Annotated in this window: 53 protein-coding genes; 26 read left to right on the forward strand and 27 right to left on the reverse strand. The window is 71.1% G+C overall.

Annotation, left to right across the window (positions count from 1 at the left end):
* The 5 genes from HH310_RS36055 to HH310_RS36075 form a co-directional block, all read left to right on the forward strand.
* A partial coding sequence (locus HH310_RS36055; RefSeq protein ID WP_169180219.1) for an LLM class flavin-dependent oxidoreductase occupies window positions 1–385 on the forward strand: 385 nt, incomplete at its 5' end.
* Window positions 382–1,242 (forward strand): ABC transporter permease, encoded by an 861-nt coding sequence (locus HH310_RS36060; RefSeq protein WP_169180220.1) that lies wholly within the window; start codon window positions 382–384, stop codon window positions 1,240–1,242. The genes HH310_RS36055 and HH310_RS36060, both read left to right, overlap by 4 nt.
* Window positions 1,239–2,021, forward strand: coding sequence for an ABC transporter ATP-binding protein (locus HH310_RS36065; RefSeq protein WP_312034551.1), 783 nt, complete (start codon window positions 1,239–1,241; stop codon window positions 2,019–2,021). The genes HH310_RS36060 and HH310_RS36065 overlap by 4 nt, the downstream gene beginning before the upstream one ends.
* 26 nt (window positions 2,022–2,047) lie before the next feature.
* A complete protein-coding gene (locus HH310_RS36070; protein WP_312034552.1) occupies window positions 2,048–2,779 on the forward strand; it encodes an ABC transporter permease in 732 nt (243 codons plus the stop codon).
* Window positions 2,780–2,845: 66 nt separating this feature from the next.
* Window positions 2,846–3,943 (forward strand): ABC transporter substrate-binding protein, encoded by a 1,098-nt coding sequence (locus tag HH310_RS36075; RefSeq protein WP_312034553.1) that lies wholly within the window; start codon window positions 2,846–2,848, stop codon window positions 3,941–3,943.
* Window positions 3,944–4,782: 839 nt separating this feature from the next.
* On the opposite strand, the gene HH310_RS36080 is transcribed toward HH310_RS36075, so the two are convergent.
* Both HH310_RS36080 and HH310_RS36085 read right to left on the reverse strand, forming a co-directional pair.
* Window positions 4,783–5,259, reverse strand: coding sequence for a hypothetical protein (locus HH310_RS36080; protein ID WP_169180222.1), 477 nt, complete (start codon window positions 5,257–5,259; stop codon window positions 4,783–4,785).
* Window positions 5,260–5,488: 229 nt separating this feature from the next.
* Complete coding sequence (locus HH310_RS36085) at window positions 5,489–7,735, reverse strand: bifunctional diguanylate cyclase/phosphodiesterase (protein ID WP_312034554.1); 2,247 nt, start codon at window positions 7,733–7,735, stop codon at window positions 5,489–5,491.
* Window positions 7,736–7,853: 118 nt separating this feature from the next.
* On the opposite strand from HH310_RS36085, the gene HH310_RS36090 reads away from it, so the two are divergent.
* The gene (locus HH310_RS36090) at window positions 7,854–8,228 is read left to right on the forward strand and encodes an Hpt domain-containing protein (protein WP_169180224.1); all 375 of its coding nucleotides are present in this window, start codon (window positions 7,854–7,856) and stop codon (window positions 8,226–8,228) included.
* Here HH310_RS36090 and HH310_RS36095 read toward each other — a convergent pair.
* Both HH310_RS36095 and HH310_RS36100 read right to left on the reverse strand, forming a co-directional pair.
* The gene (locus tag HH310_RS36095) at window positions 8,217–9,374 is read right to left on the reverse strand and encodes a response regulator (RefSeq protein ID WP_211193050.1); all 1,158 of its coding nucleotides are present in this window, start codon (window positions 9,372–9,374) and stop codon (window positions 8,217–8,219) included. The genes HH310_RS36090 and HH310_RS36095 overlap by 12 nt on opposite strands.
* Window positions 9,375–9,437: 63 nt before the next feature.
* Window positions 9,438–9,854, reverse strand: coding sequence for a response regulator (locus HH310_RS36100; RefSeq protein WP_169180225.1), 417 nt, complete (start codon window positions 9,852–9,854; stop codon window positions 9,438–9,440).
* Window positions 9,855–10,256: 402 nt separating this feature from the next.
* On the opposite strand from HH310_RS36100, the gene HH310_RS44450 reads away from it, so the two are divergent.
* Window positions 10,257–10,607, forward strand: coding sequence for a hypothetical protein (locus HH310_RS44450; RefSeq protein WP_248294764.1), 351 nt, complete (start codon window positions 10,257–10,259; stop codon window positions 10,605–10,607).
* On the opposite strand, the gene HH310_RS36110 is transcribed toward HH310_RS44450, so the two are convergent.
* Window positions 10,597–11,037: an oxidoreductase gene (locus HH310_RS36110; protein ID WP_211193051.1), complete on the reverse strand. Its 441-nt coding sequence runs from the start codon at window positions 11,035–11,037 to the stop codon at window positions 10,597–10,599. The two genes, HH310_RS44450 and HH310_RS36110, sit on opposite strands and share 11 nt — an antisense overlap.
* Here HH310_RS36110 and HH310_RS36115 point away from each other — a divergent pair.
* Window positions 11,036–11,794 (forward strand): 3-keto-5-aminohexanoate cleavage protein, encoded by a 759-nt coding sequence (locus tag HH310_RS36115; protein WP_248294765.1) that lies wholly within the window; start codon window positions 11,036–11,038, stop codon window positions 11,792–11,794. The two genes, HH310_RS36110 and HH310_RS36115, sit on opposite strands and share 2 nt — an antisense overlap.
* On the opposite strand, the gene HH310_RS45625 is transcribed toward HH310_RS36115, so the two are convergent.
* From HH310_RS45625 to HH310_RS45630, 3 genes are all read right to left on the reverse strand, one after another.
* Entirely contained in the window at window positions 11,782–13,572 is a 1,791-nt protein-coding gene (locus tag HH310_RS45625) for a SpoIIE family protein phosphatase (RefSeq protein WP_169180226.1), read from the reverse strand. The two genes, HH310_RS36115 and HH310_RS45625, sit on opposite strands and share 13 nt — an antisense overlap.
* 139 nt (window positions 13,573–13,711) lie before the next feature.
* Entirely contained in the window at window positions 13,712–14,026 is a 315-nt protein-coding gene (locus HH310_RS36125) for a type II toxin-antitoxin system PemK/MazF family toxin (protein ID WP_169180227.1), read from the reverse strand.
* A gap of 49 nt (window positions 14,027–14,075) precedes the next feature.
* Window positions 14,076–15,485, reverse strand: a complete 1,410-nt coding sequence (locus HH310_RS45630; RefSeq protein WP_169180228.1) for a GGDEF domain-containing protein — start codon at window positions 15,483–15,485, stop codon at window positions 14,076–14,078.
* 132 nt (window positions 15,486–15,617) lie between these two features.
* On the opposite strand from HH310_RS45630, the gene gndA reads away from it, so the two are divergent.
* The gene (gene gndA, locus HH310_RS36135; protein ID WP_169180229.1) at window positions 15,618–17,057 is read left to right on the forward strand and encodes an NADP-dependent phosphogluconate dehydrogenase; all 1,440 of its coding nucleotides are present in this window, start codon (window positions 15,618–15,620) and stop codon (window positions 17,055–17,057) included.
* 66 nt (window positions 17,058–17,123) lie between these two features.
* Here gndA and pgm read toward each other — a convergent pair whose 3' ends face one another.
* Entirely contained in the window at window positions 17,124–18,755 is a 1,632-nt protein-coding gene (gene pgm / locus HH310_RS36140) for a phosphoglucomutase (alpha-D-glucose-1,6-bisphosphate-dependent) (protein WP_169180230.1), read from the reverse strand.
* Window positions 18,756–18,860: 105 nt separating this feature from the next.
* Between pgm and HH310_RS36145 the strand changes: the two genes are divergently transcribed.
* Window positions 18,861–20,510, forward strand: coding sequence for a copper resistance CopC/CopD family protein (locus HH310_RS36145; protein ID WP_169180231.1), 1,650 nt, complete (start codon window positions 18,861–18,863; stop codon window positions 20,508–20,510).
* 54 nt (window positions 20,511–20,564) lie between these two features.
* Window positions 20,565–20,903, forward strand: coding sequence for an STAS domain-containing protein (locus HH310_RS36150; protein ID WP_169180232.1), 339 nt, complete (start codon window positions 20,565–20,567; stop codon window positions 20,901–20,903).
* Window positions 20,904–20,920: 17 nt separating this feature from the next.
* Here the strand turns inward: HH310_RS36150 and HH310_RS36155 are convergent, their stop codons facing one another.
* Window positions 20,921–21,298 carry a hypothetical protein gene (locus HH310_RS36155; protein WP_169180233.1) on the reverse strand — a complete coding sequence of 126 codons (378 nt, stop codon included), beginning with the start codon at window positions 21,296–21,298 and terminating at the stop codon, window positions 20,921–20,923.
* 157 nt (window positions 21,299–21,455) lie between these two features.
* Between HH310_RS36155 and HH310_RS45635 the strand changes: the two genes are divergently transcribed.
* Genes HH310_RS45635 through yaaA form a run of 3 tightly spaced genes read left to right on the forward strand, consistent with a single transcriptional unit; the run spans window position 21,456 to window position 24,162 of the window.
* Window positions 21,456–22,637, forward strand: a complete 1,182-nt coding sequence (locus tag HH310_RS45635; RefSeq protein ID WP_169180234.1) for a histidine kinase — start codon at window positions 21,456–21,458, stop codon at window positions 22,635–22,637.
* 49 nt (window positions 22,638–22,686) lie between these two features.
* Window positions 22,687–23,310, forward strand: coding sequence for a response regulator transcription factor (locus HH310_RS36165; RefSeq protein WP_169180235.1), 624 nt, complete (start codon window positions 22,687–22,689; stop codon window positions 23,308–23,310).
* A gap of 51 nt (window positions 23,311–23,361) precedes the next feature.
* Window positions 23,362–24,162: a peroxide stress protein YaaA gene (gene yaaA / locus HH310_RS36170; RefSeq protein ID WP_169180236.1), complete on the forward strand. Its 801-nt coding sequence runs from the start codon at window positions 23,362–23,364 to the stop codon at window positions 24,160–24,162.
* 3 nt (window positions 24,163–24,165) lie between these two features.
* Here the strand turns inward: yaaA and HH310_RS36175 are convergent, their stop codons facing one another.
* A complete protein-coding gene (locus tag HH310_RS36175; protein WP_169180237.1) occupies window positions 24,166–24,783 on the reverse strand; it encodes an FKBP-type peptidyl-prolyl cis-trans isomerase in 618 nt (205 codons plus the stop codon).
* Between the two features lie 215 nt (window positions 24,784–24,998).
* On the opposite strand from HH310_RS36175, the gene HH310_RS36180 reads away from it, so the two are divergent.
* A complete protein-coding gene (locus HH310_RS36180) occupies window positions 24,999–25,430 on the forward strand; it encodes a hypothetical protein (protein ID WP_169180238.1) in 432 nt (143 codons plus the stop codon).
* A gap of 36 nt (window positions 25,431–25,466) precedes the next feature.
* Window positions 25,467–29,750: an MMPL family transporter gene (locus tag HH310_RS43345; protein WP_312034556.1), complete on the forward strand. Its 4,284-nt coding sequence runs from the start codon at window positions 25,467–25,469 to the stop codon at window positions 29,748–29,750.
* A gap of 981 nt (window positions 29,751–30,731) precedes the next feature.
* Here the strand turns inward: HH310_RS43345 and HH310_RS36190 are convergent.
* A complete protein-coding gene (locus HH310_RS36190) occupies window positions 30,732–31,478 on the reverse strand; it encodes an SDR family NAD(P)-dependent oxidoreductase (protein WP_169180239.1) in 747 nt (248 codons plus the stop codon).
* A 153-nt stretch (window positions 31,479–31,631) separates the two neighbouring features.
* Between HH310_RS36190 and HH310_RS36195 the strand changes: the two genes are divergently transcribed.
* Complete coding sequence (locus HH310_RS36195) at window positions 31,632–33,155, forward strand: alkaline phosphatase (protein WP_169180240.1); 1,524 nt, start codon at window positions 31,632–31,634, stop codon at window positions 33,153–33,155.
* A 12-nt stretch (window positions 33,156–33,167) separates the two neighbouring features.
* Window positions 33,168–34,421 carry a hypothetical protein gene (locus HH310_RS36200; RefSeq protein WP_211193052.1) on the forward strand — a complete coding sequence of 418 codons (1,254 nt, stop codon included), beginning with the start codon at window positions 33,168–33,170 and terminating at the stop codon, window positions 34,419–34,421.
* Here HH310_RS36200 and HH310_RS36205 read toward each other — a convergent pair.
* The 3 genes from HH310_RS36205 to HH310_RS36215 form a co-directional block, all read right to left on the reverse strand.
* Entirely contained in the window at window positions 34,418–35,023 is a 606-nt protein-coding gene (locus HH310_RS36205; protein ID WP_169180241.1) for a VOC family protein, read from the reverse strand. The two genes, HH310_RS36200 and HH310_RS36205, sit on opposite strands and share 4 nt — an antisense overlap.
* Before the next feature lie 70 nt (window positions 35,024–35,093).
* Complete coding sequence (locus HH310_RS36210; RefSeq protein WP_169180242.1) at window positions 35,094–36,443, reverse strand: NAD(P)/FAD-dependent oxidoreductase; 1,350 nt, start codon at window positions 36,441–36,443, stop codon at window positions 35,094–35,096.
* Between the two features lie 19 nt (window positions 36,444–36,462).
* Window positions 36,463–37,059: a TetR/AcrR family transcriptional regulator gene (locus tag HH310_RS36215; protein ID WP_169180243.1), complete on the reverse strand. Its 597-nt coding sequence runs from the start codon at window positions 37,057–37,059 to the stop codon at window positions 36,463–36,465.
* 124 nt (window positions 37,060–37,183) lie between these two features.
* Here HH310_RS36215 and HH310_RS36220 point away from each other — a divergent pair, with 124 nt between their 5' ends.
* Complete coding sequence (locus tag HH310_RS36220; RefSeq protein ID WP_169180244.1) at window positions 37,184–38,137, forward strand: alcohol dehydrogenase catalytic domain-containing protein; 954 nt, start codon at window positions 37,184–37,186, stop codon at window positions 38,135–38,137.
* Here HH310_RS36220 and HH310_RS36225 read toward each other — a convergent pair.
* Entirely contained in the window at window positions 38,121–39,035 is a 915-nt protein-coding gene (locus tag HH310_RS36225) for a DMT family transporter (protein ID WP_169180245.1), read from the reverse strand. The genes HH310_RS36220 and HH310_RS36225 overlap by 17 nt on opposite strands.
* 70 nt (window positions 39,036–39,105) lie before the next feature.
* On the opposite strand from HH310_RS36225, the gene HH310_RS36230 reads away from it, so the two are divergent.
* Together HH310_RS36230 and HH310_RS36235 are read left to right on the forward strand one after the other, a co-directional pair.
* A complete protein-coding gene (locus HH310_RS36230; RefSeq protein WP_169180246.1) occupies window positions 39,106–40,023 on the forward strand; it encodes a LysR family transcriptional regulator in 918 nt (305 codons plus the stop codon).
* Between the two features lie 10 nt (window positions 40,024–40,033).
* The gene (locus HH310_RS36235) at window positions 40,034–41,425 is read left to right on the forward strand and encodes an SDR family oxidoreductase (protein ID WP_169180247.1); all 1,392 of its coding nucleotides are present in this window, start codon (window positions 40,034–40,036) and stop codon (window positions 41,423–41,425) included.
* Window positions 41,426–41,477: 52 nt separating this feature from the next.
* On the opposite strand, the gene HH310_RS36240 is transcribed toward HH310_RS36235, so the two are convergent.
* The 6 genes from HH310_RS36240 to HH310_RS36265 form a co-directional block, all read right to left on the reverse strand.
* Complete coding sequence (locus tag HH310_RS36240) at window positions 41,478–41,840, reverse strand: hypothetical protein (protein WP_169180248.1); 363 nt, start codon at window positions 41,838–41,840, stop codon at window positions 41,478–41,480.
* Between the two features lie 248 nt (window positions 41,841–42,088).
* On the reverse strand, window positions 42,089–43,009 hold the full coding sequence (locus HH310_RS36245; RefSeq protein WP_169180249.1) for a hypothetical protein: 921 nt from the start codon (window positions 43,007–43,009) through the stop codon (window positions 42,089–42,091).
* Complete coding sequence (locus HH310_RS36250; protein ID WP_169180250.1) at window positions 43,002–45,968, reverse strand: DEAD/DEAH box helicase; 2,967 nt, start codon at window positions 45,966–45,968, stop codon at window positions 43,002–43,004. The genes HH310_RS36245 and HH310_RS36250 overlap by 8 nt, the downstream gene beginning before the upstream one ends.
* Complete coding sequence (locus HH310_RS36255) at window positions 45,965–46,399, reverse strand: DUF5990 family protein (protein ID WP_169180251.1); 435 nt, start codon at window positions 46,397–46,399, stop codon at window positions 45,965–45,967. The genes HH310_RS36250 and HH310_RS36255 overlap by 4 nt, the downstream gene beginning before the upstream one ends.
* Window positions 46,400–46,436: 37 nt before the next feature.
* Window positions 46,437–47,672 carry a RimK family alpha-L-glutamate ligase gene (locus HH310_RS36260; protein WP_169180252.1) on the reverse strand — a complete coding sequence of 412 codons (1,236 nt, stop codon included), beginning with the start codon at window positions 47,670–47,672 and terminating at the stop codon, window positions 46,437–46,439.
* Between the two features lie 18 nt (window positions 47,673–47,690).
* Window positions 47,691–48,728 carry an esterase family protein gene (locus HH310_RS36265; RefSeq protein ID WP_169180253.1) on the reverse strand — a complete coding sequence of 346 codons (1,038 nt, stop codon included), beginning with the start codon at window positions 48,726–48,728 and terminating at the stop codon, window positions 47,691–47,693.
* A 117-nt stretch (window positions 48,729–48,845) separates the two neighbouring features.
* Between HH310_RS36265 and HH310_RS36270 the strand changes: the two genes are divergently transcribed.
* Window positions 48,846–49,199: a hypothetical protein gene (locus HH310_RS36270; RefSeq protein ID WP_169180254.1), complete on the forward strand. Its 354-nt coding sequence runs from the start codon at window positions 48,846–48,848 to the stop codon at window positions 49,197–49,199.
* A gap of 37 nt (window positions 49,200–49,236) precedes the next feature.
* On the opposite strand, the gene HH310_RS36275 is transcribed toward HH310_RS36270, so the two are convergent.
* Complete coding sequence (locus HH310_RS36275; RefSeq protein ID WP_248294766.1) at window positions 49,237–49,572, reverse strand: STAS domain-containing protein; 336 nt, start codon at window positions 49,570–49,572, stop codon at window positions 49,237–49,239.
* 237 nt (window positions 49,573–49,809) lie between these two features.
* Here HH310_RS36275 and HH310_RS36280 point away from each other — a divergent pair, with 237 nt between their 5' ends.
* Together HH310_RS36280 and HH310_RS36285 are read left to right on the forward strand one after the other, a co-directional pair.
* Window positions 49,810–51,261: an amino acid permease gene (locus tag HH310_RS36280; RefSeq protein ID WP_169180256.1), complete on the forward strand. Its 1,452-nt coding sequence runs from the start codon at window positions 49,810–49,812 to the stop codon at window positions 51,259–51,261.
* Complete coding sequence (locus tag HH310_RS36285; RefSeq protein WP_169180257.1) at window positions 51,258–52,103, forward strand: universal stress protein; 846 nt, start codon at window positions 51,258–51,260, stop codon at window positions 52,101–52,103. The genes HH310_RS36280 and HH310_RS36285 overlap by 4 nt, the downstream gene beginning before the upstream one ends.
* Window positions 52,104–52,638: 535 nt before the next feature.
* Here HH310_RS36285 and HH310_RS36290 read toward each other — a convergent pair.
* Both HH310_RS36290 and HH310_RS36295 read right to left on the reverse strand, forming a co-directional pair.
* Window positions 52,639–52,776, reverse strand: a complete 138-nt coding sequence (locus tag HH310_RS36290) for a hypothetical protein (protein ID WP_169180258.1) — start codon at window positions 52,774–52,776, stop codon at window positions 52,639–52,641.
* A gap of 5 nt (window positions 52,777–52,781) precedes the next feature.
* On the reverse strand, window positions 52,782–53,708 hold the full coding sequence (locus HH310_RS36295; protein WP_169180259.1) for a serine/threonine-protein kinase: 927 nt from the start codon (window positions 53,706–53,708) through the stop codon (window positions 52,782–52,784).
* A gap of 58 nt (window positions 53,709–53,766) precedes the next feature.
* Here HH310_RS36295 and speB point away from each other — a divergent pair, with 58 nt between their 5' ends.
* Complete coding sequence (gene speB / locus HH310_RS36300; protein WP_169180301.1) at window positions 53,767–54,762, forward strand: agmatinase; 996 nt, start codon at window positions 53,767–53,769, stop codon at window positions 54,760–54,762.
* Window positions 54,759–55,832 carry a M20/M25/M40 family metallo-hydrolase gene (locus HH310_RS36305; RefSeq protein WP_169180260.1) on the forward strand — a complete coding sequence of 358 codons (1,074 nt, stop codon included), beginning with the start codon at window positions 54,759–54,761 and terminating at the stop codon, window positions 55,830–55,832. Before speB ends, HH310_RS36305 begins: the two co-directional genes overlap by 4 nt.
* Here HH310_RS36305 and HH310_RS36310 read toward each other — a convergent pair.
* Together HH310_RS36310 and folE are read right to left on the reverse strand one after the other, a co-directional pair.
* Complete coding sequence (locus HH310_RS36310; protein WP_169180261.1) at window positions 55,825–56,241, reverse strand: response regulator transcription factor; 417 nt, start codon at window positions 56,239–56,241, stop codon at window positions 55,825–55,827. The genes HH310_RS36305 and HH310_RS36310 overlap by 8 nt on opposite strands.
* Before the next feature lie 261 nt (window positions 56,242–56,502).
* The gene (gene folE, locus HH310_RS36315) at window positions 56,503–57,159 is read right to left on the reverse strand and encodes a GTP cyclohydrolase I FolE (protein WP_169180262.1); all 657 of its coding nucleotides are present in this window, start codon (window positions 57,157–57,159) and stop codon (window positions 56,503–56,505) included.
* Between the last annotated feature and the right edge of the window lie 23 nt (window positions 57,160–57,182).

Below are 57,182 nucleotides of genomic sequence, written 5' to 3' on the forward strand. Positions count from 1 at the left end.
CGCACCCGCCTACGTCGGCGACGACCTGAAACACCAGCGGGACCAGTGCCGCTGGTTCGGCGGCATGGTCGGCAACCACGTGGCCGACATCGTGTCCCGCTACGGCGGCGACGGGACGGTGCCGCAGGTGCTCACCGACTACATCAAGGACCGCGAGGGCTACGACTACGCGGAGCACGGGCGGGCCGGGAACACGCACACCGCGTTCGTGCCGGACGAGGTCGTCGACCGGTTCTGCGTGCTGGGCCCGGTCGAGAACCACGTGAAGCGCCTGCAGGAGCTGCGTGACCTCGGGGTCGACCAGTTCGCGGTGTACCTGCAGCACGACGCCAAAGTCTCCACCCTCGAGGCGTACGGCAAACAGATCATCCCGGCGTTCACATGAGACGCGTCCTGCTGGTCCTGGCCGGCATCGCGATCTTCGCGGTCCTCTGGGAGGGCTACAAGCTGGTCGGCAGCCCGGACGGGACGGTGATCTTCGGGGTGCGGGTGCTGCCGCGCGCCGACGACCTGTCCATGCCGCATCTGTGGACCATCGCCGAGCGGCTCGGCCGGCCGGAGATCGCGGGCGGCCGGCCGGTCGGGCTGGTGGTGCTGCAGGCGTGCGCGTTCACGTTCGGGATCACCGCCGTCGGGTTCGTCATCGGCGCGCTGGTCGGGCTGGTGCTGGCGGTCGTGATGCAACGGTTCCGGCTGGCCGAGCGCGGTCTGCTGCCGTACGTGATCCTGAGCCAGACCGTGCCGCTGGTGGCGCTGGCACCGCTGGTGGCCGGGTGGAGCGGCAATCTGTCGTTCGGCCCGTACCCGTGGCAGGACTGGATGACGGTCTCGCTGATCGCGGCGTACCTGGCGTTCTTCCCGGTCGCGGTGGGCATGCTGCGGGGGCTGCAGTCCCCGGCCGCGAGCGGGGTCGAGCTGATGCGCAGCTACGCCGCCGGGTGGTGGCGCACGCTGGTCAAGCTGCGCTTCCCCGCGGCGCTGCCCTATCTGTTCCCGGCGCTGCGGCTGGCCGGCGCGGCCGCGGTGGTGGGCGCGGTGGTCGGCGAGATCTCCACCGGTACGCGCGGCGGGGTGGGCCGGCTGATCATCGAGTACGCCCGTGAGGCCACCTCGGATCCGGCCAAGGTCTACACCGCGATGCTCGGCGCCGCCCTGCTCGGCCTGGTCGTCGCCGGGACGGTCGGCCTGCTCGAAATCCCCCTGATGCGGCATCGCCGGCACGTGGAGGTGGTGACACTGTGAGTGACGCCGTGGTGGTCGACAAGGTCACGAAAGTCTTCAATCAAGGGCGGCCGGACGAGGTGGTCGCGCTGTCGGACGTGGACCTCGTGGTGCCGTCCGGCTCGCTCATCTCGTTGATCGGGCCGTCGGGGTGCGGCAAGAGCACGCTGTTGCGGTTGATCGGCGACCTGATAACTCCGACGTCGGGGACCGTCTCGGTGGCCGGGAAGGACGCGGACACGGCCCGTAGGCAGCAGGAGTACGGGATCGCGTTCCAGCAGGCCGGGCTGTTCGAATGGCGGACCGTGGTGCGCAACGTGGAGCTGCCGCTGGAACTGCGCGGGATGTCGCGTGCGGACCGTCGTTCCCGGGCGCTGGAGATGCTGTCGCTCGTCGGGCTGTCCGACTTCGCCGGGCACTACCCGGCGCAGCTCTCCGGCGGCATGCAGCAGCGGGTCGCGATCGCGCGGGCGCTCGCCGTGCAGCCGCCGTTGCTGCTGATGGACGAGCCGTTCGGGGCGCTCGACGAGATGACCCGCGAACGGCTGCAGTCCGAGCTGCTCGGCATCTGCGCGAAGACCGGGACCAGCACGGTCTTCGTGACCCACTCGATCTCCGAGGCGGTGTTCCTGTCCAACCGGGTGGTCGTCATGTCGCCGCGGCCGGGCCGGATCGTCACGGCCGTCGACGTGGATCTGCCGGTACGTGACGACACCGTGCGACAGTCCGAGAAGTACTTCGAATACGTCACCGCGGTCCGGCGAGCCCTCCGAGGCGTACCGCAAAAGAGCCCGCTGTGAAATGGGCCCGGACCATCCTCCCCCCGGTGATCGTCGGGGTCTTGTTCATCGCCCTGTGGCAGCTGATCGTGACCGCCGGCCGGATCGCGCCGTTCATCCTGCCGGCGCCCTCGGAGATCTGGGAGGAGCTGGTCGCGCAGCGCCAGAACGTCTGGGAGGCGGCCGTCTCCAGCGGCGAGAACGCGCTGATCGGGCTGTTCTTCGGCGCTCTGTCCGGCGTCCTGCTGGCGATGGCGGCGAGCCGGTTCAAGGCGCTCGACGACGTGTCGCTGCCGTTCGCGGCGATTCTGAACGCGCTGCCGATCATCGCGCTGGCCCCGATCCTCAACAACATGTTCGAGTCGACCAGCAGCATCCCGCGGCGGCTGGTCGCCGGGATCATCGCGTTCTTCCCGGTCTTCATCAACACCCTGCGGGGCTTGCGCGAGGTCGACCCGATCCACCGCGAACTGATGCACACGTACGCGGCGAGCGGCTGGACCTTCGCCACGAAGGTGCGGCTGCCCAGCGCACTCCCCTACGTCTTCACCGGCCTGCGGCAGGCGTCGTCGCTGGCGGTGATCGCGGCGGTGGTCGCCGAGTACTTCGGTGGCCTGCAGACCGGGCTCGGCTCCCGGATCACGTCCGCGGCCGCGTTCACCGCGTATCCGCGCGCCTGGGCGTACGTGGTCGGCGCCTGCCTGCTCGGTCTGGTTTTCTACCTGGCCACGCTCGCCTTGGAACGGCTGGCGATGCCGTGGCGCAAGCGTCTGATTTGATTCTCGTTCCCAGGGGGACCACACATGAGAAAAATACGGATATTTAGTGCTATCACTCTTTCTGTCGTGCTTGTGGCGGCGGGGTGCGGCAGCGCCGACCTCGACGAGACGCCGGCGCCCGGTGCCAGCGGCGCGCTGACGCCGGTCAAGCTGCAGCTGCAGTGGTTCTACCAGGCCCAGTTCGCCGGCTACATCGCCGCCGTGGACCAGGGCTTCTACAAGGAGCAGGGCCTCGACGTACAACTGCTCGAAGGCGGCGTCGACATCGTGCCGCAGACCGTGCTGGCCCAGGGCAAGGCCGACTACGCCGTGGCCTGGGTGCCGAAGGCGCTGGCCTCCCGCGAACAGGGCGCCGGGATCACCGACGTGGGCCAGATCTTCGGCCGCTCCGGCACCTACCAGGTCGCCTGGAAGAACAGCGGTATCACCGGCCCGGCCGACTTCCGCGGCAAGAAGATCGGCAACTGGGGCTTCGGCAACGAGTTCGAGCTGTTCGCCGGCATGACCAGGGCCGGCCTGAACCCCGGCAAGGACGTCACGCTGGTGCAGCAGCAGTTCGACATGCAGGCGCTGCTCAAGAAGGAGATCGACGCGGCGCAGGCGATGAGCTACAACGAGTACGCCCAGTTGCTGGAGGCGAAGAACCCGGCCACCGGCAAGCTCTACACCCCCGACGACTTCACCATCATCGACTGGAAGCAGAACGGCTCGGCGATGCTGCAGGACGCGGTCTGGGCGAACACGGCCAAGCTCGGCGACTCCGGGTACCAGCAGCAGACCGTCAAGTTCCTGACCGGCACGATCAAGGGCTGGGCGTTCTGCCGGGACAATCCTGACAAATGCCGTGACATGGTCGTCGCGAAGGGCTCCAAGCTCGGCAAGAGCCACCAGCTGTGGCAGATGAACGAGGTCAACAAGCTGATCTGGCCGGCCGCGGGTGGCATCGGCGTGGTGGACGACGCCGCGTGGAAGCAGACCGTGGACATCTCGATGACCACGAAGAACCAGACCGGCGACACGGTCCTGAAGGCGGCGCCGGAGGGCCAGGCGTTCACGAACGACTACATCAACCAGGCGATCACGGCCGCGAAGGGGGCGGGCGTGGACGTGAACGGGGCGTCGTTCCAGCCGGAGACGGTGACTTTGAACCCGGGTGGGGCGTAAGGCCGGCGGTACGCCTTCGGTCAGTCGGAGGCAGGCGAGGGGAGCACGCCCGTCGGGGTGCTTCCCGCGCCTCCGCTTCGCATCGCCGCCCCTGTGGACGACGACCAAAAACTGTCAGACCCCGCTGCTTGACTCGGCCCCACCCAGAACAGGGTGGGGGTGGCCCGTGGTACGACTGGGGAATTCGAACGATTTCGATGCTCGCTTGGCGGCTGGGAGGCGAGCGCGTTCATCTCCGTCTTCATCACGGTCGCTCCCGCGCCGCAATCCGCCCGGCGACCTCCCCGACCCCGAGATGTTCTCCGCCGCCGGCTCGGCCATCTACAGGCATCGACGTTCCGCTCCCGGCTGCCGTGCCGTGGTCACGCGTCCCACGATGTAGCGATCTGTTCCACATCGTGGACATTCTCGAGACCTTGGAAACTTACGCCCGTATTTGGACCATAACTCTCCAAGGTCCGCGCCGGGCAACGAAAATGCTCGGAACAAAGGGGGCAATGCGGGAGCAACTTTCCTCCATGATGGACATACATCCCGCATCGTGGACCGCCGGCCACCATGTGGTCGCCGGTCTCACGGTACGGACGCCCATCCCACATCATGGACGTCATCCCGCGGGCATCGGCGGCGGGCACGTTCTGGGGGTCGATCTGCGCTCGTCTGGCTCTGCCCGGTCAGGCTGTTGCGCAGCGAGAGCCCAACCGACAAACCGTGTTCGTGGTCGCCGCACCGCCCAAAAGCATCTCGCGGACCACCCGGAAAAGTCGGAAACGCCTACCTGGCGGACACGCAAAACAAATCACGCTTGCAAAGCGGCGCCGGCCCCATCCACGCGATCGTCACGACCAGGGCAGTTCCTCCGGGTCGGCGGCGTCGATCGGGGTCTCCGAATGCCGCGGCGCGGGCAGCTCAGCGTCCGTATGCCAGGTGCCACGGCTTCGGCTCGCGGCGCGGGTCACCAGGTGCACCGGCAGCGGCGGCGGAACGAACGGCCCGGCGCCCCAGCGCACCCAGATGGCGATCCGTCCGGCCGCCGCCTCGGCGAGCAGCTTGTCCACAGTGCGCTGCCGGTCCAGCCGGTCCACCTCGACCACGATCGGCTGGCCGTCCCGGGCGATCCCGACGTCCACCACGGAGTTGCCGGTCAGCGGCGGCGGGAGCGGGACGACGCTGGGTGCGCGGCGGTACACCCGCCACCCCTCGTGCCGGCCCCACGCGACGACGGCGTCGATCACCTGCGCCTGGGCCTGGTCGGTGGTCAGGTCGGCGAAAGTGAGCGCCTGGAGCCACGCCGCGAGCGATTCCGCCTCGTCCATTGCCGTACTTTATGCGACCGCCCGCCGGGCGACACTTCACTCGACCACCCGCCAGGCGACACGTCACGCGACCACCCGCCGAGCAACACTTCACGCGACCACCCGCCGAGCAACACGTCACGCGACCACCCGCCGAGCAACACTTCACGCGACCACCCGCCGAGCAACACTTCACGCGACCACCCGCCGAGCGACACTTCACTCGACCACCCGCCAGGCGACGAGAAACTCAAGCCGCCGCCAGCCGCGCCGCGAAAAGCTCCCCCAGCCGCTCCGCACTCATCGGCCGGGCCAGGTGATAGCCCTGTCCCAGCGAATACCCGAGCGCCACCAACCGCCGAGCCTGCTCCTCGTTCTCGATCCCCTCCGCCACCGTATCCAGCCCCAACGCCCCGGCCAGCTGCACCACCGCACGCGCCACCGCCTGCCGCGCATCCGCAGCGGGCGTCCCGAGCTCATCCAGCTCGATCCCGTCCACGAACGACTTGTCCAGCTTGATGATCGACGCGGGGAACGCCCGCAGCAGGCTCAGCGACGACTCCCCCGTGCCGAAGTCGTCGAGGGCCAGCCGCACGCCCATGTCGTGCAGCTCGCGCAGGGTGCGCGAGACCTGCGGCCCGCGCAGCGCCGCCGACTCGGTGACCTCGAGGACCAGCCGCTCGGCGGGCAGACCGGTCTCGGCGAGAACAGCGCGCACGTCGGCCACGAAGTCCGGGTCGGCGAGCTGGCGCATCGACACGTTCGGGCCGACCTTCTGCAGCGCGTCCGGCCCGTAGGTCGCCAGCCACGCGGCGGTCTGCCGGCACGCCTCGCGCAGCACGAACCGGCCGAGCGGCACGATCAGGCCGGTGGCCTCGGCGGCGGGGATGAAATCGGCGGGCGAGACCGTGCCGCGTACGGGATGTTCCCAGCGCACCAGCGCCTCGACCCCGATGACGCGCCGGGCCGGGTCGTCGAGGCCGATGATCGGCTGGTAGACCACGCGGAACTCGCCGGCCTCCAGCGCGCGCCGCAACTCGCCGCCGAGCCGGGCGTGCGCGAGCGCGGGCTGCTCCATGCCGTGGTGGTAGCGCACCCAGTTGGCCTTGCCGCGCTGCTTGGCCGCGTACATGGCGACGTCGGCGTCGCGCAGCAGGTGGTCGAGCGGCGTCCCGGCGGGCGCGGAGGCGATCCCGATCGAGGCGCGGACCAGCAGGTCGTGCGCGCTCATCGGCCCGTTGAAGGCGGACAGAACCGCGTCGGCGACGGCCCCCGCGTCCGCGTCCCCGGTCAGCATCACCGCGAACTCGTCGCCGCCGAGGCGTACGGGAAGACCGGCGGAACCCACCGCCGAGCGCAAGGCGCCGGCGACCGCGATGAGCAGTTGATCACCGACGTCGTGCCCGAGGGAGTCGTTGACGATCTTGAAGTCGTCCAGGTCGACCAGCAGGACCGTGGTGTCCCCGGCGGCCAGCGCGGCAGCTAGCTCGTCGCGGAACAGGCCCCGGTTGGCCAGCCCGGTCAGGCCGTCGTGGGTGACCTGGTGGCGCAGCTGCCGCTCGCTGGCCCGTTTGTCACGCAGCAGGCAGCCGTTCTCCCGGATCGTGACGAACTGGCGCACCGCGACCAGCCCGGTCACCACCATCACGTTGATCACGACCAGGCGGTCCGACCAGGTCAGCGTGCCGTGCAGCGCGGCTAGCAGCGGTGCGTCGACGCCGGCCAGCGCGAGGTAGGGCAGCCAGGTGTTGGCCCGTCGCGCCCGGGTGCCGGTGGCGGACCACTGCCGCCGGACCGCGAGCGCAGCCATGATCGGGGCGAGCGGCATCACGACGCCCTGGGCCGGGACGGCGCTGTCCGGGCCGCCGGTGATGGCCAGCAGGACCACGCCGGCGGCGACCAGGCCGCTCGTCCCGATCAGCCGCAGGGCGACGCGGTCGACCGGGCCGTCGCCGATGTACGCGACCTTCGTGATCCCGCCGAGCGCGAGCGCCAGCGACAGCCCGATCAGCGTGATCGTCTGGACGCTCCACCCGACCGGCGCGTTGATCATCGGGGCGAGGCCGAACTGGAACAGCACGGTGCCGCAGCCGAGGAACGCGATGGCCCGGTCGAGCCACTGCCGGCCGCGTTCGCCCCGGCCGGTGCCGATCGGGACCCGGGCGACCGCCCACATCGCGGTCAGGAAGCCGGCGCCGGCCAGCGCGGCCGCGTCCACGGGGAAGGTGGGCAGCGCCGGCGCGGTCCGGAAGGCTTCGACGGCCATCATCGCGAACCCGGCACCGAACAGCAGCAACGCCACGAAGATGAGCCGCCAGAAGCGCAGGGCCACGGGGTGCAGGCGTACGTGGCGAATCATCACCAGCACACCGTGGGCCGCGACGGCCGTGCCCAGCGGAAGCACGACGAAGGCCAGCGCGGCCGGACCGGCGAGCCCGGGCCGCGCCAGCCACAGCACGTACCAGAGCGTTCCGGCCACGGCGATCCCGGCGGTCACCAGCACGTGACGCCGGGGAGCTGGGCAAGCTACGGGCACGGAGGAGAAATCGGCCGGAGGGCCCGGCAATGTTAGGAGTTTTCCGGATCCGGCCGGATCGGCCGCGCAGGATGGACGCATGGAGCGCACCCGCGAGGACGAGATCCGGTCGCGGCTGGACGACATCGCGGGACCGGACCCGGGCGCGGCGGAACGCGCGCTGCTGGCCCGCCTGCTGCACTCCTTCACGGCGAAGACCCCGGCCCGCGTCGACCACCTCGGCGAGCTGCTGCGCGGCGGCGACCAGGACGCCGTACGGGATCACGCACACGGCCTCAAGGGCTCCGCGGCGAATATCGGGGCCACCACGCTCGCGGCCCTGTTCGCGGAGATCGAGCACGCCGCCCGCGAGGGGGTGGTGCCGGACCCGGACAGCACGTTCGTCCGGATCCGCGCCGAGCAGGAGATCGTGCTGGGCTCGGTGGCCCGGGTGGCCTCGGAACTAGACGTCTAGCAGCGTCTCGATGGGCTTGAGCACGCCCGGAATGGCCAGCACCGGCTCCACGATCTCGATGATCTTGGCGTAGTTGTGCAGCCGGTCCAGCAGCAGGTCGGTGACGATCATGCCGCGGCCGATGAGCACCAGGTTGTTGGTGGCCACGATGTCCTCGGCCACCCGCATGCCCACCTCCAGGTCGACGACCCGCAGGCCACGCACGGTCTCCTTGGCCGGCTCGCAGTTCTTGGCGGTACGCATCGCGGCCAGCACGTGCATCGCGGCGTTGTCGCGGCATTCGAGCACCGCGATCGCGCTCTCCATCTCCAGGCCGCGGCTCTCCAGCGTCTCGAAGTCCATCGCGGTGCGCAGGACGTCGATCGCCGTCTCGATCAAAGGCTTTTCGTCCGTACGCCGGGACGCCTCCGAACCCAGGCCCCGGACGATCTCGACGACGTCCTCGAGCATCGGGATGTTGCTCAGCAGCTGCACCGCGACGCCCGGCATCGCGTCGATCATCTGCTGCTCGTCCTCGGTGACCGGCTGTCCCTTGTCGAGCTTCTGGAACACGCTCGGCGGGATGGTGACCGCGCCGAGCTGGCTGGCCATCGCCGCGACCTCGATCTCCCACAGCTGCCCGAGCTGCATCGCGGCGCACAACTCGGAGACCAGCGTGCGGATCCGGCCGGCCCGGGCGAACGCGATCGGGCTGGCCAGCTCGAGACAGCCGAACAGGGCCTGAATGCTGGTCTTGAGCGTCTTGTCGAGCAGCTGCCGCTCGGTGGTCGCCTGAGCGTTGAGCGCGACCGCCTCCCGGACCGCGCCGCGCAGCTCCTCGCCGGCGACCGGCTTGGCCAGGTAGCGGTACACGCCGCCGCTGTTGATCGCGGAGATCGCCGAGTCCAGGTCCTTCTGGGCGGTGTGCAGCACCCGTACGGTGTCCGGGTATTCGAGCTGGACGCGGCGCAGCAGCTCGACGCCGTCCATCTCCGGCATCCGCATGTCGCTGATCACCGCGGCCACCGGACCGGACTCGGCCAGCAGGCGCAGCGCGTCGGCGCCGCTCTCCGCGGTCAGGACCTTGTGATCCTTGCGCAGCTGCAGCGACAGCGAGGTCAGAATGTCGGCCTCGTCGTCCACGAGCAGCACGGTCGGGCGCGTCATCGCGTTCCATCCTCCGGCGTAGTGGGTGTCACGCCCGCCTTATCGGATGCGCGGCGACCGGCTTTAGGCCGTGACCGGGCTGTTCGCCGGGCAGTCCGCGCCGGTGTGCCCGTGCCCGCCGCGGTCGACGAGATCCTGCACGACCGCCCGCAGCTTGTCGTTCGGGCACGGCTTGAGCAGCACCGCGCAGACCCCGGCCGCGTACGGCGTGGTGTCCCCGGGATGCAAGTGGCCGCTGAGCATGGCGATCGGCGTGTCGGACAGATGCGGGTCCTCCCGGATCGCCCGGGTCAGCTCGATGCCGTCCATGCGCGGCATGCCAAGATCGGTGAGCACCACGTCGGGTCTGTGCTTCACCGCCATCTCCAGCGCGGCCTGCCCGTCCGGCGCTCGCAGCACGGTGTTCCCGGCACGCTTGAGCAGCCGGGTCAGGATGAGCGCGATGTCTTCGTCATCCTCGGCGATCAGTACTACGGCCATGTCAGCTCCGTGCTCAGCGGTTCCCTTCAGCATGCGCCCAAAAAGCCCCAGATGTCAGGTTTTCCCGGTTGCGCCTCCCTACAGAGTGTGGGATCGCGCCGCGACGGTTCGAGGTGATCGCCGCTAGCGTGGGTGGGTGGCCACCGTGGGGTTCCTGCATACTGCTGAGGTTCACGTCGGGACGTTTCGGGGGCTTCTTGCCGAGATGAGCCCGGCAACCCGGGACCTGCACGTCGTCGATCCGGTGCTGCTTGACGAGGCGGGCTCGGCTGCCACGCCCGGGCGCGTCGGGGCGCGCGTCGCGGAGCTGCGGGCGGCGGGGGCCGATGTCGTCGTCTGCACCTGCTCGACCATCGGCGCGATGGCCGAGGAGATCGACGGTGTGCTGCGGGGCGACCGGCCATGGCGGAAGCTGCGGTGGCGGCCGGGGCGAGGATCGCGGTTCTCTACGCGGTCGCGTCCACGTGGGGGCCGACCCGCACCCTGCTGGCGGAGGCCGGGGCGCGCGCGATCACGCCCGTGCCGTGCCTCGACGCGTGGGCTTTGTTTGCCGGGGGCGAGCTGGAGGCGTACGCGCAAATGGTCGCCAGGGAGGCACGCAAGGCCGCGGCAGAGGCTGATGTCATCGTGCTCGCGCAGGCGAGCATGGCGAGCGCCGCGACGCTGCTGGCAGACCTGACGATCCCGGTGCTGACCAGCCCGCGAATCGCGGTGGAGCGGGCCGTGCGGATGCTGGGGCCGCTCAGCCGGTGACGAGGCCGTCGACGTCCCAGTGCGGCATCCTGAGGCCGGACGGCACCACGGCGTCGCGCGGCGAGTAGGACATCACCTCGTCGGTGGCCCAGCGCATGTACGCGGTGAGGGGCGGCCGCACCGGCTCGGGGATGCCGCTGCTGGCCATCGCGGCGACGAAACAGGCCAGGAAGCGGTCGCCCAGGTCGGCGTCGGCGCCCTGGTTGGCGTGCATCCGCAGCATGCGCTCGTGGCCGCCGTAGCGGGACGAGAAGACCGGCGGGCCGCCCAGCACCTCACCCCAGTAGTCGGCGAGGCGCTGCACGTGCTCCGGGTTGCCGGTGTGCGAGAACGGGTGTTCCAGCACCGGATCGGCCAGGCAGCGCGCGTGGAAGTCGGCGGCCAGCGCGAACATCGCGGGCGCACCGCCCGCGGACTCGTAGAGCGACATGACCACCACCGTGCCACAGTGGGCTATGCGGATGAAGGCGTGTCTGAACGGCGGCCGGAAATTTCCGGCGAGTGCGATCGAGCTGGCCGAGGCCGCGGCCGGGGCGGTGGCCGCCGGGGCGGACGCGCTGCACGTCCATCCGCGGGACACGACCGGGCGGGAGTCGCTGGTCGCGGAGGACGTCGGGGCGGCGGTCGCGGCGATCCGGGCGGCCTGTCCGGGCGTACGCGTCGGGGTGTCCACCGGCATCTGGATGACCGACGGGGACGCCCGCCGCCGGGAAGCGCTCGTCCGGGCCTGGGGTGATCTCGCGGCGCGGCCCGACTTCGCCTCGGTCAACGTGCACGAGCAGGGGTTCTCCGACCTGGTCGCGGTGCTGCACGGCGCCGGGATCGGGGTGGAGGCCGGCGTGTGGGAGCCGGCCGGGGCGGACGAGCTGGACGGCCTGCCGCTGGAACGGGTGCTGGTCGAGGTGCTCGGCACGCCGGCCGACCGGGCCGTGGCGAAGGCGGACACCATCCTGGACCGTCTCGGCAAGGCCGGCTATCGCGGACCCCGGCTGCTGCACGGCGAGGGGGACGCCTGCTGGCCGCTCGTCGAGCACGCCGGCTGGCTGCGCCTGCCGACCCGGATCGGCTTGGAGGACACCCTGGTCCTGCCGGACGGCCGCACTGCCAAGGACAATGCCGAGCTCGTACGCGAGGCCGTGCTGATCTGGTCCGCCGCGCTGCCGCCGGAGGGTCCTCAGGAGACGTAGTGCCGCAGGTCGCGGGTCTCCCCCGTCACCGCGCGCACGGCCAGGATGCAGGTGTCGTCGTCCGGATTGGCCTGCCGCAGACGCGACAGCAGGCGGCCGAGCGGCTGCTGCGGTGACGCCGCGACCGCCTCGTCCATCGCCGTGATCACCGAGGCCAGCCCGTCGTCGACACCGCGGCGACGGTGCTCGACCAGCCCGTCGGTGTAGAGCATGAACAGGTCGCCGATCCGGAAGTCCAGGCTGGCCGTCTGATACTCGGCGTCGTCGAGCACGCCCAGCATCGGACCCTTCGGCCGGGCCAGCGGCGTGGTGCGGCCGCCACGGCTCAGCAGCGGCGGCGGATGCCCGGCCTGCGCCCACACGATCCGGCGGCACAGCGGGTCGTAGCGGGCCACGACCGCGGTCGCGGACAGCTCCGGGTTGTCGCGCTGCAGATCCCAGGTGAGCCGGTTGAGGTCGCGCAGCAGCCGCGCCGGGTCGGTGGTGGTGACCGCGAGCGCGCGCAAAGCGTGCCGGAGCTGCGCCATCGTGGTCGCCGCCGGGGTGCCGTGCCCGGCCACGTCGCCGACCGCGAGCAGCACCGAGCCGTCGCGCAGCTCGGCCGCGTGGTACCAGTCGCCGCCGACCAGGCCCTCCTGACCGGCCGGAAGGTACCGCACCGCGACCTTCAGGCCGGGCAGCTCGATCGGGCCCTTCGGGATCGGCAGGATGATCCGCTGCAGCCGGCCGGCCAGCTCGTGCTCGTCGGCGAGCAGCCGTTCCACCTCGGCGAGGCGCCGGGCGCCGTCCTCCTGCTCGGTGACGTCCTGCACGATGCCGAAGATCCGCAGCGGCTGCCCCTCGGCGTCGCGGATCGCGTCGACCACGCTGCGCAGGTGTTTGACCCGGCCGGCGATGCGCACCCTGGTGGTGACGTCGACGCGCTCGTTGCGGCGGAAGGCGGCGGTGGCGGCCTCGCGCAGCGGCGCGTCCTCGGCGACCGCGAGCGCGTCCGACTCCTCGCGGCTCATCGGGCCGAGCCGCGGGTCCCGTTCGTAGATCCGGTACAGCTGATCGGACCAGTAGATCTCGCCGCTGACCAGGTCCCAGTCGCCCCAGCCGAGGTTGGCCAGGCGTTCGGTGCTGGACACCCGGTCGCTTTCGCCGTCGGCCGCGACGTGCCGGGTCCAGTTCAACAGCAGGCCCTGGCCGAGGCGGTGGGCGCGCACCGAGTACAACCCGTCGAGGTGCGGGAACGGGCCCAGGGCGGCGGGGTTCCCGCTGTCGAGGACATTCTGGTACGCCTCCCAGCGGTCACTGGCGATGACGTCGGGAAAGTACTCGGAGAGCCGGCGGCCGATGAGCTGAACGCCGCGCAGGCCGTTGGCCACCGTGGCGGCCGGGCTGACCGCGGCCCAGACCAGGTCGGCGAGGTGGCCTTTCTCGTCCCGTTCGGGGGTCATGAAGGCGGCCATGCCCGGGCTGATGTCCAGGACTCGCTGGACCATCGCGATCCACGGTTCGAACCTGCGGACCTGGGGTGGCGGCGGCACTATATCGGATAAATTCGATATTACGGGTTCGTCCTGCGTGTCCAGACGACGGATCACCGCGGCGGCCACCTCGACCAGGTCGCGGCGTTGTTCGACAGCCATCCGCATCAGGTGGCGATGCGCGTCGGCGATCCGGCAGTGCGCCCGCCCGGCCAGCAGGCCGGCGGCCCGCTCGACGGTCACGCGGTCCGGCTCGTCGGGGGCGGCACGTAGTCTGCTCACCGCTTCCGCATACGCCTGACCCACGCCCGACCTCCCTGTCACCCCAATCGCCACTCCTGCTTACGTCAGCGATTCGGCAACCGTCATCGTCCGTTCATCCGGCATCACCCGGACCAACGCTAAAACGAGCTAGCTCGTCACCCGATCGAGGCTCGTACGCGGGTCAAAGCTCGAAGAGTGCTCGCATCGCGTCGGTGAGGCGGACCATGCTGGCGCCGGTGACCATGCCGATGCGTTCGGCGCCGGTGGACGCCGGCAGGCGGCGCATCCGGTTCACCACCACGACTCCGGTGATCGGGTCCTGTTCGGTCAGTGCCACCGCGTACGGCGGGAGGTCGGTCGCGCCGCGCAGCCGCACGATCGGCGCGCAGAACGGGGACGCATTGGACCGTTCGTTGTAGTTGTCGCCCGACAGGACCAGGACCCGGTAACGCAGATCGGTCCGGCTGCCGATGGTCCAGATCTCGCCGCGCCTCATCTCAGCACGTCCCGATCGCCATGCGAGGCAGCGTACTCTCGCGCGGATCTTACGAGACGGCGAGGCCGCGCAGGGTCTGCTTCGCCCGATACATGGCGGCGTCCGCGCGGGAGATCAGCTCGTCCGCGTCCAGGGTGCCGTCGGAGATCACTTGGCCGATGCTGGAGCCGACCGTGACCTGCTCGCCGGCCAGCTCGAACGGCCGGGCCAGCCCCTGCTGAACATGCTCGGTGAGCCGCTTCGCCGCGGCCGTCTGATCGTGGTCCTCGCACAGCAGCAGGAACTCGTCACCCCCGTACCGGGCAAGGGTGTCGCCGTGCCGCAGGCCGGCCCTGACCCGCACGCCCACCTCGGTGAGCAGCTGATCCCCGGCGACGTGCCCGAGACGGTCGTTGACCTGCTTGAAGCCGTTCAGGTCGCAGAACAGCAGAACGACCGCCGGTCGCCCGCCGGCACGTTCGCGGGCCAGCGCGCCGCCCAGCCGGTCCAGCAGCTCGGCCCGGTTCGGCAGGCCGGTGAGCATGTCGTGGGTGGCGCGATGGCGCAGCTCGACCTCGGCGCGGGCGCGCTGCGCGGCGAGCCGGCCCACCCGGACCATCACCAACGGGGTCACCAGCAGGCTGCCGACGGCGAGCAGCGCGCCGTTGGTCGGCGCGCCGGCCATCAGACTGATGCCGACCATGACCGGGCCGGATCCCATGATCATGGAGTGGAAGAGCAGACGGCGGCTGCTGAGGTGATCGACGGCGACCGGGCCGGGGCGGTTCAGCTCCCACACCGCCGGGTCCAGCACGGTGAGCCCGACCATCCCGTACGACACCATGCAGAGCGCATCGACGACGCGGTCGCGGCCGGCCGCCGACACGGTGCCGAACATCCACGCCTCCAGCACGGTGGCGGCCAGGCCGGCCACCAGTCCCAGCAGGAACACGCGAAGCGGGCGCAGCCCCCGGTCGGTGAACCACAGCCGGGACATCGCGCCCAGCACGGCGCTGAGCAGCATGGTGCTGGCCAGCATCGCGAGCTGATCGCTCACCGGCGAGCCGAGCTGGTGCACGCGGTGGCCGAGCGGCGAGGTCCAGAGCATGCCGGCCAGCGCCACCGCGAGCACCGCGGCGTCCAGCAGACCACCGACGTCGCCGCTGCCCCGGCGCAGCACCAGCGCGGCCGCGCCGGCGAGCATCAGCGCGTGGCCGGCGTTGACCAGGACCTGCACGACCGCCGGTGCACCGGACGGCACCAGCGCGTTGCCCAGCGACAGCGAGGTCATCCCGAAGAGCAACAGCCACCACGGCAGCCGCGAACCTCGCTCGGTGCCCCGCAGCACGTAAACCAGACACGGCAGGACCATGGCGATGGACAGGACGTACGAGTAGATCCGCAGGCCGGCCGGGACGAACAGGTGCGCCGTGGCCACCGCGCCCACGGCGACGGCGAACCAGCGGCGGCCATTTCTCACAATGCGCTGATCGGTCGTACGGGGCCTGGTCTGAGGGTTCACCGCCGCGCGAACGGGCACCGTCGAACCCGGGCCGCGAACCACCCGTAAGAATGAGCGCGAGGGCATTGCAGCGAGGGAAGGACGTCAACGATGTCGGAGAAGGCACAGATCGGGGTCACCGGTCTGGCGGTCATGGGCCGCAACCTAGCGCGTAATTTCGCCCGGCACGGCCATACGGTGGCTTTGCACAACCGCTCGTACGGGCGGACGAAGGACTTGGTGGAGCAGTTCGGGCACGAGGGCACGTTCCTGCCGGCGGAGACCGCCGAGGAGTTCGTGGCCAGCCTGGAACGCCCCCGCCGGGTGATCATCATGGTGAAGGCGGGTGCGCCCACCGACGCCGTGATCGACGAGTTCGCGCCGCTGCTCGAAGAGGGCGACATGCTCATCGACGCCGGCAACGCCCACTATCTGGACACCCGCCGGCGGGAGGCGGCGCTGCGCGAGCGGGGCCTGCACTTCGTCGGTACCGGGGTGTCCGGCGGTGAGGAAGGCGCGCTGCACGGGCCGAGCATCATGCCGGGCGGGTCGAAGGAGTCGTACCAGGCGCTGGGCCCGCTGCTCGAGGACATCTCGGCGAAGGTGAACGGCGAGCCGTGCTGCGTGCACGTCGGTCCGGACGGCGCCGGGCATTTCGTGAAGATGGTGCACAACGGCATCGAATACGCGGACATGCAGCTGATCGCCGAGGCGTACGACCTGCTGCGTCAGGTGGGCGGGAACACGCCGGCGCAGATCGCGGAGGTCTTCGGCGGCTGGAACTCCGGCCGTCTGGAGTCGTACCTGATCGAGATCACCGCCGAGGTGCTCAAGCAGACCGACGCGGCGACCGGCAAGCCGTTCGTGGACGTCGTGCTGGACCAGGCCGAGCAGAAGGGCACCGGCCGCTGGACCGTGCAGTCGGCGCTGGACCTGGGCGTGCCGGTCTCCGGGATCGCCGAGTCGGTGTTCGCCCGGGCGCTCTCGGGCGGCGCGCAGGTGCGTTCGGCGGCCGCGTCGGCCGGCCTGCCCGGTCCGACCGCGTCGGCCGGGGCGCACGAGGGTGACCTGGTCGCCGACGTCGAGCAGGCCCTGTTCGCCTCGAAGATCGTCGCCTACGCGCAGGGCTTCCAGCAGATCCAGGCCGCCAGCGCCGAGTACGACTGGGAGATCGACCCGGGCGCGATGGCCAAGATCTGGCGGGCCGGCTGCATCATCCGGGCCAAGTTCCTGGACTACATCAAGCAGGCGTACGACAAGTCCCCGTCGCTGGCGACGCTGCTCGTCGACGACTACTTCCTGGACGCGGTCAGCGGCGCCCAGGACGCGTGGCGCCGGGTGGTGGCCACCGCCGCGCGGCACGGCATCCCGGCCCCCGGCTTCGCGTCCGCGCTGGCCTACTACGACGGCCTGCGCGCCGAGCGCCTGCCCGCCGCGCTGATCCAGGGCCAGCGCGACTTCTTCGGCGCGCACACGTACCGCCGTGTCGACAAGGAGGGCTCGTTCCACACGCTGTGGGCGACCGACGACCGCAACGAGGTCGACGCCTGAGGCTCCGGCGGGCCGGCCGCGGGGCCGGCCCGCCGGGCGGGCCCGCGCGGGCCCGCCCGCGTCAGCTCATGACAGAGCGGCCGAGACTACGTCGCGGGCCTCCTCCTGGATGCGGGCCAGGTGCTCGGGGCCCTGGAACGACTCGGCGTAGATCTTGTAGACGTCCTCGGTGCCGGACGGCCGGGCCGCGAACCAGCCCGACTCGGTGACCACCTTAAGGCCACCGATCGGCGCCCCGTTGCCGGGCGCGGTCGTGAGCACCGCCGTGATCGGCTCGCCGGCCAGTTCCTTCGCCTTGATCTGGTCGGGCGACAGCTTGCCGAGCACGGCCTTCTCCTCGCGCGTGGCGGGCGCGTCGATCCGCGCGTACGCGGGCTCGCCGAACTTCGCGGTCAGATCCCGGTAGTGCTCGCTCGGCGTGCGCCCGGTCGTCGCGAGGATCTCCGAGGCGAGCAGGTCGAGCAGGATGCCGTCCTTGTCGGTGCTCCACGCCCCGCCGTCGCGGCGCAGGAACGAGGCCCCCGCGCTCTCCTCGCCGCCGAACCCGATCGACCCGTCGAGCAGCCCCGGCACGAACCACTTGAAACCCACCGGGACCTCGACCAGCCGCCGTCCTAGATCGGCGGCCACCCGGTCGATCATCGAGGAGGACACCAGCGTCTTGCCGACCGCGGCGCCCGCCCCCCAGTCCGTGCGATTGCGGAACAGGTAGGAGATCGCCACCGCCAGATAGTGGTTCGGGTTCATCAGGCCGGCGTCCGGGGTGACGATGCCGTGCCGGTCGGCGTCCGCGTCGTTGCCGGTGGCGAGCTGGTAGCGGTCCTTGTGCTCGATCAGCGAGGCCATCGCGTACGGGGAGGAGCAGTCCATCCGGATCTTGCCGTCCCAGTCCAGCGTCATGAACCCGAACGCCGGATCGACCCGCGGGTTCACCACCGTCAGGTCCAGGCCGTAGCGCTCGGCGATCGCCCCCCAGTACGCGACGCTGGCCCCACCCAGCGGGTCGGCCCCGATGTGCAGGCCGGCCGCCCGGATCGCGTCCATGTCGATCGCCGCGGGCAGATCGGCGACGTAGTTGTCCAGGAAGTCGTACGTGTCAGCCTCGCGCGCCTGCGGCGCCGGCACCCGGCGGACGCCCTTGAGCCCGGCCGCGATCAGCTCGTTGGCCCGGTCCTGGATCCATTTCGTGGCATCCGTGTCGGCCGGGCCGCCGTTGGGCGGGTTGTACTTGAAGCCGCCGTCGTCCGGCGGGTTGTGCGACGGGGTGACCACCACGCCGTCGGCGAACCCGCTGGTGCGGCCCCGGTTGTAGGTCAGGATCGCGTGCGACACGGCCGGCGTCGGCGTGTATCCGTCGCGGCTGTCGACGAGCGTGGTCACGTCGTTCGCCGCGAACACCTCGAGCGCCGTGATCGTGGCGGGCTCACTGAGCGCGTGCGTGTCGCGCCCGAGGAACAGCGGCCCGTCGGTGCCCTGCGCCTTGCGGTACTCGACGATGGCCTGGCTGGTCGCGGCGATGTGATCCTCGTTGAACGCGGTTCGCAGGCTCGAGCCGCGATGCCCGGACGTCCCGAAGGCGACACGCTGCGTGGCCACCCCCGGATCCGGGTGTTCGGTGTAGTACCGGGAGACCACCCTCGGCACATCGATGAGATCGCTCGGCTCGGCCGGTTTCCCGGCCCGGGATGCGGGGGACATGGCGGCCTCCTTTGTACTTGAACCTGCGTGGAGCGTATAGACACCGGGTTCCCGGCACATCCGGGCGGGTTGAACCTTTCCGCTCCGCCATCCGAACTATTACCCGTGAAGGCCCCGCGCGTACTTCTGTTCCTCTTGATCGCGCTCGGCGCCCTGGTCGTACCGGCCGGTCCGGCCGAGGCACACGCGGCGTTGCTCGGCGCGACGCCCGCCCCCGGCAGCATCATCGGCAGCTCCCCGACCGAGATCGTGGTCCGCTTCAGCGAGGCTGTCACCCCCGTCACGGGTCGCGTGCAGGTGCTCGCCCCGGACGGCAAACGGATCTCCGGCACCGCCGTCGCGAACGGCTCGACGCTGCGCATCCCCGTCCGCAAGGCCGGCCAGCCCCTCGGCACCTACCTGGTCAGCTACCGCGTCATCTCCGCGGACACGCACCCGGTCGGCGGCGCCCTCACCTTCTCCGTCGGCGCGCCCTCGACCCGGCCCGCTCTCAGCGACACCGGCACCCATCGTTCGGTCACGCTTGTCACACCGGTCACGCGCTTTCTCGCGTACGCCGGGCTGACCCTCACCGCCGGACCCGCCCTGTTCCTGGCCTTCCTGTGGCCGGGGCGGCGCAGCCGGCGCGGGGCCGTCGCGCTCACGTTCACCGGGCTGGGGATCACCGCGCTGGCCACGCTGGGCTCGCTCTGGACGCAGGCCCCGGCCAGCACCGGTTCCGCCGTCTGGGACGTCTCCCCCACCGAGCTCGGCCAGGTGCTGGCCAGCTCGTACGGTGTGACGCTGCTGGTCCGGCTGGGCATCATCGGCGTCCTGGCGGGTCTGCTGCTGCCGGCGCTGCACGGCACCGCCTCGCGCACCCGCGGCGTGGTCCTGGCCGTGGTGGCGCTGGCCGGGCTGACCACCTGGCCAATCACGGGCCACGCGGGCGCGTCTCCGCTGGCGGGGGCGGTGGTCGCCGCCGACGTCGTGCACATCGCGGCGATGTCGGTCTGGCTCGGCGGCCTGATCACCCTGACCGTCTTCCTGCTGCGCGGCACCCATCCCCGGGTGCTGGGCACGATCCTTCCGGTGTGGTCGCGGTGGGCCGCCCTGTCCGTGGTGTGGCTGGTCGCGGGCGGCGTGGTGCAGGCCGTCGTGCAGGTCGGCTCGGTCGGCGCGTTGTGGCGCACGGAATATGGGAAGCTCCTGCTGGCCAAGGTCGCCGTGCTGGTGGTGACGCTGACCGTCGCCTCCTACGCCCGGCGGCTCGTCCAGCGCTCGCAGGTGCCGGCCGCCGGCGCCGCCCGGATGCGCCGCACGGTCGGCATCGAGGTGCTGGCCACCGCGGTGATCCTCGGGCTCAGCTCGGTGCTGGTGCAGGTGAACCCGGGGCGCAGCGCGACGGTCGACCAGGACGCCGTCCAGGAGGCCGGCGTCTCGCAGACGTTGTCGTGCCCGCTTTACACGCTGCAGTTCAACATCTATCCGGTCCAGGTCGGCGAGAACAACACGATCCACGCCTTCGCCTACACCCCGGCGGGGGCGCCGCAGCCCGTCCAGGAGTGGACGGTGACCTCCCGGCTGCTCGGCCAGGACCTCGAGCCGGTCAGCCAGCCGTTGCTCCCGCTGATCCCGAACCACCACGCGGCCGGCGCGATCACGTTCCCCCTGCCCGGCACCTACGAGGTGTCGTTCACGGTGCGCACCACCGACATCGACGAGGCCACCGTGAAGACGACGGTGACCGTGCCATCGGCATCCGCGACGAGGTGACTTCCGGCCTCGTTCTGGGCAGAGAGAAGGTGTCGCTCGCCTAAGGGGGCCGTTGTGCATGTTTCCGTGGTCGGTGATCCCGACGGCAAGGTCGTGGTAACCGTGCGTGGCAATCTCGACGTCGACAGCGCCACCGTGCTGACCACCGCCCTCGACCAGGTGCTCGAGCAGCCCGGCCCGATGGTCGTGGTCGACCTGTCCGGCGTGGAGTTCTGCGACTCCACCGGCCTGAGCGCCTTCGTCGTCGGCCACAACCGGGCCCGGGCCGGCGGCGGCTGGTTGCGGCTCGCCGGCCCGAACGCGTTTCTGTCGCAGCTGCTCGACACGGTGGGGCTGAGCCGGCGGCTCAGTGTCCACCCCACCGTCCCGGACGCGCTGACCGCCGAGCGCTGAGCTCAGGCCGGCCATGGCTAGGCGCTCGCCCGGCTGTGGACCGACCGCAGGGCCGGGCTGTTGACCAGAGCGACGACTCCCAGAAGTAACACGCCACAGACCGCCTGCTCCGCCCGCAACCACACCGGGAACGCGCCCGGCAGTGCCACGATGACGACGACCGCCACCAGCATCACCGCCGTGACGATGCGCAGACGAAGGAAATGCCGGCTGGAGCCGCGGCTCGCGCCGACCGTGAACCGCAGCGTCAGCAATGACGAGGCCGCCACGATGACGGCCCGCGTCCACACCGCGTCGGTGACCAGTTTCGGATGGTTCCGCATCAGCACGATGGCGATCACGGTGAGCAGGCTGAGCCCCACGTATCCCCCGACCAGTGCCTTGACCTTGTGCATTTTGTGCCCTCCTCGCGTTGTCCAGGAAAGGCTGCGCCACGGCGGCACCGGCGCACATCGGAGCACGGCATGGAATCGATCTCGGAGCACGCTCGTAGATCAGATATCGGACCACGGTCCGACGCGGTCTCATACCGTCGCGAAGTAATGTCCGGGCGTGGACCTCGTCGATAGCTCGGCTCTCACCGCTGCCAAGGACAAGCGGCGTGACGTGGTGCGGTGGCTGCGGCCGCTGGTGCCGCTCATCCTGCTGATCGTGGTGTGGACCGGCTTCATCACCGACCCGCGCCCGGGGCTCGCCGGCTCGTCGCTCGCGGTCTCGATCACGCTGGGCCTGCTGGTGCTCGCCGGCGCGGTCGCGGTGCCCACAATGGAGAGTAAGAGCCAGACTCACATCGGGTCGGTGCTGCTGATCCTCGCCGCCTCCATCGCGCTCATCTGGTTCCAGCCGGACGGCGCCGGCGTGGCCGGGCTTTTCGTCGGGTTGTCCCTGCTGATTCCGATCCTGCGGCAGAAGTTCGCGGCCATCATCGCCACCGGGGTCGTGATCTCGTTCGCGGTGGCCGCGATCGCGCAGGGCGTCCCGGCGGTGACCGCGGTGCTGACCGCGGTGACGATGGGCGCGTTCTACGGCGTGCTGTTTCTGGCGGTCCGGCTCGGTGAGGCCGTCAGCCTGTCGCAGCGCCTGGTGGCGGCGCTCGAGCACGGGCGCGAGGTCGAGGCGGAGGTGGCGCGGGCGGCCGAACGCCAGCGGCTCGCCCGCGAGATGCACGACGTGCTGGCCCACTCGCTGTCCGGGCTGCTGCTCCAGCTCGAGGGCGCCCGCCTGCTCGCGGTGACCGACCCCGCCGATCCACGCCTGCCCGCGGCGATCGCCAAGGCCCATCACCTGGGGCGCAGCGGGCTGGCCGAGGCCCGAAAGGCGATCGAGACCCTGCGCGACGACGATCTTCCCGGTCCGGAGCGGCTCGCCGGTCTGGCCGTCCAGTTCGAGAAAGATCGCGGCGTGCCCTGCCACCTGGCGGTCACCGGCACTCCGGCCGGGCTCGGCTCCGAGACGCGCCTGGCGATCTACCGCGTGGCGCAGGAGGCCCTGACCAACATCACCAAGTACGCCTGCCCGGACCGGGTGGACCTGCTCCTGGCCTACGAGGCGGCCGGCGTCCGCCTGACGGTCGAGGACTCCGCCATCGATCCGCACCCGCCCGACCCGCCGGCGGACACGTCGGGCGGCTACGGGCTGACCGGCATGCGCGAGCGCGCCGAACTGCTCGGTGGCACACTCACGGCCGCCGCCACCACGCGCGGCTTCCGCGTCGAACTGGAGGTGCCGCGATGATCCGAATGCCGGCCACGCCCGGCCCGCGCGCCGGCTCGGCGGTGCCCCGATGATCCGGGTGTTGATCGCCGACGATCAGCAGGTCGTGCGGGAAGGGCTGGCGCTCGTGCTCGGCTTGCTGCCGGACGTCGAGGTGGTGGGCGCCGCCGGCGACGGCAACGAGGCGATCGAGATGGCCGGCCGGCTCGAGCCCGACGTCGTCCTGATGGACCTGCGCATGCCTCGCTGCGACGGCATCGAGGCCACCCGGCGGCTCCGCGACCTGATGCCGGCGGTGCGGGTCGTGGTGCTCACGACGTATACCGACGACAAGTCGCTGCTCGAGGCGCTGCGCGCGGGCGCCCGCGGCTATTTGACCAAGGACGCCGGCGGCGAGGAGATCAGCCAGGCGCTGCGGCAGGTGCTCGACGACCGCGCGATGATCGACCCTCGGGTGCAGCACCACCTGGTGGACGCCCTGAACGCCGCCCCGGCAGCGCCGGACGGGTTGACCACCCGGGAGGCGGAGGTGCTGAGCTTGATGGCGCGCGGCCTGTCCAACGCGGCAATCGCGGAACAACTGGTCATCACGCCCCACACGGTCAAGACCCACATAACCCACGTGTTCGCGAAGCTGGGCGTCCGCGATCGGGCCCAAGCGGTCGCCTATGCCTATCAACAGGGCCTCACATGATGCCGCGCACGTCGCGACCGCGGGCGCGCCGGGCTCGTCTAATGTTCGGTGGTGCTGATCCTCTTGCCGCCTTCCGAGGGCAAAACCCCGCCCGTCGCCGGCGACCCCGTCGACCCCGCCTCGCTGTGGCTTCCCACTCTCGCGGGCGCGCGCCGCCGGGTCATGAGCCGGCTGGTCGCTCTGTGCCGGCGCACCAGTGCACGCTCGGTCGCGGAGACCTCGCAGATCCTCGGCATCGGGGACGGGCTTCGACACGAGCTGGGGCGTAACGCTGAGCTGCCGATGGCCCCCGCGGGACCGGCCGCCGAGGTGTACACCGGGGTGCTCTACGACGCACTCGACCCGGCGGGGCTCACCCCCGAAGCGCGGGACTGGGTCGATCGCAGCGCCGTGGTGTTCTCGGGGCTGTGGGGAGTCGTACGGCTCGACGATCGCATCCCGGCCTATCGCTGCTCGGTCGGCGTCACGTTGCCGGGGTCGATAGGCGGGCTCACGGCGTACTGGAAAAAGGCTTTGACCCCGGCCTTGAAACCGCGGGAAACGCGGGGGCCGATCCTGGATCTGCGGTCGGGGGCGTACGCGGCCATGTGGTCACCGCCCGCGGACGGCTCGGCGACCGTGCGGGTCCTGCACGAACGCACCGTGGACGGCACCCCGAAACGCTCCATCGTCAGCCACTTCAACAAGGCCACGAAGGGGCGGCTGGTGCGCGACCTCGCCGAGTCCGGCAGCACGCCGGAGACGATCGACGAGGTCGTAGGGGTGCTGCGTGATCTCAAATACCGGGTCGAGGAGCAGCCCGCCAAGGCGGGCCACCCTCGTCAGCTCGACGTCATCGTCGCGGAGCTGTAAGACCTACTGCGCGGCGAGGATGTCCACGACGAAGCGCAGGTCGCCCTGGCTGGGGCCGTACGCGAGATCGGCCGGCACGTCGAGCTGGATGCGGCTGCCGACCTTCTGACCGGGGACGCCCTGGTCCCAGCCCGGGATCACCTTGCCGACACCGATCGGCGTGCTGAACGGCTGGCCGCTGTCGAAGGACGACTCCAGCGGCTGGCCGGTCTTGTAGTCGACCAGCGCGTAGTTCACGGTGATCGTCTGGCCCGACTTGACGGCCGGACCGTCGCCGGGGATCAGCGTCGTGACCTTGAGCGCGCTCAGCGTCCCGGTGCCGGCCTTGACCACCGGCGGCTGCGCCAGCGCGGGCGGAATGTCAACCTGCGCGGGCTGCGCGGGCTGCGCGGGATCGGCCTGCGCGGGATCCGCCTGCTCGGCCGGCGGCGAGGCCGGCTGCGGCGAGGCCGGCTGCGTGGGCGCGGCCTGCGCGACCGCCCCGGTGTCCGGCTTCCCGTCGTCCCCGGCCTTGATCACGAGGAAGACGACGACCAGCGCGACGATGACGGCCACACCGGCGATGCCTCCGGCGAACGCCTGACCTCGACGCTTGGCATCCGCGGTGGTGGGGGTACTCATATTCGTCGACTCCTGGTCTACCGGCTGGTACGGGACAACAAGGGCAAGCAGAAACACACCGTACCCGGGGTGGTGACGGCCGCTGCGGAAACCTCCCCCGAACCGCCGATGTGGCTGATCAGCCGTCCGGTCGATCACTGTTTCCGCTCTGGTTCGTCACGCAACGAAGTGAGATTGTTTACCACTCATGCCAGCGACGACCTAGGAGGGGTCGGTTGCCGTCGACCGGAGAGGGTCGTGCCCGGCGCTCAACGGGCCCGCGAATCCGTCACGCGCTGAGCCCGCAACGGTTCCGCCGGACCGGCGGCACCCCAGTCGATCGCAGCGACGGCACTGACACCGGCGTCCGCACCTGCGGTAAGAACAACGGCTTCACCTTGACGGCTCCGGCCGGTACGAGCACCCGGGTGCTCAAGCTCTACATTGGAGTGATTTCGGCGAAGGGCCGGTTGGACGCGACACTTTCGGCCGGCTCGGCGACCGGTAGCAGCACGGTGGACCAGCACCCGGACACGCTCAAGTCCGCGGTGCTGACCATCCGCTTCCGCGCCCCGAGGACGGCTCAGTTGCGTCTGGACTGGACGACCGCCGAGGCGTACGGGCAAGGATGTGGCGGCGTGGCGCTGGAGGCCGCGGCACTCCGTTAGAAAACGGCCGGGGGGCCGTCAGAGAGGGGTTTCTTCGTGTTCGCGGGCTGGGGATCGTGGGTCGCCCGATTCCGATGGCCGGTGCTGTCCGTCGCGCTCGTCGCGGTGATCGGCGCCGGCATCTGGGGGCTGGGCGTGTTCGGGCAGCTCACCGAGGGTGGTTACAACGACCCGAACAGTGAGTCCACACACGCGTCGCAAACCGTCCAGGACGCGTTCGGCGCGCGCGGCGGCGACCTCGTGGTCATCTACACGCCGGCCAACGGCAAGATCGACGACCCGGCGCTGGGCAAGCGGATCCGGGACCGGCTGGCCGCGCTGCCCCCATCCGCGGTGGCGAAGAGCACGTCGTACTGGAATCAGAAATCCTCGCAGTACGTGGCAAAGGACAAGTCCAGCGCGATCGCGGTGATCACGCTGGCCGGCGACGACGACGACGCGAAGCTCGACTCCTACCGCGAGATCGACGACAAGTTCACCGTCGACGGCGCGACGGCACAGCTCTCCGGCGCGGTCGCCCTGGCCGACGCGTCCTCCACGCGCTCGACCTCCGACCTGGGCACCGCCGAGCTGATCTCGCTGCCGATCACGCTGATCCTGCTGGTGTTCCTGTTCGGCTCGCTGGTCGCGGCGTCGTTGCCGGTGCTCGTGGGCGGCGCCGCGGTGCTCGGCTCGCTCGGCGTCCTGCACCTGATCGCGTCGTTCCACGAGGTGAACTCGTTCGCGGTCAACGTCGCCAGCCTGCTCGGCCTCGGCATGGCCATCGACTACGGCCTGTTCATGGTCGGCCGCTTCCGCGAGGAACAAGCCGCCGGCCGTACGCCCGCCGAAGCCGTCAGCCGCACCGTCGGCACCGCCGGGCGTACCGTGGTGTTCTCCGCGACGCTGCTGATGATCGCACTGGCCGGCCTGCTGCTCTTCCCCCAGGGCTATCTCAATTCCCTCGCGTACGGGGGTCTCGCCGCCGTCTTCTTCGCCGCGGTGCTGTCGCTGACCCTGTTGCCCGCGCTGCTCGCGGCCCTCGGCAAGCGCGTCGACAAGCTGCCCGTGCACCTGCCCCGCCGCGCGAAGCCCAACCCGGTCTCCGGCTGGACCCGCCTCGCCGGCTTCGTGCTGCGCCGCCCGCTGCTGGTGGCCGTGCCGATCCTGGCCGCCCTGGTACTGCTCGCGTCCCCGATCCACAGTGTCAAGTTCGGCGACAGCGACGAACGGACGCTGCCCGCGAGCGACCCGTCCCGCCAGGCCATCGAGACACTCAAGGCGGACTATCCGCAGTTCTCCGGCAACGGCGTGCAAATCGTACTTCGCGGCGGCTCGGACACGTCCGCGTTCGCCGTGGCCGCCCGGCAGATCCCCGGCATCGCCCAGCTCTCCGCCGCCGAACGCGCCAACGGTGTCACGCTGTTCACCGCCACGCTGAAGAACCCCGACCCGTACAGCACCGAGGCCCGCGACATCGTGTCCGCGATCCGCGCGCTGCCGGTCCCGCGCGGCGCCGAGCTCCAGGTCGGCGGCACCACCGCGCGCAACGTGGACAGTCTGGAGGCCACCTCGGACCGCCTGCCCCTGATGATCGTTCTGCTGGTCGGCGCCACGCTGCTGCTGATGTTCCTGGCGTTCGGCTCGATCCTGCTGCCGATCAAGGCGGTGCTGGTGAGCGCGCTGAGCCTGAGCGCCACGTTCGGCGTGCTCGTCTGGATCTTCCAGCAGGGCCACGGCTCGGACCTGCTCAACGTCACCCCGGCCCCGCTCGAGGTCGGCATCGTGGTGCTGATGGCCGCCGTCGTGTTCGGACTGTCCACCGACTACGAGGTATTCTTGCTGTCCCGGATGGTCGAGGCACGCACCCGCGGCGCCTCCACCGCCGAGGCGGTCACCACCGGCCTGACCCGCACCGGCCGGGTGATCAGCGCCGCGGCCGCGTTGCTCATCGTGGTGACCGGCGCGTTCGGCCTGTCCTCGGTGACCACTATGCGCTTCGTCGGCGTCGGCATGATCGTCGCCCTGGTGCTGGACGCGACGATCGTCCGCATGCTCCTGGTCCCGGCCGTCCTCAGCCTGCTGGGCGACGCGGCCTGGTGGGCCCCCGGCCCTCTGCGGCGCCTGCAGCAGTGGGCGAGGCTTTCCGAGTACGCCGGTGACGAGGCGACACCCGCGGCCGCACTGCCCGGCCGGCACTCCGCCCCCGACGACACGGCGACCCGTCCCGGACTCGCCGGGCGGCGCGCGGCGTTGGCGCTGCCCCCGGGTCCGGTCGCGGAGGGTCGCGGGGAGGCGCTCGCGCTGCCGGCCGCGGCGGTTCCGCTGGCGCTGCCCGCGGGCCCCGGCGAGGTGACCGCGATGATCCCCCGAATCCGGGACGAGGAGCCGGCCGGCGCACCTGCTGCACCCAGCCCGGCAGGCGCGCCTAGCCCGGCGCCCGCCCTTGCGTCGGCGGCAGGGTCGTCCGACATTTCCGAAATGTCGGACGGGAGGCAAACGTCGGAGGCGGAAGACTCGGACCTTCCGGCATTCGGGCGCGCGGTCGCCGACCGGCCCGGGCTGTACTCCGCCGCCGCCGCGCCGGTCCAGCCGGCCGGCGACACCACCGATTGGTCCGCACCGGACGAGTTTTTCTTCGCGCCGTCCGGCAAGGCGATCGAGGTCCCGGCGACCGAGCCGCCGAAGCCGTGGGAGCGCCCGGCGCTGGCCGCCGTTCCGCTTCCGCCCGCTCTGCCGCCCGCCGACGCACCGCCCGCCGCCGCACGTGACGACGCCGGCCGGGACATCAGCGACTTCGAATCCACCCGTGATCTAACTGCGGCCGCGAGTCGCTCGACAGATCCACAGACGATCCGTATGGTCGCGCCCAACCTGGACGTCACCGGCCGCATGGAGGCAGCGGACGTGGAAGCAACCGGCGTGATCCCCGCTCCGCAAGCCGCACCCGAAACGGTTTCCAGCCCCACCCCCGCACCCGCACCCGCACCCGCACCCGCCGAGGCTCCGCGATCGGCCTCGCTCGCCGACACGCCACCGGCACCCAGCTACGCAGACACCCCGCGACCGGCAACCCCGGTTGATGCGCCGCGACCGGCAACCCCAGTTGATGCGCCGCGACCGGCAACTCCGGCTGATGCGCCGCGGCCGACGACCCTCGAACCGGTGCGCAGCTTCGAGCGCACCTTCGAGGCTCCCAGCGCGGAACCGGCGATGGCCGACCTCGAGGACCGCCTCAACCGGATCTTCGACCGCCCGGCCCCCGAGCCGATCGCGCCGGTCCTTCCGCGGCCGTCCCGAAAGCGGCCGGTCTCCCCCGCACCGGCGGCGTCCACACCGGCGGCACCGGCTGCGGCTGCCGGTGCGGCTGGGGCACAGGCACAGGCATCGGCATCGGCATCGGCTGCGACACCAGCAGCGGCACCGGAGCAAGCAATCCCGGCGCCCGCGGCCACGACATCGCCATTCGCATCGCCTGCGCACCCGGCCCCAACGCCACCGGTGACGACGCCGCCAACCCTGGCACCCGCGGCCTCGGCTGCGGCGGCGCAGTCACCTGACGGCGCATCGGCAGGGGCAGGGCAGGCACCTGCCGGCGCATCGGCATCGCAGACTCCCACCGCCGCATCGACATCGGCATGGGGCGCAGCATCGGCACCCGCGGCATCGGCGGCCGCGGCATCGGCATCGGCAACACCGCCGCCCGCCGCCCCGACCGCGCCGGAACAAATGGCCCCCGCCGCGGCAGCCGACACACCGCCGTTCGCGGAGCCGGTGCTGCCGGAACCGGTCGGCCGGGCCCCCGGAATCGCCGCCCCCTACGTCTCGGCACACGTATCCGCCCCGACGCGACCGGCCACCGATTCGACGCCGACGTTCGAGCCTGCCTTCGACACCCCCGCCGACCACCAGCAGGCCGGCGGTCTCAGCCACCGCCTTTCGAACCTCAGCGGCGGCTTCCGACGCACCGACCGCAACGAGATCCCGGCCCAGCGCCGCCCCTCCGACCTGAGCGATCTCCAGCAGCGCCCGACCGACCTCGCCGCCCTGCAGAACGCCGACCGCGGCATCCCGGGCTGGGGCCGTTCCGACGACCAGCCGCGACGGCGCCCGGCCACGCTGGCCGACCGGCCGGCGCTGCCGGCGAAGGCGACCGGCGGCGAACCGGAGACCGAACTCACCCACCGCCCCGCCGACCTGCGCGACCACTTGCGAGCCACCCGCCCGGCCGACCTGGGCCAGTACACCCACAACCAGAAACCGGAGCCCCCACGCCGCCCCGCCACGCTCGCCGACCACATCCCCGAGCAGCGCCACGCCCCAGACGACGAGATCCGCTAAAGACGGCGCACGGGGTCTCGGCACTGTTCGACTGCGCCGCCGGCGCCGCTGGCACCGCCTGGGCACCCCGACCTCGCCGCCGGCACCGCCCAGGCACATCAGCGACGCCGCCGACACCGCACGGCCACGCTTGCCCGGCCACGCTCGCCCGGCCACGCTCGCCTGGGCACCCCAACCTCGCCGCCGACACCGCCCAGGCACGTCAGCGACGCCGCCGACACCGCCCGGCCACGCTCGCCCGGGCACGCCAACCTCCCCGTTGGCGGCGCGTGAGCTTCGCCCGTCGGCGGCGCGTCAGCCTCGCCGTTGGCGGCCGAAGTCGCTGCGTGGCCGGTGGCCGGGAGCGCAGCACCGTAGCCGGGACGAGCTTTGCCGCGCCCCGGCCAGGTCAACCGGTGTCGGTTGCCGCAATGGAGCTCATAATGTGGGACGTGGGTCCATTGCACGGGACCGGCGTCCACATCGTGGCTGCTGGTCCGCAATGTGGGATCGGAGTCCACTGTAGAGTTTTCTTTCCTCCCCACTCGCGGCTTTTGTTCCCCCGCTCTCCTCGCCGTTTCGTGGACCTTGGATATTTATGGCTCGCATATGGGCGCAAGTCTCCAAGGTCGCGAGAAAGTCCACAATGTGGTCGCCAACGCCGCATAATGGGATCGGCCGCGAGGCATACCGCCCCAGCGCTGACAGGGCATGCGGCCACCGCACTGCGCGGCATGCGGCCAACACGGAGGCGCGGCATGCAGCCCAGGCGGAGGCGCGGCATGCGGCCCAGGCGCTGATGCAGCACAAGGCCTGCGCGGAGACGAGGCATGCGGCCCCACGCTGACAGGGCATGGCTCCCACGCTGACGCAGCGGCAGCCCTCGCGAAGAGGCAGCACGGCACCCCCCGGCCGAGACGCAGCACAACCCGCGCTCACGCGGCACCTAACCACCGCCGCGACGCGCCTGAGGCAAGTCACATGCGCCGCAGGAGGAATCCGCTACCGGAACACCAGCCCGCCGCCCACCTCGATGACCTGCCCGGTGAGCGCCCCCGACCCCTCCGAAACCAGCAACCGCACGGTCGCCACCAGATCCTCCGGCACCAGCGCCCGCGGAATCGCCTGGCTCGCCGCCAGCTGCGGCCGCTTCGCGATCGCCTCGGCAGTCATCGACGCGTCGAGCTCGTCCTCCCCCTCGGTCCGGATCGCCCCGGGCGACAACGCGTTCACCGTCACCCCGCCCGGCCCCAACTCCCGGGCCAGCGAACGCGTCAACCCGATCAGCGCGGCCTTGCTCGACACGTACGCGGGACCGGACGGCCCGCCCAGCCGCACGGTGGGTGAGACGACGTTGACGATCCGGCCCCAGCCGCGTGCCGCCATCCCGGCGCCGAGGGCCTGGGCGAGCAGCATCGGCGCGGTCACGTTCACCGCGAACGTGCGCTCCCACTCGTCCAGCGTCAGCGCCGGGAACTCGATGTTCGACGCCTTCGCCGCGTTGTTGACCAGCACGTCGACCGGGCCGGCCCGGGACGCGAGGTCGCGTACGGCTGCGGGGCCGGCCAGATCGGCGTCCAGCAGTTCCGCGTCGGCGCCCAGGTCGCGGCAGAGCCGGGCCACCCCCTCGGCCTCGTCCGAAGCCGCCAGGTGGTGCAGCAGCAGGGTGCGGCCGGGGCAGGCCAGCCCGACCGCGATCGCGGCGCCGAGACCCCGCCGCGCGCCGGTGACGAGAATGCGCTGATCCATGCCGTTCACCCTAATGGCCAGGGCGAACATCCGCCGGACAAGATCCGTTAACCATCCAAGGTGGACGGATTCATTCCTACATTTCAATTGATTGGTACGCCGGACGCGCCCCGGAAAAGCGGGATTTACCGTACGCCCGAAACGTCTCCGGGCATGACCAAGCTCCATCGACGCACGTTCGTCCTCGGCGGGCTCGCCACCGCGGGCGCCGTCGCTCTGTCCGGGCGTAGTGCGCAGGCAGCCGCGCCGTTCCCCTTCAAGCTGGGTGTCGCCTCCGGCGAGCCCGACTCCTCCAGTGTCGTCCTGTGGACCCGTCTCGCGCCCACCCCGACCAACGCGGACGGCCAGGGCGGCATGGCGAACGCCGACGTCGCCGTGGACTGGCAGGTGTCGACCTCCGACTCGTTCTCGTCGCTGGTCGCGTCCGGCACCGTGACCGCGCACTACGCCGACGCCCACTCGGTGCACGTGGTGGCCGGCGGGCTGCAGCCGGACGCCGAGTACTACTACCGGTTCCGGGCGCAGGGCTTCCTGTCGCCGGTGGGCCGCACCCGCACCGCGCCCGCCACCGGGACCTTCGGCACCGACCTGAAGATGGCCTTCGCGTCGTGCGCGAACTACGAGAACGGCTACTACACGGCGTACCGGCGGATGGCCGAGGACCGCCCCGACCTGATCCTGCACCTGGGCGACTACATCTACGAGGGCGGGGCGGGCAGCGGCGTCCGGCAGCACCTGGGCGCCGAGATCGTCTCGCTGGCCGACTACCGCCGCCGGTACGCGCAGTACAAGTCGGACCCGGACCTGCAGGCCGCGCACGCGATCGCGCCGTGGCTGGTGGTGCCGGACGACCACGAGGTGGAGAACAACTACGCGAACATGGTGCGTGCCGACAACAGCCCGGCGCTGACCGCCGCGCAGTTCGCCGCCCGCCGCACCGCCGCGTACAAGGCGTACTACGAGAACATGCCGCTGCGTCCGGCGCAGGCTCCCAGCGGCAACAGCATTCCCCTCTACCGCCGCGTACGGTGGGGTCAGCTCGCCACCTTCCACATGCTCGACACCCGGCAGTTCCGTGACGACCAGGCCAACGGTGACGGCTGGAAGGTGAGCACGGCGGCCGACGACGTGAACCGCACGCTCACCGGCGCCGCCCAGGAGGCGTGGCTGCTCGACGGCCTCGGCCAGCACCTTGGCACCTGGGACATCCTCGGCCAGCAGGTGTTCTTCGCCCGGCAGTTCGACGCGAGCGGCGCCGCGAACATGGATGCCTGGGACGGCTACCGCGCCTCGCGCAGCCGCATCCAGACAGGCTGGGTCAACCGGGCGGTGCGCAACCCGCTGGTGCTGACCGGCGACGTGCACGCGTCGTGGGCGAACAACCTCAAGCAGGACTACGCCAACTCGAACTCGGCGGTCATCGGCACCGAGCTGGTCTGCACGTCGATCACCTCGGGCGGCGACGGCTCGGCGGCGACCGCGATCCCCAACGCCGCGACGAACCCGCACCTGAAGTTCTACTCGAACCGGCGCGGCTACGTGCTGACCACCGTCGGGCGTACCCAGGTGCGTGCCGACTTCCGTTCGGTGGCGAAGGTGACCGAGCACGACGCCGCCGTCAGCACCGCCAAGTCGTTCGTCATCCTCGACGGCCAGCCCGGCCTCCAGGCCCTTTAGGAGACCCCGCCCATGCTGCCCCTCATCTCCGGACTCCTGTCCGTCGCCCTGGCCGCGACGAGTGTGACCTGGTCGACCGCGAACAGCGACTCGACCGGCGACCAGGACACCCCGGCCATCGCCGCGAACCGCAACGGCGCCGTCGCCGTGGTCTGGGAGGACGACAAGGACACCGACGACCCGGCGAACGACAACCACCAAGAGATCTACATCCGGTACTACCTGAACGGCGTCGCCAAGTTCGAGAAGAAGCTGTCCGCGGGCGGCACCGCCGGCACCCAGTGGCGGCACCGCACCCCGGACGTCGGCCTCGACGACAAGGGCAACGCGGTCGTGGTCTGGGCCGACGACCCGGACGGCAACGGCGTCTACAACATCCCGTTCCGGGTGGTGTCGCCGACCGGCACGATCCTCGGCTCGGGTCAGGCGAACGCGGACGCCGCGGGCAACCAGATCCTGCCCAAGGTGGCCGTCGATCCCGATGGCGCGCCCAGCAGCACCACGGCGGTGGCGTTCACCGTGGTCTGGGAGGACATCCAGGGCACGGTCTACACCGTCAAGGCCGCCGGATACACCGGGACGACCACCAAGGCGTACGAGAAAATCGCCAGCCAGACCACCGGGCAGCACCACCGGCCGGACGTGGCGGTCGACGCCAGCGGTGACGCGACCATCGTCTGGGACGAGGACGCCGACGCCAACGGCTCGTACAACGTGGGCCTGACCCGGCTCGCCAAGGCGAACGGCGCCGTGCTGCTCACGCCGCGGGTGGCCAACGTCAACACCGGCGGCCAGCAGCGGCACCCGGCGATCGCCGAGGACTACGCCGGGGACTTCACGGTGGCCTGGGAGTCCGACCACACCGGGACCGCGGGCGTGTGGACGCGCTCGTTCACCCCGGCGGGCGCCGGCCGGCACAACGAGGTGCAGGCCTCAACGACCACCGGCGCGGCCTCTCCGGTAGTCGGCGTCGACGACGTGGGTGTCTCGGTGGTGGGCTGGACCGCCAGCCAGGACGGCTGGCTGCGCGGCTTCAACACCGACGGCACCACGACCGGCCGGCTGGCCGCGCAGACCCTGACCCAGACCACGACCGGCCGGCAGGACCAGTTCCAGGTCGCCGTGTCGCCGTGGTCGGAGGTCACGGTCTGCTACACCGACGACAACGACGGCAACGGCTTCGACCAGGTCCTGATGGGCACCGGCGCCACCAACAACGACGGCACCTGGCTGCGCAGCCTGGCCGTGGAGCGCGGCATCCTCTAGGCGGGGTCGACCCCGGTGGCCTTGGCCATGTACCGGGCGTACCAGGCCGGCCAGTTCGCATCGGGCTGGCCGGTCTCCTGCTCGTGCTTGCCGTGCGCGGCCTCGGCGTCGCGCAGCGCCGATTCCAGGTCGCCGACCGAACGGTAGATCACTTCGTTGACCCGGCCCGGCAGCCGGTTCGTGACCTCCTGGATCACGAACCCGTTGCCGTCCGGGTCCTCGAAGGACAGGAACGAGCCGTACGAGGAACGGTCCGGGCTGGGTCCGGCCACCCGGGCGGTGGTGCCGCCGTGGTGGAAGACGCCGCCCGCGTCGTGGAAGACCTCGCTGACCTTGACGCCCTTGGCCGCCAGCTCGTCGTGCGCCGCCATGATGTCGTCCACCACGAACTGGGTGCCCTGGTTCGAGCCGGGCGCGGCATCGGTGATCGCGGTGCCGAAGATGATCGAGGTCAGCGACCCGGGCGGCGTCATCTGCACGACGCGCAGCCCGTCACCTGCGGTGAAGTCGGCGTCCTCGCGGCAGCCGAGGCCGGCCCAGAACTCCTTGGCGCGGTCCACGTCCGAGACGGGCAGTACGACGATCTCAAGCTTCAGGTCCATGAACCCACCTTGGCGCACCGGCCCGGCCCATCGCCCCAGGGAGACTCCCTGGGGCGTACCCGGGTGTGATCTAGATTCCCAGGGCGTTGAAGAGGTAGAGCCAGATCTCGCTGCGGGTCGGGAACGGCGGGATCGCGTGGCGCAGGCGGGTGATCGGCACCTCACCGACGATGGCGATGGTCGCGGCCTGCAGGAAGTCGGACACGTCGGTGCCGGTGAAGGTCGCCCCGACCAGCACGCCGCGGTCCTCGTCGACGATGAACCGGGTCGTCCCGCGCGGGTTGCCGAAGAAGGCGCCGCCCGCGTTGCCCTCGGTCGCGATGTCCACCGAGCGCACGTTGCGACCGGCCTCGGCGGCCCGCGCCGCGGTGTATCCGACGGCGGCGACCTGCGGCTCGCTGAAGATCACCCGCGGTGCGCCGAGCCCGTCGGCCGGGTGCGCGGCCACCATGTCGCGGCCCAGGATGTCGCCGGCGGCGATCGCGGCCTGGTACTTCGCCATGTGCGTGAACAGCGCCCGGCCGTTCAGGTCGCCGATCACGTAGAGCCAGTCCGAGCCGGGCACCCGCATCCGGTCGTCGACCTCGATGAAGCCGTCGGTGTCCAGGCCCAGATCCTTGCTCAGCGGCGTCCGCCCGGCCGCGATCAGCACCTCGGCCGCGGTGGCCGTGCTCCCGTCCTTGAGCGTCACCTCGACCTTGTCGCCGTCGCGCCGCACGGCCACCGCGGACTGCCCGGTGCGGATGTCCGCGCCCTGCTCGGTCAGCGACTCGGTGACCTGCTCGCAGGCGAACGGCTCCTCCCGGTGCAGCAGCCGGTGCTCGCCCTCGACCAGGATGACCCGCGATCCTAACGACGTGTACGCCTGGGCCATCTCCACGCCGACCACCCCGCCGCCGATGATGACCAGCGACTCGGGGATCTCCTGGCTGGTGGTGGCCTCGCGGTTGGTCCACGGGCGGGACTCCGCCAGCCCGTCGATCGGCGGGATCGCGGCCCGGGTGCCGCCGGCCAGGATGACCGCGCGGCGCGCCTCCAGGATCTCGTCGCCGACCTCGACCCGCTTGTCGCCCGCGAGCCGGCCCCAGCCGCGCACCAGCGTCACGCCGCGCTCCTCGAGCCAGGGCAGCTGGCCGCTGTCGTCGAGGTGCCCGATGAGATCGTCGCGCCGGTCCAGCACGGCGCGCACGTCCAGCTTTCCGGACACCGCTTCCCGTACGCCGGGGGTCCGGCGCGCCTCGGTCAGCAGCTCGCCGGGCCGCAGCATGGCCTTCGACGGTATGCAGGCGTAGAACGAGCACTCGCCCCCGACCTTGTCGGCCTCCACGATCGCCACGTCCAGGCCCGCCTCCGCGAGACGACCCGCGGCGACCTCCCCGCCAGGCCCGGCGCCGATCACGACCACATCAAATGTCTGCATGCCCGCAATGATCCGCTGTCTAGGCCGGCGGCACGGCGAAAGGGTGCCCGAGGACCCGCGGGAAGGCGATGGCGAGGAAGTCCTCCACCGGGGCCGGGCTGCCGGTGACCTTCGCGAGCAGCACGGCACCCTCCCAGGAACTGCCGAGGAAGCGCGCGGCCGCGTCCGGGTCGGTGCCCTCCGGCAGCAGGTTCTCCTCGGCGGCGCGGCGCACGGCGTACGTGATGGCGGCGAACCATTGGTCGAACGATTCGCGCACCGCGTCGTCGACCTTCGTGCCGGTGCGGCCCACCTCGCCGCCGAAGTTGCCGAGCAGGCAGCCGCGTGTGTACTCGTCGCCGCCGAGGTCGTCGCGCAGCCAGGTGAAGTGGCGCCGCAGCGCGTCGATCGGGTCGGCGCCGGGCTCCATCAGGATCTCGGCCCGGCGGCTGCGCGCGTACGCCTCGACGACCAGCACGCCGAGGTCGTCCTTGCTGGGGAAATGGTTGTAGAACGAGCCCTTCGGCGCGCCGGCGCGGGCGGCGATGCCCGCGACCCCGGTGGCCGAGTAGCCCTTCTCGTGGAACTCCGAGGCGGCCGCGTTCAGCAGCGCGTCGCGGAGACTGCGTTGCGCCATGCGAGGCAGTCTAGGCGCAAAACGACCGACCGTCTAAAAGTCATTCATCTCACCTTCGCCCCGTCAAAGTGACCGATCGTCTTAGAGTGGCGACGACGTACTCGGACAGAGCAAGGAGCCGGCGATGAGCCGCTTGATCCTTCCCGCCGTCGGCGGGGATCCGGTCCTCGAAAAGGACTACGACCTGACCCTCGGCGACGACGACGTACGTGTCGCCATCGACGCCGCCCCGATCAACCCGGCCGACCAGCTGTTCATGCTCGGCTGGTTCGGGGTCTACCCGAAGGTGCCCAACCAGCTCGGCGCCGAGGGCACCGGCCGGGTGGTGGCCGCCGGCAGCCAGGCCGACCGGAGCCTGGTCGGCCGGCGCGTGATCGTGCTGCCCACCTTCGTGCACGGCACCTGGGCGAGCGAGGTCGTCGTGCCGGCCGCCAAGGTCGTCGCGGTGCCGGACGCCGACCCCATCCAGCTCGCGATGCTCGCGGTGAACCCGGCCACGGCGTACGCGCTGCTGCATGACTACGTCACCCTCCGGCCGGGCGACTGGGTGGGGCTGACCGTGGCCAACTCGGGCGTCGGGCAGAACCTGATCGCGCTGGCGAAGCGGGCCGGCCTCAAGGTGCTCGCCGTCGTCCGCAGCGAGAGCGCGGCCGCCCGGGTCCACGCCGACATCGTGCTGGTCGACGGCGACGACCTGGCCGCGCGGATCGGCGAGACGAAGCTCCGGGTCATCTACGACGGCGGCGCACCGGATCTGAGCAAGCTGCTGCCGGCGCTGGAGAACGGCGGCACCGTCGTCTCGTTCAGCGCGGTGACCGGCGAGTCGCAGACGATCCCGTACCCGGACCTGTTCTACCGCGACGTCCGGCAGCGCGGCTTCTACATCATCCGGTGGGTCGAGCAGACCCCGCGGGCCGAGCTCGTGCGGGTCTACACCGAGCTGGCCTCGCTGGTCGCGGACGGCACGCTCAAGGTCGATGTCGAGGCCACCTACCCGCTGAGCGCGTATCGCGAGGCTCTGCAGGACGCGGGCAAGGACGGGCGTACCGGGAAGGTGCTCTTCACCCCCCAGGCGTGAGACGACCGGGGGCCGCCGCGACCAGCTCGCCGGCGGCCCGCCGGGGCCTCTCCGGCCGGGTGGACAGCCAGCAGCCGGCCAGCACCAGCAGGAACCCGGCGATCGTGCTCACCCCCACGCTCTCGTCCAGCACCAGCACACCGAGCAGCACGGCCACGACCGGATTCATGTACGTCACCAGGCCTGCCTTGTTCGATCCGGCGAGCGCGATCAGGCCGTAGAAGGCGAGCAGCGCGACAGCGGTGCAGAGCACACCGAGCGCGACCAGCGACGCCCACCCGTTCGCCCCGACCTTGCCCGCGTCCGGCAGGTTAAACAGCGCGAACGGCAGCAGCACGACGGTCGCGACGGTGGTGGTGCCGCCGGCCAGGGCCTCCGGCGGGATGTCCGCGGCCTTGCGCTGCACCAGAATCGTCGCCACCCCGTAACTGACCGCCGCGGCCAGCACCATCGCGGCGCCCAGCAGCCCGTACTTGTCGCCCGAGACGTCCAGGCCGACGAGCACCGCGACGCCGGCGAAGCCCACGACCAGCCCGGCGATGCGCACCCGGCTCAGCGGTTCGGTGCGGATCAGCAGCAACGCGATCACCACCGGCTCGACCGCGATCAGCAGCCCGGTCAGCGACGACGAGATGTGCGTCTCGCCGTAGGTGATCAGCGTGAACGGGACGACGATGTGCACCACGCCGAGGATCGCGATGGTGCCGAGCCGCCCGCGTAACCGCCGCAACGTGCCGCGCGTCGCCGCCACCGGGATCAGCACCAGAGCCGCGATGAAAACGCGCCCCCAGACCACGAACACCGGCGACATGTCATCGATGGCGATCTTGATCAGGAAGTACGGGATGCCCCAGAGCACCGAGACCAGGAGGAAGAGAAGCCACGCGCGTCGATTCACAAGCTCAGCCTGGCCACCTACGGTAGTAAGCGGTAGTGCTGACTTTGTGAATCCGTCGTAAGGAAAACTGATGATCGACGTACGCCGGCTGGCCGTCCTGCGCGAAGTCGCCCGCCTCGGCAGCTTCAACCAGGCCGCCACCTCCCTGCGGCTGACCCCGTCCGCGGTCTCGCAGCAGATCAGCGCCCTGGAACGCAGCCTCGGCACGCCGGTGGTCCGGCGCACCACCCGGGGTGTCGATCTCACCGAGGCCGGGCGGGTGCTGGTGGGGGCCGGCGACGCGATCACCGCCGAGCTGGCCAACGCCGAGCGCGAGATCGCCCGGCTCACGTCGTCACACACCGAGAGCCTCACCGTGGCGACGTTCACCAGCGGCGGCCAGCGCCTGTTACCGGCCGCGCTCACCCGCTTCAACACGGAACGGCCGGCCGTCGACCTCACGGTCTTCGAGAAGGAGCCGGCGGACAGCCTGCCGCTGGTCCGCAACGGCGACGCCGATCTGGCGATCGCCTATCACTTCGACGGTCCTCCCCCCGTACGCCCGGGGGACCGAACCGGGCTCGCCTGGACCCCGCTGCTCGACGACCCGATGTGGATCGTGCTGCCCGCGGGACACCCGTTCGCCGGCCGCGACGTGCTGACGATCGCCGAGCTGGCCGGCGAGCGCTGGGTGCACGGCTGCCTGTCGATCGACGAGCTGCTGGCGCACTACGCGGCGATGGCCGGTTTCGAGCCCCGCACCGCCTGCCGCGGCAGCGACTACATCTTCGCCCAGTCCCTGGTGCGGGCCGGCGTCGGCATCAGCATGATCCCGCAGGTGGCGCTCACCGCCGACCAGGGCGGCCTGGCCATGGTGCCGCTCGCCGCGCCCTGCCCGTCGCGTTTCATCGGCATCGTCACCGCGCCGGGCCGCCACCGCCCCCTCGCGGACGCCCTCATCCAGGCGTTGCACGACACGGTTGACGCCCTGCCCGTGGCACGTCCGTAAAGTGCCCCCCATGAGTGGGGTGGACGCGGAGCGACTGGCGCTCTGCCTACAAGTGCTGGCCGAGGTCGAGAATCTGCCGCCCGAGCATCCGGACGCGGTCGCGGTGCGCCGGGCCACCGCCGGGCTGTTCAAGACCGTGAAGATGCGGCGGCGCCGCGAGCGCCGGGACGCGATCCTGGCCGCCGACCGCGAGGTGACCGAGGCGACCGCGACCGGCGCGCCGGGCCGCATCGACGACGAGACCGCCGGCATTCCGCTGGTCAGCGCCGTGCGCGGGGCGACGGCGGGCACGCTGCGCCAGGCCCGGGGCTGCTACGTGTGCAAGCAGCGCTACACCGTGGTGGACGCCTTCTACCACCAGCTCTGCCCGTCCTGCGCGGCGATCAACCACGCCCGCCGCGACGCCCGCACCGACCTCACCGGGCGCCGGGCGCTGCTCACCGGCGGCCGCGCGAAGATCGGCATGTACATCGCGCTGCGGCTGCTGCGCGACGGCGCCGACCTGACCGTGACCACCCGGTTCCCGCACGACGCGGTCCGCCGCTTCACCGCCATGCCGGACAGCGCCGACTGGCTGCATCGCCTGCGCGTGGTGGGCATCGACCTGCGCGACCCGGCCCAGGTGGTCGCGCTCGCCGACTCCGTCGCCGCGCGCGGACCGCTGGACATCCTGATCAACAACGCGGCGCAGACGGTCCGTCGCTCCCCCGGTTCGTACGCCTCGATCGCCGCGGCCGAGCATTCGGCACTCCCCGGCGGGCCGCTGCCGGAACTCGAATACTTCGGCACGGCGGGCGACTCCCCCGCCGCGGTCCTCACCACGGGCGCGCTGGACCTGAGCCCGCAGCAGGTCACCGAGATGGCGCTGACCGCCCGTTCGGTGACGATCGACGCGGGCGGCCTGGTGCCGGACACCGCCCCCACCAACAGCTGGAGCGACTTCGTGCACGAGGTCGGCGCGCTGGAGATGCTCGAGGTGCAGCTGTGCAACGTCACGGCGCCGTTCCTGCTGGTCAGCCGCCTGCGCGCGGCGATGACGGCGTCGAAATTCCCCCGCCGGTACGTGGTGAACGTGTCCGCCATGGAGGGGATCTTCAAGCGTGGCTACAAGGGCGCCGGGCACCCGCACACGAACATGGCGAAGGCGTCGCTGAACATGCTGACCCGCACCAGCGCCGCCGAGCTGTTCACCGACGGCATCCTGATGACCAGCGTGGACACCGGCTGGATCACCGACGAGCGCCCGCACCCGACCAAGTTGCGGCTGGCCGACGAGGGCTTCCACGCGCCGCTGGACCTGGTGGACGGTGCCGCCCGCGTCTACGACCCGATCGTGCGGGGAGAGCAGGGCGAGGATCTGTACGGCGTGTTCCTGAAGGACTACGAGCCGACCGACTGGTGAGACGCGGAACGAGCCACGCCTGCTCGGCGTGGCTCGTCCGGTTCAGCGATCGTCAGTCGTCGTCGTCATCGTGGTCGCGGTCGTGGCGGCCACCGCGACCGTCATGGTCGTCGTCGTACTGCACCATGAGCGCCCAGCGGAAGCCGTGCCGGGTGCGGTCGGGGTCGCAGTAGTAGTCCTCCCACCAGCCCCGCCGCTCGCCGCGCCGGCCGTCGTCGCGGCAGTCGTCGCGGTCGCGGTACCAGCGCTTGAAGTCGTAGTCGTCATCATCATCGTCGTGCCGGTTGGCACTGATGCTCGGCGAAGACGTCCCCTGACCCGTGGTCGGGGCCGCGGAGGCGTGGCCGACACCTAGCGTCAGCGTGGCGGCCAGACCAAGGCCCGACATCATCAGCGTCCGGGTAATTCGGTTCATGTCACACCTTCTCTTGACAAAAGGTTTATGCCGGGGTCAGCAGACCATGAACACCGATGGTGATGAGCCGGTTTCGGATCGTGTACTCCGATCGTGGAAGAACAGACACCCGACCGACGGAGGCACGGCTCAGCTCTCCAGGCACAAACCGCCGGGAACCACCCACCCAAGCGCCGCGGCACGGTACCCGCGGCGTTGGTGGGCGCGCGCACGGCCGCGAACGGGCCGGAAAGCCCTCCTGGCGCCCGCTACCCTTCGCGCCCTTCCTCGGGCAGGGCGCGGTAGGCGGCGCGCAGCAGCTCGACGATCGGTCGGCCCTCGTGCGCCAGCGGCGGCGGATCGAGCTGGTCGAGCAAAGCGTCCGGCCGCAGGGCCGACCCCGGCCGGCTCCCGACCGGAGCAACCAGCGCCGCTTCTTTGCCGATTTCTCCCCAAAAAACGGATATATCCCCAAGGCCGATGGAATCCGCCGAGGAATCATCGAAAGCACCGGACGGGCCGCTCGCCCGCGACGCGCCCGAGGCAACGTCGCCGCGCAAGGTCGCATCGCCGCGTGAGGCCGCATCGCCGCGCAAGGTCGCATCGCCGCGTGAGGCCGCATCGCCGCGTAAGGTCGCATCGCCGCGTGCGGACGTCGCGTCGGTGGCCTCGACCGCGCGCACGCCGCGCAATTCCCGCAATTGGTTCAGCAGCTCGTCTCGGGTGCGGCCGCGCCACGCGAACGCGCCGAACGGATCCTCCTCGAAGCTCCGCACCAGCGCGTACGTCGTGGCCGCCAGGTGGATGCACGGCATCGGCCAGCGCTCGCACGTGCAGTCCATCGCCACCTCGTCCAGCGACAACGGCACCAGGCTCAACCCGGCCCCGGCGAACACCGCGTTGATCCCGGGCGGCATCCGGCCGGCCAGCAGGTCCGCCGTGTACCGCGCCTCGGCCACCAGCGCCTCCTCGACCCGCGCCCAGTCCGACGCCCCGAAGGCGCGCACCGCTATCCGGGAGCGGAACGCCCGGGGATCGTCCGGGCCGCGCACCTGCGCCACCACCAGGCTGGTCGAGATGGTGAGGCTGCGGACGTGCCCGGCCCGTTCGTCGCGGCGGCCGCGGGCGAAGGTCGGGCCCAGCCGCAACGACTCGAACGTGCCGAGGAAGGCGAGCGAGAAGTCAGTCAACGATGGCCTCCGGCGCCAGGCTGAGCAGGTCGCGCAGCTCGGTGGTGGACAGTGCGGTCAGCCAGCCCTCGCCGTTGCCGACCACCCGCTCGGCGAGCGTGCCCTTGTCGGCCAGCAACCGGTCGATGCGTTCCTCCAGGGTGCCGAGGCAGATCAGCGTGTGCACCCGCACGTCGCGCTGCTGTCCGATCCGGAACGCGCGGTCGGTGGCCTGCGCCTCGGTCGCCGGGTTCCACCAGCGGTCCACGTGCACGACGTGGTTGGCCGCGGTCAGGTTCAGCCCGGTGCCGCCCGCTTTCAGCGACAGCACGAAGATCCCGGGCCGCCCGGACGACTGGAACTCCTCGACGAGCGCGTCCCGGCGCGTACGGGAGACGCCGCCGTGCAGAAAGCGCACCGGCACGCCGAAGCGGGCCGCCAGATGGGGTGTCAGAAGCCGTCCGAACGTGGCGAACTGGGTGAACGCCAGCACGCTCTCCCCGTCGGCGAGCGCGCTGTCCACGATCTCCTCGAGGCGTTCCAGCTTGCCGGACCGGCCGGGCAGCGGCGACCCGTCGCCGAGCAGCAGCGCGGGATGCACGCACACCTGCTTCAGCTTGGTCATCGCGGACAGCACGATGCCCTTGCGGAACTTGTCGTGGCTCTCGCCGAGCCGGTCGGTCATCTCGTCGAGGACCGCCTTGTACAGCGTGCTCTGTTCGCCGGTGAGCCCGCACAGATGGCGCACGTGCCGTTTGTCCGGCAGGTCGTCGATGACGATCGGGTCGGATTTCACCCGGCGCAGCAGGAACGGCCGGGTCGCCTGGCGCAGCCGGAACGCGGCGTCCTCGTCCTCGTAGCGCTCGATCGGCACCGAGAACCGGGCCCGGAACGTGTGCGCCGACGCCAGCACCCCCGGGTTGAGGAAGTCGAGAATGGACCACAGCTCGGCGAGCCTGTTCTCCACCGGGGTGCCGGTCAGCGCGATCCGGGAGCGGGCCCGGAATCGCCGCACCGCCTTGGCCGCGCCGCTCGCGCTGTTCTTGACATGTTGCGCCTCATCGAGCACCACCCGGTCCCACGAGACCGCGGCCAGGTCGTCGGCGTAGCGGGTGGCCGTCTGGTACGTCGTCAGCACCACGTCCGCGTCGGCGAACGCGGGCCGCTCGGTGCCGTGCAACACCGCCACCCGCAGCGAGGGCGCGAACCGGGCCGCCTCACGCTGCCAGTTGCCGAGCACCGACAGCGGCGCGATCAGCAACGCCGGACCGTCCCGGCGGTGCAGCAGCAGCGCCAGGAGCTGGACGGTCTTGCCCAGTCCCATGTCGTCCGCGAGGCAGGCGCCCAGCCCGAGCCCGTCCATGAAGGCCAGCCAGGAGAAACCCCTGCGTTGGTACGCCCGTAGCTCGCCCCGGAAACCGGCCGGCGAGTCGAGCAGTTCCAGGCGCTGCTCGGACTCCCCGGCGAGCAGGTCGGCCAGCCAGCCCTCGCCGCCGGTCGACGTGACCGGCAGCGGCAGTTCCTCGGGCGGCAGCAGCCGGATCGTGCGCAGCGCGTCCCCCGCGGTCATGGTGCCGCCGCCGCGGGACAGGAACCGCAGTCCCGCGTCGAGCCGCTCGGCGTCCAGCCAGACCCAGCGCCCGCGCATCCGGACCAGCGGCACCTTGGCCCGCGACAGGTCACCCAGCTCGGCCTCGGTGAGCGCCCGGCCGCCGAGGGCGAGCCCCCAGTCGTAGTCGACGAGGTGCGCGAGGTCGGCGGCGCGGTCGCGCAGCACCGGGCTGATCACGTCACGGTTGCGCACGTTCAGCGCGAGCCCGAGGCTGGGCCGGTCCTTCCACCAGGCCGGCAGCAGCACGCCGTACCCGGCCTCCTCGAGCAGCCCGGCCTGGGCCAGGAAGCGATGCGCCTGTTCGGTGTCCAGGATCATGTCGACCGGCCGGGGCCCGCGCAGCGCCGCGTCCAGGTCGGGGTAGAGCCGGGCGGCCCGGCCCAGCCCGCCGAGCAGCCGTTCCTGCGGGTGCCTGGTCCAGCGGCGCAGCGGGGCGTACCGGTCCTGCCAGATGTCGGCGGCGGTGACCAGCGCGCTCGGCTCGTCCACGGCTTGCAGCAGGAATTCGAGCAGCCAGGCGTCCTTCCGATCGCCGCTGGCACTAAGCCCCGGTTTGTCCGAAAGAGCGTCCGGCTCGTCCACCTCCAGCTCGTCCAGATGACTCAACCGGAAACACAACCGCACCGCCGCACCCGAGACCGCGTCGGCGAACCAGGCGTCCAGCCGGTCGGCCAGCTCGTCGGCCAGCGCCGGCGCCGCGGTGAACTCCGGATCGCCGGTCAGCGACGCCAGCCAGCCGTCTCCGATCTGCACGCCCCGCTCGGCGAGCCGGGTGCGGACCAGCCCGTCGACGAGCCGGTCGAGCGCCACCGCGACGATGTCCTCGGCGGGCAGCCCGGCCGTGGTCCGGTCGGCCCGGCACGCGGCCGGCATGCGCCGGACCAGGTCGGCACGCGCCACCGCGTCGAACCCGGTGATCACCGGGCGCCAGCGGGCGGCCGGCTTGCCCGGGTCGACGGCGGGCAGCACCCGCCCCCGCCGCACCAGGTCGGCGGCGAACGCGCACAGCTCACCCAGCCACGACACGGTCACTCCGGCCCGGCCGTCGAACTCGTCCACCAGGTCGTCGTCGACGAACGGCACCACCACCGAGGGCACCTGCCAGGACCGCAGCCGGGGCGTGCCGCGCCGCTCGCGCAAGCCGAGATGCGGCGACGGGATCGGCCCGGCACTGGTCGAGGGCAGCAGCAGCTGCGCCTGGCCGGCGTGATCCCCGGCGGGCAGCGACGACGCCGGCAGCGCGAACGGATGCCACCCGCGCCCCGGCTCGCCCGGCGCATCCGTCTCGGCCCACAGGTGCAGCCGGCCGTCGCGCCCGGCGAACCCGTGCAGCACCCGCACCGAGGCTGCCCTGGCCAGCGTCGTCATCGCAGCTCCCACCGCGGCCGCACGCGGGCGCAGACCGGAGCGCCGGACGCGTCGGTGAGCCCGAGCACGCCGACCAGCACGCCCGCGCCGTCGTACGCGCCGCGCAGCAGCGCGGTCGGCACCTCACCGAACATCAGCTTGGCCCGCCGGAACATCGAGAAGCTCTCGCCGTCGACATTTCCCCAGCTCAGATACAGGAAGCGGGCGCCGGGCCGGCCGTGCACCCAGGGCCCGCCGACGTCGAGCAGCCCGTCCACCTCACGCCCGGGCACCTCGAGCTCCCAGGTCGCCGACGCGGCCGAGACCGGCACCAGCTCGACGACCTCGGCCTTACGCTGCACCCCGACGTGCACGTTCGCGAGGCGCAGCGCATCAGCGGCCGCCCCGGGCCGCGCACCGGGCAGGTCGTGTCCCTCGATCCGGATCCGCACCCTGCGACCCTATGCCGGGGGTCCGACAAAACCCGGATCAGGAGTTGTCGCGCACCCAGGCGTCCATCAAGCCGCCGAAATGGGCCAGGAACTTCTCGTGCTCGTGCACCGGGTACATGGCGCGGACCGTTTCGCGCAGCAACGACCGGAACCCCTCCGAGTTGACCCAGTCGAAGACCATCTCGTCGACGTGTGCGAGGTGCCGCGCCCGGAACTCCTCGTACTCCTGCACCTCGAAGTAGTCGTCGGCCAGCTTGCGGTAGCCGGCCAGCTTCTCGGCGTACGACAGCGACGGGTCGTCACCGATCGCGAAATATGCGCTGGTGTCCGTGTCGAGCCGCGGCCGCCGGCCGGTCACCACGCAGAACACCGTCCAGCGCAGCAGCGCGGCCATCGCCCACGGGAAGTAGTAGTGCAGCGAGGTCATGGCCACGTCCGGGCACGCGTTCGCGTAGTCGATCGGGTGCACGTCGTCGCCGCGGACCAGGGACTCGCACGAGTTGAACTCCCAGCGGAAGAACGCGTTCACCAGCCGCGAGATCGTCACCACCTCGTCGCCGGTGCCCGCGGACAGGAAGTCGTGCGCCACCTCGTACCGGGAATGCATGGGTTGTTCGGGGCGGAACTTCATCACCATGGTCTCCGGCCCGATGGTCAGCGACCGCGCGAACACGTCGTAGTCCTCGACCGACGCCTGCAGGTGCATCAGGCGCTCGCCGGAGGCGTCGTAGGCCGCGTGCAGCTCGTCCTCGTTGCGGATCTTCGACACCCCGACCCACGCGCCGCCGTCGTACGGCTTCATGAACATCGGGTACCCGACCTGGGCGGCCGTCGAGGACAGGTCGAAGGACTGGTTGTAGCGGGCGGACGTGTAGGCGTACCGGCTGTTGTCCAAGGGATTCTTGTACGGCACCAGCACCGTCTTGGGCACCTTGAGACCGAGCCGCATCATCGCGCAGTAGGCCGCGTGCTTCTCCATCGACTGGAACGTGAACGGGCTGTTCAGCAGGTACACGTCGTCCATCAGCGCGATCTTCTTGAGCCACTCGCGCGGGTGGTAGTACCAGTACGCGAGCCGGTCGATGACCAGGTCGTGCTGGGGTTTGTCGCGCAGGTTGAACGGTTCGATGGTGACCCGCACCGAGTTGACCCGGTGCGACTTGCCGTCCGGGCCGGTCACCACGCCGAGCCGGCGCAGCAGGGCCTCGTACGCCCGCGGCCAGTCGTCCTCGGTGCCCAGCAACAATCCGATGGTGTGTTCGACGTCCGCCACAGCGCCTCCCCAAAAAACCTACGGCCACACTCTCTGCATCAACGACGTCAGATGTGGATCGAGGGCGTCGCGCCAGCCGATCCAGGTGTGCGCGTCCCGGTTCGCCACGAACGTCAGCGGATATCCCTGCTCGCGCAGCGCGGCCGCCATCGCCCGGTTGTTCGCCAGGTTCTCCTCGACCGTCCCGCAGGTCATCGTCACCGGCACCGGCGGCCCGTCGCTCGCGCGCACCACCCGCCCGACGAACCGCACGATCCGCTGGTAGCGCCCGAACCACGACTCCTGCGCGTCGTAGCGCGGCTGGAAGAAGCTGCCCGACTGCAGGAACAGCGCGCCGAACGCCGCCGGTCGCTTGCGTTGCGCGTGCAGCATCGCCAGCGCCCCCAGGCTCGCGCCCACCCCGATCACCGGCCGCCCGCTGCCCAGCTCCCCCGCCAGCTTGGGCAAGACCTCCGACCCCAGACCTTTCCCGTACGCCGGGGACGCCGCGTACCACTCGTTCCGGCTGCCTGCGGGCAACAGGACGAGGTGGAACGGTGGCACCCGCCCGGCGGCTATCGACGCCGCCGCATACCGCCCGAGCGACGCGTACTGCTGGTAGTCCGGCCCGTCGTGCGCCACCACGATCCGGTCGGTGGGCGTGTCCGGCGACCAGACCCGCACGTCGAGCTCGGCGCGCACGGCCGGGATGGGCACGGTCAGCGCGTGCCAGTCGCCGCCGGCCGGGGGCAGGTGCAGCCAGTCGGGTTCGCGATAGTCCGGGCACCAGAGCACCGACGCGTCGCCGAACGGCCCGGGCGCGCGCCGCGGATTGCCCGGGTCCACGACCGTCTCGGCACGACCGTCGCGGCCGGTCAGCTCCAGCTTGTACTCGAGACGACCCGCGTCCGGGCGCGGGATCCGCAGCTCCCACCGGCGCCCGGCGGCGTCGAACGAGAACTCGGGGCGCCCGGCGAGCGCGGACACCAGGCGTACCGAAGCAAGCTTTTGATCGTGGTCAGCCAGCCGGAAGCAGAGCTGCGAGCCGTCGCACCACGCGCCCGCCACCGGCTCCATCCCCGCACGATATCCGCCGCACCGCCGCGGCGCGCCCCGGAAAAGCCGTTGAACGCTCTCACCGCCGGCCGCTTCACCCGCCACGCTGCGTAGGATCAGAGGTGGGAGGTAGGGAAAATGGCGAGGGTGAATGGGGCGCCGCCAGGTTCGCGGTACGCCGACCAGCGGCGCTACGCGGTCGCGACGAGCCTGGCCGATCTTCATGGTCCGGTGCGTGGCACCGTGACTCTCGACCGGTCGCTGGACTGGTCCGGTGACGGCGCCTATGACCTGGACGACCCCGGCGACCTTCAGGTCATGTATCAAACGGTCCTGAACCAGGCCGCATCCGCGGATGATCTAGCCCGCTGGCTCGATGGCGAAGTCCTGCGCCGGATCTGGGCGAGTCTGTGGCTCCCGGCGCGGCTGCGCGCGTTGTGGCAGGCGCGTTTCCCGGAGCTCCCCGCCTCCCCGCAGGCGCTGGCCGGCTGAGGATGGAACCGGGCCTCCTCAAACTAGCGGAAAGCTGCTACGAGCTGTAGGTCTGGTTCGGCGACGCGGCCGGGGGGAGGCCGAACATCTCGGTGAGGCCGGTGACGCGCAGCTGGCTGTGCACGAAGTCGCTGGGGTTGCGCAGGATGAAGCGGGTGCCGGTCTCGCGCGCCGCGTTGTGGCCGGTGACCAGCGTGCCGATGCCCTGCGAGTCCATGAAGGTGACGTAGGTCAGGTCGACGACCAGCGTGACCGGCCGCTCCTTGGTCAGCGTGCTCAGCAGCGTCTCGCGCAGCGCGCCGACCGTGGCGGCGTCGAGCGATCCGCGCACGTCGATGACGATCGCGCCGTCGGCCTGACGTCGCGTGGTCATCACCGCCTCGCCCATCCGGCCCTCCGATTTGCCCGTTCCGCTCACCGTACAACGACTGACGAGGACCGTCGCGGGGTTTCGGCACGACGACGGACACCCGGTGCGTGCAACTTGCAGAACCGAGTCGGCAACCTTGGGCAGGCTCTGCCCAATCTGCTCCCAGCGGTTGCGCGAATCCCCGGAAGCTGCCCATCTTGACATTGGTGGTTGCCAATCCAAGGAAGGGTGGGCGGGACTATGACCACGACCTCGGGACGGCCCGGCATCTTCGCGGTGCGCGACGTCCGATCACTCATCACCGAGACGGCCGAGGAAGGACACGGGCTCAAGAAGGCGGTCGGGGCCACCCAGCTGACCGCCATGGGCGTCGGCGCGATCATCGGCACCGGCATCTTCGTGGTGATCGGCAAGGGTGCCGGCATCGCCGGTCCCGCGGTCATCCTCTCCTTCGTCCTGGCCGCGGTGGCGTGCACCTTCTCCGCGTTGTCCTACGCGGAGCTGGCCTCGTCGATCCCGGTCTCCGGCAGCGCGTACACCTACACGTACGCGACGCTGGGCGAGATCGTCGCGTGGATCATCGGCTGGGACCTCATCCTCGAGTACGGGGTGTCGGTGGCCGGCATCGCGGTCGGCTGGGGCGGCAACCTCAACGCGTTCCTGGACGCCGCGTTCGGCTTCAGCCTCCCGGACGCGATCTCGAAGTCCCCGTCCGAGGGCGGCGTCTTCAACCTGCCCGCCGTCTTCGTCGTCCTGGCCATCACGTTCCTGCTGGTTCGCGGGGTGACCGAGAGCGCGCGGGTCAACCTGGTCATGGTCGGTATCAAGCTCGTGGTGCTGTTGTTCTTCATCGTGGTCGCGTTCGCCAACTTCGGCACCGGCAACTTCACCCCGTTCGCCCCGGCCGGCGTGGACGGGGTGACCTCGGCCGCGGCGATCATCTTCTTCGCCTACATCGGGTTCGACGCGGTCTCCACCGGCAGCGAGGAGGCGCGCAAGCCGGAGCGCGACCTGCCGCTGGCGATCATCGGCTCGCTGATCATCTGCACGGTCTTCTACGTGCTGACCACGGTGGGCGCGCTCGGCATCGCCTCGCCGGCGCAGATGGAGGGCAGCGACGCCCCGCTGGCCACGGCCCTGGACGAGGGCGCCGGGATCAGCTGGGCGGCGGCCATCCTCGCGCTCGGTGCGGTTGTCGCCATCACCAGCGTGGTGCTGGTCATCCTGTACGGCCAGACCCGCATCTTCTTCGCGATGTGCCGCGACGGCCTGATGCCGATCCGCCTGGCCGAGGTCAACCAGCGGTACGGGACCCCGGCGAAGCTCACCATCGGGCTGGGGGTGCTGATCTCGATTCTGGCGGCGCTGGTTCCGCTGGGCACCATCGTGGAGCTGGTGAACATCGGTACGCTGTTCGCGTTCGTGCTGGTCAACATAGGGGTGATAGTGCTGCGGCGGACCCGCCCGGAAATGCCGCGGCCGTACCGCGTGCCGTGGTCGCCGGTGCTGCCGATCATCGGGGTGGCGTTCGCCGTCTACCTGATGAGCGACCTGCCCTGGGAGACGTGGGTGCGGTTCGCCGTGTGGCTCGCGATCGGCATCTTGATCTACGCGTTCTACGGGTACCGGAACTCGCGGATCCGCAACGGGCCGCAGTCGACTCCGGGCTGGGCGAAGGAGGAGCAACGATGACCGGGCCGGTGCTGGTGGGCGTCCCCGGGGAGGGCGCCCTGACGCTCGGGCGCTGGATGGCCGAGAAGCTGGACGCGCCGCTGCTGATCGCCATCGTGCATCCGGCGCCGGCCGCGGTCGGCTCGGGCCGGGTGGACGCCGAATGGGTCGCCGACCGGCACCGCGCCGCGCAGCGGCTGCTCGACCAGGCCCGTGCCGTGGTGGCCGGCGCCGTCTGTGACGTGGAGACCCGCATGGTCGCCTCGTCGTCGGCCGCGCACGGCCTGCACGACCTGGCCGAGGAGGTGAAGGCGACCGTCATCGTGGTCGGCTCGGGCCGGGACGCGCCGAAGGAACGGCTGTTCGCGGGCAGCACCGCGCACCGGTTGCTGTCCGGCAGCTCGTGCCCGATCGCGGTGGCACCGCCCACGATGCCCGAGCTGTCGCAGGGGCGGATCGGCGTGGCGTACGTGGACACCCCGGACGGCCGGGCGGCGCTGGCGGAGGCGGCGACGCTCGCCCGGCGCACCGGTTCGCCGATCCGGCTCTACACCGTCGTGGCGGCCGGGGACATGCCGACGCCGTTCTGGCGCGACAGCGAGCGGGCGTTCCTGGAGACGGCCCGGGAAACGTACGAGCAGGCGCTGGCGAACGCCGCGGCCGCCGTCCCGGACGTGGCGGTGGACTGGCGGATCCCGGACGGTGACGTGGTGCACACGCTCGCCGACCTCGACGACGTGGACGTGCTGTACTGCGGCTCCCGCGGTTACGGCCCGACCCGGCGGGTGCTGCTCGGCGGGGTGTCGTCCCGGCTGATCCGGCGGGCGCGCCGGCCGGTCGTGGTGGTGCCCCGCAGCGGTTAGACGAGTAAGTCCTAAGCCGAGTCAGTGGCCGCAGGCGAGTCAGCGGCCGCAGGCGATCAACGATCTGATCGCCGTCCGTCCGCCAGCCCCCCGCCACCCCCTCTCGCATATCAGACATTTCCTGAAATTTGTGAGATCGGCTGGGCCACCGGACGGGCGGGCTCAGCGCGCGGCCTCGCGGCGCTTCCATTCCGTGAGACAGGCGACCGCCTGCTGAGACCGCGCCCGCATCATGGACCCACCGTCCACGATGCGGGACTGACGTCCATTGTGGAGAATATTTTTGTCACATAACGAGGCTTTCGCCCGCCAGACTTCTCCGGCCGAATGTGAACCTTGGAGAGTTTATGGCTCGCATGTGGGCGCAACTCTCCAAGGTTCACAAAAATCCATGATGTGACCGCAGTGTCCACATAGCGGGACCGCCCAGCCGCGCACGGATCACCACAGCGCCTCAGCTCTGGCACCACCGCGCCACTGGCCACACCGCGACCAGGTCACTCGCCGCCTACCACCACGGTTAGAACTTACTTGTCTAGAGCATCGGGGTGCTCTGGTCCAGGCCGAGCAGGTCACGGCCGGCGATCTCGCGCGCGGTCCGGGTGTTGAGCAGCTGGGACACGACGCTGGCCGGGACGGCGTTCACCAGCGACATGGTGACCGTCGTCGGCACCGACATCACCATCTGCGTTCTGATGCCCGCCGATCGGGGTTAGCGCGGCCGGTGGGCGCGTCGATCCACTCCGCCATGGGCGCCGGCTCGATGCCGCCCATCGGCACGTAGACGCGGGCGTCCACCGCTTCGGCCAGCACCAGCGCCGCGACCAGCGCGGTGGGCCGGTCGTCCGGATGCCGGTTCAGGCAGAGCCGGCACAGCGCGGCCACCTCCGGCGCGAGATCGTCGATGGGCGGCAGCGGGTCCGGTTCCTCGTTGCACGCGGCCCGCACCATCCCCGTCGGAGTCTCGGCGCGCCACGGCAGCCGCCCGGACAGGCACTGGTAGAGCAGGGTGCCGAGGGCGAACATGTCGGCCGCCGGGGTGGCCGGGCTGCCCTCGAAACGTTCCGGGGCGACGTAGGCCGGCGCGCCCATCACCATCCCGTCCGGGTCGGGGTCGCGGGCGCCGATCGCGGCCGCGATGCCGAAGTCGAGCACCTTCGCGCCGGCCGGGGTCAGCATGATGTTGGCCGGCTTGATGTCGCGGTGCACGACCTGCTCGGCGTGCGCGGCCGCGAGCGCCGCCGCCACCTCCGCGCCGATCCGGGCCGCGATCCGCCAGTCCAGCGGCCCGGCCCGCAGGTGCGTGCTGAGCGTCTGCCCGTCCACCAGCTCCATCACGATGTACGGGACGTCGTGACAGGCGCCCCGGGAGGTCCCGAAATCGTGCACGCCGGCCACGTTCGGGTGCGCGAGGCGCGCGGCCGAGCGGGCCTCGGTGCGAATCAGGTCCACCCCGGCCTCGCCGAGCGTGCCCTCCACCGCCGGTGCCATGATCTTGACGGCCACCGGGCGGTCCAGCACCCGGTCGTGGCCCTGCCAGACCTCGGACATGCCACCCACCCCGATACGGCGGACGAGTTGATAGCGGCCGGCCAGCGTCTGCATGGGGGTCGCGGTACCCGGCCGCCGTGCGGGACAAACGCTGTAGGGTGCGCGCGTGAGCATGTATGGCCCTGATTACACGTTCCTCGGCGTGCCCCGATGTTCCCTCGATGACGCGTCCACCTACGCCGACGCGGACGTGGTCATCCTCGGCGCGCCGTTCGACGGCGGCACCTCACACCGCCCCGGCGCCCGCTTCGGACCGCAGGTCATCCGCGGTACCGACTACCTGCCGCACGACGGTTCCCGGCCGCACCTGGCGATGCGCGTCGATGCCCTCGGCGAGGACCTGACGGTCAAGGACGCCGGCGATCTCGAGGTGTACAGCGGCGAGATCCAGCGCAGTGTCGCCACGATCGAGGAGGCCGTGGGAACGGTCGCGCGTAACGGTGCGATCCCGCTGATCCTGGGCGGCGACCACACGGTCACCTGGCCGGACGTCACCGGCGTCGCGTCGCAGCACGGCGCCGGCCGGATCTCGGTCATCCATTTCGACGCGCACGCCGACACCGGCGACATCGAGTTCGGCTCGCTGTACGGGCACGGCCAGCCGATGCGCCGGCTGATCGAGTCCGGTGCGGTGCGCGGCGACCGGTTCCTGCAGGTGGGGCTGCGCGGCTACTGGCCCGGCCCGGACGTCCTGCACTGGATGGCCGAGCAGGGCATGAACTCGTTCCACATGAGCGAGATCGTCGAGAAAGGCCTGGACGCGGTGCTGAACCGGGCCTTCGAGATCGCCCTGGACGACTGCGACGGGGTTTTCCTGTCGGTCGACATCGACGTCTGCGATCCCGGCCACGCGCCCGGTACCGGCACCCCCGAGCCGGGTGGCCTCACCGCCCGCCAGCTGCTCGACGCGGTCTCCCGGATCTGTCACGAGCTGCCGGTCGTCGGGATGGACATCGTCGAGGTGTCGCCGCCGTTCGACCACGCCGAGATCACCGCGATGCTCGGCAACCGGGTCGTCCTGGAGGCGCTGTCCGGCATGGCCCGCCGCCGCAAGGACTCCGGCGGCCCGCCCTGGAAGAGGTCGACGCCGCTGCTGGAGGGCCGGTGAGCTCGTACGAAGACCGGCTCGCGGCGTTAGTCGCGATCCCCTCCACGTCCGACCGGCCGGCCGATCTGGCGCGCGCTCTCGATTTCGTCCTGGCCGAGATCGGGACCGACTTCCCGGTACGCCGGTACTCCTCCAACGGCAAGCCCAGCGCGCTGGTGCACGCCGGGGACGGCCCGTTCCGGGTGATCCTGAACGCGCACCTGGACGTGGTGCCGGGCGCCCCGGCCCAGTTCGCGGCCCGGCGCGACGGCGACCGGCTCTACGGGCGCGGCACCCAGGACATGAAGGCCGCCGCGCTGGCGATGGTCGACGCGTTCCGGGCCACCGCCGGCACGCTCGGCTATCCGGTCGCGTTGCAGCTGGTCACCGACGAGGAGGTGGGCGGGTTCGACGGCACCGCGCACCAGATCGCCGCCGGGGTGCGGGCCGGTTTCGTGGTCATCGGCGAGTACAGCGACCTGCGGGTGGTGACCGCGTCCAAGGGGATCTGCATGGCGATGCTGACCGCCTCCGGGAGCGCCGCCCACGCCGCGTACCCGTGGCTGGGGTCGAACGCGCTGCTCACGCTGATCGCCGGCATCGACCGGCTGATGCGGCGATACCCGGTGCCGGCGGCCGAGGCGTGGACCACGACCGTGAACGTGGCCCGCGTCGAGACGCCGAACACCGCCACGAACCAGGTTCCGGCGTCCGCCACGGCGTTCCTGGACATTCGTTTCCCGCCGGGCGACACCGACTTCCACGGTCGTACGCCGTCGCAGGTCGCCGATCATCTCAGCGCGGTGGCGGGGCTGCCGGCCGAGGTGGCGGCGCTGGGCCAGCCGCACGAGACGTCCCCGGACAACCCGTTGCTGGCCTCGTTGCGGGCGGCGCTGACCGGGGCGGGCGGCCCGGGCACCACGATGCGCAAGCACGGCGCCTCGGACAGCCGCCACTACCACGCGGCCGGGGTGGACACGGTGATCTGCGGGCCGGGCGGCAACGGTCAGCACGGGCCGGACGAGTACGTCGATCTGACGTCCGTCGAGGCGTACCGGAACGCCTTGATCGCCTTTCTGCGGTCTAGCTGAGCAGCTTGCGGACCCGGCGCAGGAGCTCGGCCGGGTGGAACGGCTTGACCATGTAGTCGTCGGCGCCCACGGTGCGCCCGAGGTCGATGTCGACCTGCCGGTCGAGCCCGCTGAGCATGAGCACCGGGATCCGCGCGGTCTGCGCCGACGACTGCAGCTCGTAGCAGACGCTGAGGCCGTCCATCCCGGGCATCACCACGTCGAGGATCACCATGTCGGGCTGCTCGGACTGGATCATCCGCAGCGCGGACCTGCCGTTGTCCGTGGTGATCGCGTGGAAGCCCGCGGCCTGAAGCTTGACGGCGATGACGTCGCGGGTCTGCTCGTCGTCGTCGGCGACCAGGATGGTGGGTTCGGCGAGTCCGAGCGCCCAGTAGTCGAGGGGGGCCGGGCTGGTGAACGTGAGCACTTTTTCTCCTGACGCCGCGCGGTTCCGGAAGCGCAGCCACCATCGGCGCTGCGACCCGGCAGCGGAGGAAAGCGCCGGTTGCGGATCGGTTGCCCGGCGTCCGGACAGCGAAATGGCGGAGCCCGTTCCTTGTGGGAAGGACCCCGCCACTGACGGTGCGGCCGTTTACCGCGCACACCTGGCGTCAATCGACCAAGCTAATCGACCAAGATCCAGAAGTCCGGGGACCCCGGCCGGAAGTGACACCTCTCTCAATGGCCGTCAGGCCTTGACGCCGCCCAGGCCGGCGATCGACAGGAACTCGGCCCTGGTACGCGCGTCCTCGCGCACCGCGCCGAGCAGGGTCGAGGTGACCGTGCGCGACCCGACCGCCTGCACCCCGCGCAGCGTCATGCACATGTGCTCGGCCTCGATGACCACACCCACGCCGCGCGGCGACAGATGGGTGTCCAGCCAGCCCGCCACCTGCTTGGTGAGGCGTTCCTGCACCTGCGCACGCTGCGCGAACAGCTCGACCACCCGGGCCAGCTTCGACAGCCCGAGGATGCGCTCGCCGGGCAGGTAGCCCACGTGCGCCACGCCGACGAACGGCAGCAGGTGGTGCTCGCACACCGACCGGATCGGGATCGACCGGGCCACCACGAGCTCGTCGTAGCCCTCGTCGTTGGGGAACGTGGTCAGCGCGAAGTCACGCGGCGTGAGTAACTCGGCGTAGGCCCGCGCCATCCGCCCGGGCGTCTCGGCCAGCGACTCGGACGTGACGTCCAGCCCGAGCGCCTCCAGGAAGGCGGCCGCGGCACGCTCCGCCGCCCCCAGGTCTCGGACGCCCTGCTCGGCGGTCACCCGCTCGGCCGTGCGGCCGGGGCTGTCGAGCCCCACCGGCTCGTCGGGCACCACACGTTCGGCCTGAATCGTCATCGGGGGGCTCCTCGGGGTCGGCT

The organism is Actinoplanes sp. TBRC 11911 (assembly GCF_012933445.1).
In the GTDB taxonomy this organism is placed as follows: domain Bacteria; phylum Actinomycetota; class Actinomycetes; order Mycobacteriales; family Micromonosporaceae; genus Actinoplanes.

Coding starts and splice junctions, on each gene's coding strand:
- HH310_RS36060 (WP_169180220.1), top strand. CDS start 382: ATGAGACGCGTCCTGCTGGTCCTGGCCGGCATCGCGATCTTCGCGGTC.
- HH310_RS36080 (WP_169180222.1), bottom strand. CDS start 5,259: ATGGACGAGGCGGAATCGCTCGCGGCGTGGCTCCAGGCGCTCACTTTC.
- HH310_RS36090 (WP_169180224.1), top strand. CDS start 7,854: ATGGAGCGCACCCGCGAGGACGAGATCCGGTCGCGGCTGGACGACATC.
- HH310_RS36095 (WP_211193050.1), bottom strand. CDS start 9,374: ATGACGCGCCCGACCGTGCTGCTCGTGGACGACGAGGCCGACATTCTG.
- HH310_RS36100 (WP_169180225.1), bottom strand. CDS start 9,854: ATGGCCGTAGTACTGATCGCCGAGGATGACGAAGACATCGCGCTCATC.
- HH310_RS44450 (WP_248294764.1), top strand. CDS start 10,257: ATGGCGGAAGCTGCGGTGGCGGCCGGGGCGAGGATCGCGGTTCTCTAC.
- HH310_RS36115 (WP_248294765.1), top strand. CDS start 11,036: ATGACCACCACCGTGCCACAGTGGGCTATGCGGATGAAGGCGTGTCTG.
- HH310_RS36110 (WP_211193051.1), bottom strand. CDS start 11,037: ATGTCGCTCTACGAGTCCGCGGGCGGTGCGCCCGCGATGTTCGCGCTG.
- HH310_RS36125 (WP_169180227.1), bottom strand. CDS start 14,026: ATGAGGCGCGGCGAGATCTGGACCATCGGCAGCCGGACCGATCTGCGT.
- gndA (WP_169180229.1), top strand. CDS start 15,618: ATGTCGGAGAAGGCACAGATCGGGGTCACCGGTCTGGCGGTCATGGGC.
- pgm (WP_169180230.1), bottom strand. CDS start 18,755: ATGTCCCCCGCATCCCGGGCCGGGAAACCGGCCGAGCCGAGCGATCTC.
- HH310_RS36155 (WP_169180233.1), bottom strand. CDS start 21,298: ATGCACAAGGTCAAGGCACTGGTCGGGGGATACGTGGGGCTCAGCCTG.
- HH310_RS36165 (WP_169180235.1), top strand. CDS start 22,687: ATGATCCGGGTGTTGATCGCCGACGATCAGCAGGTCGTGCGGGAAGGG.
- HH310_RS36175 (WP_169180237.1), bottom strand. CDS start 24,783: ATGAGTACCCCCACCACCGCGGATGCCAAGCGTCGAGGTCAGGCGTTC.
- HH310_RS36190 (WP_169180239.1), bottom strand. CDS start 31,478: ATGGATCAGCGCATTCTCGTCACCGGCGCGCGGCGGGGTCTCGGCGCC.
- HH310_RS36195 (WP_169180240.1), top strand. CDS start 31,632: ATGACCAAGCTCCATCGACGCACGTTCGTCCTCGGCGGGCTCGCCACC.
- HH310_RS36200 (WP_211193052.1), top strand. CDS start 33,168: ATGCTGCCCCTCATCTCCGGACTCCTGTCCGTCGCCCTGGCCGCGACG.
- HH310_RS36205 (WP_169180241.1), bottom strand. CDS start 35,023: ATGGACCTGAAGCTTGAGATCGTCGTACTGCCCGTCTCGGACGTGGAC.
- HH310_RS36210 (WP_169180242.1), bottom strand. CDS start 36,443: ATGCAGACATTTGATGTGGTCGTGATCGGCGCCGGGCCTGGCGGGGAG.
- HH310_RS36215 (WP_169180243.1), bottom strand. CDS start 37,059: ATGGCGCAACGCAGTCTCCGCGACGCGCTGCTGAACGCGGCCGCCTCG.
- HH310_RS36220 (WP_169180244.1), top strand. CDS start 37,184: ATGAGCCGCTTGATCCTTCCCGCCGTCGGCGGGGATCCGGTCCTCGAA.
- HH310_RS36230 (WP_169180246.1), top strand. CDS start 39,106: ATGATCGACGTACGCCGGCTGGCCGTCCTGCGCGAAGTCGCCCGCCTC.
- HH310_RS36235 (WP_169180247.1), top strand. CDS start 40,034: ATGAGTGGGGTGGACGCGGAGCGACTGGCGCTCTGCCTACAAGTGCTG.
- HH310_RS36240 (WP_169180248.1), bottom strand. CDS start 41,840: ATGAACCGAATTACCCGGACGCTGATGATGTCGGGCCTTGGTCTGGCC.
- HH310_RS36250 (WP_169180250.1), bottom strand. CDS start 45,968: ATGACGACGCTGGCCAGGGCAGCCTCGGTGCGGGTGCTGCACGGGTTC.
- HH310_RS36265 (WP_169180253.1), bottom strand. CDS start 48,728: ATGGAGCCGGTGGCGGGCGCGTGGTGCGACGGCTCGCAGCTCTGCTTC.
- HH310_RS36270 (WP_169180254.1), top strand. CDS start 48,846: ATGGCGAGGGTGAATGGGGCGCCGCCAGGTTCGCGGTACGCCGACCAG.
- HH310_RS36275 (WP_248294766.1), bottom strand. CDS start 49,572: ATGACCACGCGACGTCAGGCCGACGGCGCGATCGTCATCGACGTGCGC.
- HH310_RS36280 (WP_169180256.1), top strand. CDS start 49,810: ATGACCACGACCTCGGGACGGCCCGGCATCTTCGCGGTGCGCGACGTC.
- HH310_RS36285 (WP_169180257.1), top strand. CDS start 51,258: ATGACCGGGCCGGTGCTGGTGGGCGTCCCCGGGGAGGGCGCCCTGACG.
- HH310_RS36295 (WP_169180259.1), bottom strand. CDS start 53,708: ATGCAGACGCTGGCCGGCCGCTATCAACTCGTCCGCCGTATCGGGGTG.
- speB (WP_169180301.1), top strand. CDS start 53,767: ATGTATGGCCCTGATTACACGTTCCTCGGCGTGCCCCGATGTTCCCTC.
- folE (WP_169180262.1), bottom strand. CDS start 57,159: ATGACGATTCAGGCCGAACGTGTGGTGCCCGACGAGCCGGTGGGGCTC.